The following is a 57,671-nucleotide window of genomic DNA, read 5'->3' on the forward strand; positions in this document are numbered from 1 at the left end:
CGCTGTCTCGTGGGCTCGGAGATGTGTATAAGAGACAGCCCCGGTTCTTTCGGGAGTCATCGGAAACCGCAGGTCCGGACAGGGGCGGGCATGCCCCCTTCGATCCGGCGGCGGCCGCATGCGGAGCGCTCGATGATCCCGCACGGACAATCGGATGATGGAGACGAGGGCCGTTGAAGGATCTCACTACCGGCGGAGAGGCGCGCGCCCTCTTCGCATTCTCGGTTCCGATGCTGCTGGGGAACGTGTTCCAGCAGTTCTACAACATGGTGGACAGCGTAGTGGTGGGGAACTTCGTCGGAAAGACCGCACTAGCCGCCGTGGGAGCCTCCTTCCCGATCCTCATGCTGATGGTCTCCGTCCAGATCGGCCTGACGATGGGGGCCACGGTCCTGATAGCGCAGCAGTTCGGAGCGGGCGAGCGCGATCGCATCAGGACGACCGTCAACACCACCTACATCGCGATCTTCTGGTCGAGCGCGGTCCTTTCGATCGTCGGAGTCCTCGCGACGCCGTTCATCCTCAGGGCCATGCACATCCCGGACGACGTCCTTCCGGAAGCCTCCGCATATCTGCGCATCCTGTTCGCCGGCATGCTCGGGCCGTTCGGCTACAACACGGTTTCTGCGGTGCTCAGGGGCCTCGGCGACTCCAGGACCCCCCTCTACGCTCTCATCTTCTCCACCGTCGTCAACATCGTGCTGGATCTCGTATTCGTGGCGGTGTTCCACTGGGGAGTGGCGGGAGTGGCCTGGGCGACGGTCATCGCGCAGACCGCCTCCTTCCTCGCTGCGCTCGCGTTCCTCGACAAGCGCAATCCATACGTGCGGTTCTCCTTCCATGGGCTCTCGTTCGACCGGCCGACATTCGACCTGAGCATGAAGATCGGGCTGCCCAGCGGCCTCCAGCAGGGTCTCGTCGCCTTCGGGCACATGATCCTGATGAGGCTGGTGAACGGCTTCGGGACCGATGCAGTGGCGGGCTTCTCGGCGGCCAGCCGCCTCGACTCCTTCGCCATGATGCCGGCGATGAGTCTCAGCCAGGCGGTAACCACCTTCACGGGTCAGAACATAGGGGCCGGACGGGTCGACAGGGTGAGGAACGGGCTCAGGGCGGGGCTCCGCGTCAGCCTCGCGATCTCGGGCGTCATCGGCCTCGCCGTGATCCTGTCCAGCGGCGACCTGATATCGCTCTTCAACCAGGATCCGGGAGTGGTATCGGTCGGCGAGAGGTATCTCCTGGTCATCGGCATGTCATATTCCCTCTTCGGGATACTGTTCCTGATGAACGGGGTCTTCCGGGGGGCGGGGGAGGCCATGATACCCATGTACTCCACCATCCTGGCCCTGTGGCTGGTACGCGTGCCCTGCGCGGTGTGGTTCTCGTCGCGCATGGGTGTGGACGGCATCTGGTGGTCGGTACCCGCCGGCTGGACGGTCGGATGCGTCTTCACCGGCCTGTACTACGCTTCGGGCAGATGGAAGAGGAAGTCGCTGGTAGGTATGTCCGGGAGCGGGAGCGGCCCGGGGATGGAGGGAGAGGACATGGACAGGATGATTTCCTACTGCGGCCTCGTGTGTTCGGAGTGCCCCGCCCTCGTCGCCCGGAGGACCGGTGACGACGATCTGAGGCGCAGGACCGCCGCCGAGTGGTCGGCGATGCACGGGGCGGACGTGAGGCCCGAACACGTCGACTGCGACGGCTGCACGGCAGCGGGCGGCATCCATACGCCGCACTGCTTCGAATGCGGGATCAGGGCGTGCGGGATCGGGCGCCAGGTGGCCAACTGCGGCAGATGCGACGAGTATCCCGGCTGTCGGAAGATATCGGACTTCCTCGCGATGGTCCCGGATGCCAGGAAAGTGCTCGATGCCGAAAGGAACGGATCGGTCTGATCCCGGAAGGGGGGCTGGGCATGGACGGAACCTCCGGAACAGGCGGCGGCAGGGGGCCGCTGCTGTGGACGATGAACAAGGGGCCCATGCTGTTCATGATGCTCCCGGGCCTCGGGATGCTCATCGCGAGCTTCCTCGTGAGCCCGGAGGCGCTCACCGACGACGGATATCCCCTCGACATCTTCCTCCGTGCGATGGGCGGCTTCTTCATCCTGGTCAATGTCATCGTATTCGTCGTCTTCCACTTCATCAACAAGCGGAGGATCGACTTCCTCCAGAACGGGCTGGACGGCACGGCCACGGTGCTCGCCATGAACGAGACCGGCACTACCATCAACGACATGCCCGTGATGAAGCTGTCCCTGAAGGTGAACGACGGGTACAACCCCGAGAGGGTGGTCGTCCACAAGGAGACGATCCCGCTGAGCAGGCTCGTGGAGCTGAAGGCGGGCTCGGTGATCTCCGTCAAGGTGGACCGCAACAGGCCCGACAGGATCATGCTGCTCTACTAGATCAGGAATCCGGCTCCGGCTCCCGCCGGCTTGCTTTCCCCGCCGGGCATGTCGAGATTCACGCTGTCACGGTCCGCTGACCGGCGTCCGGGAGGTCCGGCTTCGAGCCTGCGGACATGGCGGGGACATGTCACTTCGCATTGTCGCGGCTGTTCTTGCGCTCTCGGCATGTGGAGCGGGTTCCGGCGGGGCGGTCGGGCTTCCGTCCATGCCTGCGGAATTGCCACCCGGAGCGGAGGCGCTGGGCGGACTCCTCTGCGGCCGTGAATCCATCCGCCTCTTCGGGAGCCGGCCCGCGACCCTCGAAGAGGCCTCGGCACTGCTGTGGGCCGCGTGCGGCCTCGTTCCGGACGGCCGGCGCACCGTTCCATCGGCCGGAGCCCTCTATCCCCTCGAGGTGTACCTCGTGGCCGGTGCCGTCGACGGCATCGACCCCGCACTCTACAGGTACCTGCCCCTGGACGGCGCACTGGAACCGCTGGCGGAGGGGGATCTCAGGAGCGCTCTCTCGGAGGCCTGCCTCGGGCAGCCCTGGGTGGCCTCCGCCCCGGCATCCGTGGTCATCTGCGCCCGGACTTCGGTGACGGCCGCGCGATACGGCGGGAGGGCCGCGCGGTATGCGACCCTCGAGGCCGGGCATTCGTCGCAGAACGTCTATCTCATGTGCGAAGCCCTCGGCCTCGGGACAGTGGCCGTCGGAGCCTTCGACGACTCCCTCGCGGCCGGGGTCCTCATGCTGGACAGCGGAGTCGAGGTGCTCTACGTGATGCCGTTCGGAGAGCCCGGGGAAGGGTGACGGGGAACGGCCAGGCAGGATGCAGTCGGGATAACCTTCGGAGGTGAAGCCATGCGGACCGTTCTGATGCTGATGGCCGCCTCGTGCCTGCCGGCGGCTGCCGGATCGGTCTTCGTGACCGACTACGAGTACCAGGCCGACCTCTCGGTATTCGTGGTCGATTACGAGTATCAGGCCGACCTCTGCGTATATGTCTGCGACTACGGCTACCAGGCCGACGACAGCGACTCGGTCTGGTTCTTCGAGGACTACGAGTACCAGGCCGATGTCTCGATCTTCTACGCGGACTACGAATACCAGGCCGACCTGCTGATATGCTTCGTCGACTACGAGTACCAGTCGGGCTGGCAGGGCGGGCATCCCTGGCGGGAGAGGCTCCACTGAAGCCCGGGCGGACGGGACGGGTTCGCACTGGAGGCCTGCAGGGACTCTGCTCGATCGTGATGCTGGGATGCTCCTGTGTCCTCGACCCGGAGGGTTCGGGCCCCGGATATCCGATCGAATACGACTGCTCCTATATGACCGATTCGATCGGCATCCCGCGCGCGTGTTCGTTCTCGTCGGACGGCCTGTATCTGACCTGCGCCTGCGAAGGGGGGCTCCTGACGGCCGAACTGGGAGAGCCCGCCGCGTTCATCCCGACCGGGGCCCCTCTGACCGATGCGGCCTTCTTCCGGGGGACGCACACGGTCTGCGCCGCCTCCGGTGAATCTCTCCTGGTGGCCGGCCCCGGCTCGGAGCAGTCCTGGACGGACGCCGGATCGGTGGTCCTGTTCGTCGAAACCTCCGGTGACGGAGTGCTGGCTGTGCTCGCCGACGGGTCGATGCTGCAGGCCGGCCGCGATCTCTCCTTCAGGAGGACCGTTGAAGTCCCGGTCGGCGCACCTCTGTCGGCCATCGTCCTCGGCGGCGACCTCTTCCTGGGATTCGCAGACAGCCTGGCCAGGCTGGATGCCGTCACGGGAGCGGTCGAACTCACGGTCGGCACCATGGGCGCCGTCGTGGATCTCTTCGACGCCGGAGCGGGCAGGCCGGGAGCCTCCGTCCAGGGGACGAACATGCTCTGGGTGCTCGATCCCGGTGATCTCTCGGCAGAACTGCTCGTCACCTTCCCGGGATTTCCTGCGGAAGGCGCCGCCACTCCTGACGGTCTCTACTTCTATGCAGGGGGCGATCCCTCGCTGGGGCTCCACGTGGCCGCATCCTCGGGGGAGCTGGATTGGTCCTCGGCCGCATGGGGCGGGACGGCCGACCTGGCATTCTCTCCTGACAGCCAGCATGTGATGGCCGCTTCCACGACGAACAAGACGATCCTCGTGATGGGATACTGAAGGCGATCCGCCCGGGTCGTCCCAGGGAGGCTCCATGACGGCAGAAGCACAGGACAGTGAGACCGGAGAGGCCATTCCGAAGCCCGAGTGGAAGGTCATAGTCGATCTGCTCTGGGAGACCAATCCGCTGCTGGTGAACCGCCTGGGCCGCAAGATGATGAACTATCTCTTCAAGCGCGGCGTGACCCGCATAGGCGACGTGATGCAGCGGCTCCTAAGCCACGGCGACGGCTCAGGGCTCGGCGACTCCCTCGAGGAGAACCAGGCCCTGCCCCGCATCGACTACGAAGCGCTCGAGAACTTCATCGACGAGGTCTTCAAGATCGCCGAGGCCGAGCTGTCGGCCGAGGAGATCAACAGCATGCTGCTCAACTGGTTCAGGCTGGAGAACACACGTTTCCTGACATCGGCGGCTGAGAAGCGCGACATCCCCCTGGCCCAGATCTCCGAGGCGGTGGAGAGGTTCAGCAAGCTGCCGGAACAGCAGAAGAACCTGGCCCCTGAGGACAGGATCGGCATCAGGGTGGCCCTCATCCGCAGGTTCTTCACAGACGACCTGGACTACATCGACGACGTGAAGAAGCACGTCACGATCTCCGACTTCTCGAACATGCTCAGGCACACGATCGGACCGGCCTCGGGCAACGGCAAGCTGGGCGGCAAGTCGGCCGGCCTGTTCAGGGCGGACAGGATCCTTCAGGCCGCCAAGAACGAGAGCGTGGTGCTGCGGAACCTCAGGACCCCCAAGACCTGGTACGTCGTCTCCGACGGAATCCTCGAGTTCGTCCACCACAACGCGCTGGAGGAGCTGCTCTCGATCAAGTACAGCGATCCGTCCGAGATCCGCCAGGAGTTCATGTACCTCAGGCAGATCTTCAAGAACTCGTTCCTCCCGGCCGACATCATGAACGGCCTTTCGATGATGCTGGACGACTTCGGCGAAGCGCCCCTGATCGTGAGATCGTCGAGTCTGCTCGAAGACAGCGCCGGATCGGCCTTCGCCGGCAAGTACAAGAGCCTCTTCGTAGCGAACCAGGGCACGAAGAAGGAGAGGCTGGAGGCGGTGGCCGACGCACTGGTCGAAGTATACGCCAGCGTCTTCGCCCCGGACCCCATCGAGTACAGAAGGGAGAGGGGGCTCCTGGACTTCCACGAGGAGATGGGGATACTCATCCAGGAGGTCGTCGGGACCAGGGTGGGCGACTACTACTTCCCCGCATACTCGGGCGTGGCGTTCAGCAGGAACGAGTTCAGGTGGTCCCCGAGGATCCGGAGGGACGACGGAGTCATCAGGCTCGTGACCGGGCTGGGGACCAGGGCCGTGGACAGGATCGGCGAGGACTATCCCGTCCTCGTCAGCCCCGGCCAGCCGGGGCTGAAGGTGAACCTCACCCCCGAGGACATAGTGAGGTACGCACAGAAGAGCGTCGATCTCGTGAACCTGAGCACGAGGCGCTTCGAGACCATGGGCTTCGACAGGCTGGTGCGGGAGCACTACAGGGACTATCCCGCCCTCTCCTACATCATCTCCCTCTACGGCGACGGCAACCTCGTCCCGCCGGTCGGGACGATGCTCAACCTCGACGAGCAGTACCCCGTCGTGACGTTCCAGAGGCTGCTGTCGCAGAGCCCGTTCGTGCCGCAGATGAAGGCCATTCTCGAGATCCTCGAACGGGAGCTCGGGTTCCCGGTCGACATCGAGTTCGCCTATGAGGGCGACATCCAGACTCCCTGCCTCCTCCAGTGCCGTCCCCAGAGCCACAGCAAGGGCAGGCAGGACGTGGTGCTGCCCAGGGACCTCGACGGGGCGGACGTGCTCTTCACCGCCGAGAAGTTCATCACGAGCGGCATGGTCAGCGGGATCGAGTACATAGTGTACGTGGATCCGGACGGATATGACGACATCCCCAGCATGGAGGCCCTGTACGACTGCGGCAGGATCGTGGGGAGGCTCAATCAGAAGCTGCCTTCCAAGCGCTTCATCCTGATGGGTCCCGGGCGCTGGGGCAGCAGGGGGGACATCAAGCTGGGAGTGCACGTCGGGTACAGCGACATCAACAACACGTCGATGCTGATAGAGATAGCGAAGACCAAGAGGGGCTACGTGCCCGACCTCTCGTTCGGGACCCACTTCTTCCAGGATCTCGTGGAGGCGGACATCAAGTACCTGCCGCTCTACCCCGACGATCCGGGGATAGTGTTCAACCACGACTTCTTCAGGCTCTCTCACAACCAGCTCAGGAAGCTCGTGCCGGGATCGGAGCACCTGGAGGACGTGATCAGGGTCATCAGGGTCGGGCGCGAGAAGCAGGGCGCCACCGCATCGGTAGCCATGGACGGGGACTCCGACCGCGCCATCGGCTACATCGTCCGCGGCTGACCGCGGCGGAGCCGGTTCGATGAGGCGCCGGGCACGGTCGAGCGGGATGGGGGAGGAGGCGTCCCGCGAGGCTCCCGGGTCCGTCCCGCGCTGTCCCCTCTGCGGCGGGACGGAGTCCCGGACATCGTACCGGCAGGGCGACGGGGGGCAGTTCGAGTTCCGCAGATGCCTCTCCTGCAGGCTGGTCTGGTACGACCCCGCGGGAGGGCTCGATCAGGGCAAGTACTCCAGGAGCCTGCCCGACCCGCTGTCGGGGGAGGGGGCCGCCAACACCTCCCAGACAGCCTCCTGGGCCTTCATCCGGCAGGCCGTCCCGAAGAAGGGCTCCCTCCTGGACATCGGCTGCGGCAACGGCAGGCTCATCCATCTGGCGGCCGGGGACGGCTGGCGGGCCGAGGGCGTAGAGATCTCGCACGAAGCCGCCGGGCAGGTCTCGCGAAGGACGGGCCTGCCCGTTCATGCCGGGTTGTTCCCGGGCGCGATGCCGTCCCTGCCTGGGAAGTACGATCTCGTCGTGCTGAGGCATGTGCTGGAGCACATCCCGGATCCCGTCGCCGCGATGGAGGCCCTGGGCTCGCTGCTTGCCGAAGACGGGCGCGCCCTGCTGGAATTCCCCAACATCGACAGCCTGGACGCCGGGTGGAGGAGGCTCGTGGGGAGGCTCGGGCTCCATCGGAAGAGGTACCGCCCTGGGTACGTGCCGGGGCACTGCTGCGAGTACTGCCGCGGCTCGTTCGAGTTCCTCCTGCGCAGCTCGGGCATGGTCCTCGAGCGCTGGGAGACCTATTCGAGCCGGCCCTGTCTCGCTCCCCTGCTCCGGGCCTTGCCCGTGGGCGGCAAGGCCCGGGCGCTGGTCAGGCTCGAAGGACACCGGCCGCAGGGCCGTGTGTAACTCCAGTGGGGTTTTTCCTGTCTCTGCCCGTGCGGACCCGGGCCGGGCGATCCGGCTCCGTCGCGCGATTGGAGGGATCGATGGTTTTCAGGCTTCTTCCGCTGGTTCTCCTGGCAGCCTCTGCGGCGGCCGATTTCTCCGACGATTTCGAGTCCTACACGCCCGGTCAGGACCCCGAAGCCTCGGGCGACTGGCTAAGGTCCGAATATGGCGGGCACGCTTGGGTGGCCTCCCTGGGAGGCGGCCAGGTCCTCGAGGCGGCCTTCGAGGATTCGCTGGCCGTCGGCTATGTCTGCACGGCAGCCGGTGACTGGGATGACGGCTCGGTGGGGATGTCCTTCAGCCCGGACGGGGACGGCGCGTACTGCTGCGTGCTGGCCAGGATGGTGACCTCGGGGGAGACCTATGCCGGCGGCCTGGTCACCGTCATGCAGCCGGTCACAACCGCATTCCTGGCCTACGTGAACGCCTCGGGGGACTTCGAGGTCCTCTGGTCCGGGTTCGGGCCCTTCGTGTCGCAGGGGGAATGGGTCGACCTGGAGATGACCCTCGAAGGGTCTACGGATGTCGTGCTCACGCTATACTGCGATGGCAGCCTGGCAGGGACGGCGACCGACGCGGTCCACGCCCTCGGGCCGGGGCTGTCCGGCTTCGCGATGCTCCGCGATCCTGAAGAGGTCGTACCCGGCGTCTCGGCGGACGACTTCGAGGTCGTTCTCGACCCTTCGTCCCTCGAATCCCGCACCTTCGCCCAGATCAAGCGGCTCCTCTGACGGGGTCAGGCTACTCCTGCGTTGACGAACCACGAATATAGGCGATTTATCGTTGATCCGGCGGATATTCTCCAGTTCTGCCGACACCGATGTCGCAGAACTCAACCCAACCGCATTATTCCGGCTTTCCACCCGGGGTCTGGCTACTTTTGCGTTAACAAACCGCGATATCCGGGAACCATCACGGCTGTTTATGCGGGGGACTGATCGATAAACGATCATTTTCGGCTAGCTGGGTTTTATTCTGTCGAAAATGGTACTCGAAAGCATGCCCGACCGGGGTCTGACCCCGGCTTAGCGGTCCCCGGCTCCCTGAAACCGGACACCGGACACCGGCTGCCCCGAATGAAAGGGGCGGCCGCGGGGCCGCCCCTCCGGGATGTGGCGATCGAGTTCTAGAGAACGCCCTGCGCCAGCATGGCGTTCGCGACCTTCATGAATCCGGCGGCGTTGGCGCCGAGCACGTAGTTGCCCTTTTCGCCGTAGGTCTCGGATGCGGCGTAGGCCTGGGCGTGGATGCCCGCCATGATGCTCTGCAGTTTCCTGTCGACCTCCTCGCGCGACCAGCTCGAGAAGCAGGCGTTCTGAGCCATCTCGAGCCCGCTGGTGGAGACTCCGCCCGCGTTGGCGGCCTTGCCGGGGCCGTACAGGATCTTCTTCTGCAGGAACAGCTCGACGCCCTCCGGGACCGTCGGCATGTTCGCGCCTTCCGATACGACTGTGATCCCGTTGTTCACGAGGTTGGCCGCATCCCTGGCATTGATCTCGTTCTGGGTCGCGCACGGGAAGGCGCAGTCCGCCTTGTGAGCCCAGAGCGGGTTATGGTCGAGCGCCGGATCGACTTCCTTGTAGACCACTCCGGGGAACTCCTCGGCGTACTCGCTCATGCGGCCGCGCCTGACGTTCTTGAGGTCCATGACGTACTTCATCTTGTCGGCCGTGATCCCCGCCTCGTCGTAGACGTAGCCCGTGGAGTCGGAGAGGGTGACCACCTTCCCTCCGAGCTGATTGATCTTCTGGACTGCGTACTGGGCGACGTTGCCAGAGCCCGACACGAGGCAGGTCTTGCCCTCCATGGTCATGTTGCGGGTCTTGAGCATCTCCGCCGCGAAGTAGACGGTGCCGTATCCGGTGGCTTCCGGTCTCACCAGGCTGCCGCCGTAGGGCAGTCCCTTGCCGGTGAGCACGCCGTTCCAGGTGCCGGTGATCTTCTTCCAGGTCCCGAACAGGAAGCCGATCTCGCGCCCGCCGACGCCGATGTCGCCGGCCGGCACGTCCGTGTTGGGGCCGATGTAGCGGAACAGCTCGGTCATGAAGGCGCGGCAGAAGCGCTCGACCTCGGCATCGGTCTTGCCCTTCGGGTCGAAGTCCGAACCGCCCTTGCCCCCGCCCATGGGTATGCCGGTGAGCGAGTTCTTGAAGATCTGCTCGAAGGCGAGGAACTTGAGGATGCCCAGGTTGACCGAGGGATGGAACCGGAGGCCGCCCTTGTAGGGGCCTATGGCGCTGTTGGCCTGGATGCGGAAGCCGCGGTTGACTTCCACATCGCCGTTGTCACGCTCCCATGCGACGCGGAACATGATCACGCGCTCGGGTTCGACGAGTCTGTCGACCACCTTGGCCTTGCGGAACTCGGGATGCTTCTCGATGACGGGTCCCAGGGATTCCAGCACCTCCATCACGGCCTGATGGAACTCCGGCTGGTTGGGATCGCGCTTCAGAACGGACTGGTAAACCCTCTCCAGCTCTGGAAGCATCGCGTCTCCTCTCGATGGGTGTTACCGCTCGGGCACCATCGAAGGCCCAAGACTAGCCGTAACCGCACCCGGCGTCAAGGACCGTAAACGCCCATTCCAAAGGAGTTTCGGGCTTGACCGGAGGGCGGCCGGAGCTTATTCTGCGGGATCGTTTCCGCGGCATCGCAGACCTCGTCTCATGCAGCTCGGGAGGTCCCGTTTGAGCGAGCCGGGCAGGCAGGGAGCCTTCGACAGGATCACCCTCGACACGCCCGCCGCCCTCGGCTACGAGAGTCTCTCCCGCTTCGCCATCTCGAGGATCCTCTTCGTTTCGAGCCTCTACGACTATTTCATCCTCGAAGAGGACGGCCGGCTGGGCGATCTCCTGGCCCGTTCCAACGGCTCCGCCCCGAGGCTGATGCAGATCAGCGGCGGGGAGAACGCGCTCGCCGAACTGACATCCGGCCGATACGACCTCGTCGTCACCCTGATGCGCCTGGGCGACATGGACCCGTTCACGTTCGGCCGCCGCGTCCACGGGATCGCGCCCGGGATGCCCGTCATGGTCCTCGCATACAACACTCCGGAGCTGCCACGCCTGGTGGCCATGTCCGACCCCGGAGCCGTGGATGCGATCTTCGTCTGGCTGGGCGACGGCAACCTGCTCCAGGGAATGATCCGTATGGCCGAGGATTGCCGCAACGCCCCTGCAGACTGCGGTGAGCTGGGCGTCCCGGCGCTCATGGTGGTCGAGGATTCGGTCTTCTTCTACTCCCGCTACCTGCACGAGATCCACGTGATGATCTCCACCCTCCAGGAAGAGATCCTCTCGTCGAAGGCCCTCTCTCCGGCGCAGCTCGCCGTGCGCGGGAGGGCCAGGCCGAAGGTGCTCCTCGCCACCAGCCGCGAACAGGCGGAGGAGTACCTGGAGAAGTACGGCGAGGTGATGCTGGGCGTGATCACGGACCAGTCCTTCCCGTGCAGCGGGGAGGACGACCGGGAGGCCGGGCTGAGGCTGATCGAGCGGATACGGAGGGACCACCCCCACATGCCCGTCCTCCTCCAGACCTCCGAGGACACCGACGGAGCCAGCGCATGTGCGCTCGGTGCCTCGTTCGTCCACAAGTCCTCCCCGACGCTGATGAAGACCATCCGCAAGGAGCTGACGGACAGGTTCGGATTCGGCCCGCTCTCTCTGGAGGATCCCGAAACGGGCCGGATAGACAGGATAGAGACGCTCGACTCGTTCTTCCTGGCGCTCGACCGCTCACCCGCCCCTGCGGTGGCCGCGGCCTGCGAGAAGGGTGCCGTGCGCCGCTGGCTGATGGTCCACGCAGAGCTGGACCTGGCCCGGAGGCTGCATTCGGTCGCGCGGAGGGACGGCGAGGACGATGCCGGCCTGAGGGGCCGCATCTCGGATGAAGCCCGGAAATGGCGGAAGGAGAGCCACAGGGGCAGCATACCGCCCTACAGCAGGTCCTTCTACGAGGATTACGCCCAGTTCAGCAGGATCGGTTCCGGGTCCATCGGCGGAAAAGGTCGCGGGCTGGCCTTCATCGACCGGGTGCTCACAGGCAGCCTAAGCCCGGACGCCTTCCCCGGCGTCTCGGTGTCGATCCCCAGGACGCTGGTGCTGACCACGGAGGTGTTCGACGAGTTCATGGAGCAGAACGACCTGCTGGAGCCCGTCCTGTCCGAGACGAGGGACCTCTCGATCGCAGGCAGGTTCCAGAGGGCCGATCTGCCGCCGACGGTCCTCGGCGACCTCAGGGACTTCCTCGGCGAGGTGCGCGCGCCCCTGGCGGTCAGGTCCTCCAGCCTCCTCGAGGATGCATTGTACCAGCCCTTCGCCGGGATCTACGCCACGAAGATGCTGCCCAACGGCAACCCGTCCTTCGACGAGAGGTTCAGGGCCTTCACATCGGCCATCAAGCTGGTCTACTCCTCGACCTACCTGCGTCAGGCGAGGGCCTACATCCAGTCGACGAACCACAGGCCCGAGGAGGAGAAGATGGCCGTCCTCATACAGCCCGTCGTCGGCCGGATTCACGGAGAGAGATACTATCCGCACTTCTCGGGCGTCGGGCGGTCGTACGACTACTATCCCGCAGGCGGCGCGAAACCCGAGGACGGCGTGGTCAACGCGGCCGTCGGCCTGGGGAAGACGATAGTCGATGGCGGAGTATCGCTCAGGTTCTCACCGAAGCATCCCGGCATCCTGCCCCAGTTCACCGGGGTCCGCGACATGCTCTCCCTCTCTCAGAGGACTCTGTGGGCGCTCGACATGAGCAGCGGCGCAGGAGCGGGGATGGACGAGGAGGAGGACCAGTACCTCCTGAGGCTCGGCCTCGAGGATGCCGAGAGGGACGGCATACTGGACTGGCTCGCCTCGACCTACTCGCCCGAGGACGACAGGGTCTATGACGGGATAGCGAGGTCCGGTGCGAGGGTGGTGGACTTCGCCCACGTGCTCAAGAACCGAGTCTTCCCTCTCGCGGAGATATCGGACTCGGTCCTCGAGATAGGGCGCAGGGCCATGAACTGCCCGGTCGAGATAGAGTTCGCGGGCGTCCTGTCCGGGAGGACGGCTCTTCCCGCCGAGTTCTCGCTCCTTCAGATAAGGCCGATGGTCGCGGGCGACGAGCTCGTCACGGTCGATCTCGACGGAGTGGACACCGGAGGAGCGCTCTGCTCGAGCGGGCGCGTACTGGGGAACGGAACCCGGAGCGACATCGCCGACATCGTGTTCGTGAAGCCGGACAGCTTCCAGGCTGCGAACACGAAGATGATCGCGAGGGAGATCGACTCGTTCAACACCGTCCTCGCCCGGGAGGGCAGGCCGTACCTGCTCGCGGGTCCGGGCCGCTGGGGTTCCTCCGATCCGTGGCTGGGCGTCCCCGTGAACTGGAGCCAGATAAGCGGGGTGAAGGCGATAATCGAAGTCACGCTTCCCGGGATGAATGTAGATCCGTCGCAGGGGTCGCACTTCTTCCAGAACATGACTTCGCTGCGGATAGGATACTTCACGGTGTCGCACTCCGATTCGACGGAGCTGATGGACTGGCAGTGGCTGCTGTCCCTGCCCGCGGCAGGGGAGACCGCATCGGTGAGGCATGTCAGGCTCGAGAATCCCCTGACCGTCATGATAGACGGAAGGAGCGGGCGGGGGCTGGTGCTCAAGCCGCGCTGAGGAAAAGGTCGGAGAATCTCCGGAGGTGTCAGTGGAACCCGGCAGGATCGTATCAAAGAAGCCACTCGGTCCGGATGTGACGATGTACTGGGTGTTCGCGCCCGATATCGCGAGGCGTCGCAAACCCGGCCAGTTCGTGATAGTTAGGATCGCGGGCCAGGGCGAGCGGATCCCGCTCACGATAGCCGATGCCGATCCCGAAGCCGGGACCTTGAGCCTCGTCGTGCAGTCCGTGGGCAAATCCACCCGGCAGATGGCGATGCTCGAGGAGGGTTCGAGCCTGCAGGACATCGCAGGCCCCCTGGGCACGCCGACGCACATCGAGCGGTTCGGGACCGTGATCTGCTGCGGCGGCGGCATCGGCACGGCACCTCTCCATCCCATCACGCAGGCGCTTCACGAGGCCGGCAACAGGGTCCTGACCGTGCTGTGCGCCCGGACTGCAGGCCTGCTGGTGATGGTGGAGGAGATGGGGAAGGTCAGCGACGAGGTGCTGGTGATGACCGACGACGGCTCCAGGGGCACGAAGGGGCTGGCCACCGACGGGATCAGGATCGTCGCGGGGCGCGTGCCGGCCGTGGACCATGCGTTCGTCATCGGCCCCCCCGTGATGATGAAGTTCGCGAGCGCCGTCACCAGGGAGCTCGGCATACCGACCACCGTCAGCCTGAACCCGATAATGATCGACGGCACCGGGATGTGCGGATGCTGCCGGGTTACGGTCGGCGGCAGGACGCGGTTCGCCTGCGTCGACGGCCCGGAGTTCGACGGACACCAGGTGGACTTCGACGAGCTGATGAGGCGGCTGTCCGCGTACAGGGACCAGGAGCGCTCCGCCATGGAGCATTTCGAGGGCGGGTGCATGCTCACCGGATCGGGGGGACATGGAAGCGAAGGATAGGCTGGCGATACCGCCCCAGCCCATGCCCGAGCAGGCTCCGTCGGAGAGGATCGGGAACCTGCGCGAGGTCCCCCTCGGCTTCACCCCGGAGGCGGCCGTGGTCGAGGCGAGGCGCTGCCTGCAGTGCAGGAAGGCGTTCTGCACCGAGGGCTGCCCCGTGGGAGTGGACATCCCGGGTTTCCTCGAGGCCGTGGAGAGGGGCGATTTCGCGTCAGGCATCGGGATCATCAGGAGGAGGAACGCGCTCCCCGCGGTCTGCGGCAGGGTCTGTCCGCAGGAGCAGCAGTGCCAGCTCGCCTGCACGGTGGGCAAGTTCCACCACGATCCCGGGAAGTCAGTGAGCATAGGCAGGATAGAGCGCTTCCTCGCGGACTGGGAGAGGGAGACCGGGGCGGCACAGGCCTCCGTGAAGGCTCCCCCCACCGGCAGGAGGGTCGCCGTGATCGGGAGCGGCCCGGCCGGGCTCACCGTGGCGGGCGACCTCATCCTCCTCGGGCATTCCGTCACCGTGTTCGAGGCCCTTCACCAGGCCGGAGGCGTCCTCGTCTACGGCATCCCCGAGTTCAGGCTCCCCAAGGCCATCGTGAGGCGCGAGGTGGAGCTGCTCGGGAATCTCGGGGTCGAGTTCAGGCTCGACACGATCGCGGGCAGGACCCGCCCCGTGGACGAGCTGGTGCGCGAGTACGACGCCGTGTTCATCGGGTCGGGCGCAGGGCTCCCGAAGTTCCAGGGGATCCCCGGAGAGAACCTCCTGGGGGTCTATTCGGCCAACGAGTACCTGACCCGGGCCAACCTGATGAAGGCTTATGACTTCCCTGCAGCGGACACCCCCATCCAGAGGGGGAGGACCGTGGTGACCGTCGGGGGGGGCAACGTGGCGATGGACTGCGCCCGGACCGCCCTCAGGATGGGCGCCGAACGATCCCTCGTCGTGTACAGGAGATCGGAGGCGGAGATGCCCGCCCGCCGCGAGGAGGTCCATCACGCCCGGGAGGAGGGCGTCGAGTTCCACCTCCTCGAGAACCCGGTCGAGATAACCGGAGGGCGGGGGGGCTGGGTCGAGGGCGTCAGGATCGTGCGCATGACCCTGGGCGAGCCGGACTCGTCCGGGCGCCGCAGATCCATCCCGATCGAAGGATCGGAATTCGTGCAGGAGGCCGACGAGGTGCTGGTGGCCATCGGGAACAGCCCGAACCCGCTCGTCCCGTCGTCGTTCCCGGAGATCGAGACCACACGGTGGGGCGGGATAGTGGTGAACGAGGCGACCGGGCAGACTTCCGTCAGGGGGGTCTTCGCCGGTGGCGACATCGTCCTCGGTGCCGCCACCGTGATCCTCGCGATGGGGCAGGGCCGAATAGCCGCGCGGGCGATGCATGCATACCTCTCCACCGGAAGGTGGGAGGGGCTGGAAGAGATAACCGGAGCGGAGGGGGGCCAGAGTTGAAGGGCAGGGTGCTGATAATCGACGACGAAGCCGAGATAAGGCGCAACCTGACTGTGGGTCTGACCCAGGAGGGGTACGGCGCCACCGCCTGCCCCGACGGCATCTCCGCCATACACGAGCTGAACAGGGCGGGCACCGCCGGCGAGGGATACGACTTCCTCGTCACGGACATATTCATGCCCGACATCGACGGTATGAAGATCCTCAAGGTCATCAAGAACCAGTACCCGGACCTGCCGGTGCTCGTGATCACGGCCTTCGGCGACGACAGGCTGAAGTACACCGCCCTCTCGGAGGCCAACACGGCCTATCTGGACAAGCCATTCGAGATCGACGACCTGGTCCGGGCGCTGGAGTCGCTGTCGCCGGGGGCCGCCACCGGGGCGCCGGAGGCGTCGGCGGACAAGGGCGAACCGGTCGTCAGGGAGTCCGTGAGCGCCTATCTGACGGTGAGGATCACCGAGCCCGAGAGGAGCATGGAGATCTTCAACGACCTGAGGTCCCTGGAGGGAGTGCAGTCCTGCGACGCGGTGCGGGGTGACGTGGACATCATCCTCCTCGGGCAGGCCTCCTCCCCCGAGGGCATCAGGGCGATCTTCTCCCGGGTGGGCGCGGTGCGGGGCGTGGAAGTCGTCTCCGTCTCGCCCGTCGAGAGGCCCAGGCTGGACAGGGACGTCAGCGAGTTCATCGAATCCTACCGCAGGACCGTGAAGGTCCAGACCGGGACCGAGGCCAGGAGGCAGCCCGGGACCACGAGCTACATCATCGCGGACATAGACCCGGGCTCGATCCAGAAGATCTTCACCACGGTCTTCTTCATCGACGAGGTGATCTTCTGCGACGTGACGGACGACGGCAGGAGGCTCGTCGGGATGATCACGGGGCAGGGGGCCGTGGGCAGGACTCCGAGGATCGTCGAGAAGCTGAGCCAGATCGACGGCGTTCTCAGGGTGCGCGAGGCCAGAGTCATCCGACTCGTAGACGAGTAAAGGAGCCCGGGAGCACCTATGGCCCAGGAATCGTTCAACTACAGGCTCTGGAGATACGACGGCGCCCCGGGCGAGCTGATCCCGCTGCTCCAGTCAGCCCAGGAGCACTTCGGGTACATCCCGAGGGGGGCGATAAGGCACATCTCCTCCGTGACGGGGGTGCCCGAGGCAGGCATCTACGGGGTCATCACCTTCTACAGCCAGTTCAGGCTGCAGCCGATGGGCCGGTATGTGATCAGGATCTGCGACGGGACGGCATGTCACGTCTCTGCTTCACGGCAGCTCCTCGACGCGATCAGGGACGAGCTCTCCATAGAGATAGGCGAGACCGACGCCGAGAGCCTCTTCACCCTCACCACGGTGGCCTGCCTCGGGTGCTGCTCCCTCGCGCCGGTGATGATGATCAACGACGAGACGTTCGGAAGGCTCACCCCGGCCGCGGTGAGGAAGATCCTGAAGGATTTCCGCCGCCGCCGCGACGCCGAAGGGAACGGATCGGCCGCCACCGGATGCGGGGTGGAGAATTGAAGAGGATCATCGTCGGAATGGGAACCTGCGGGCTCTCCGCGGGGGCGCAGGCTGCGTACGACGCGCTGAAGCCGCTCGCCGAAGGCTCCGACTGCGGGCTGTCCATCTCGGGCTGCATCGGGATGTGCTTCAGGGAGCCGCTGGTCGAGGTGCGCGACGGCGACAGGTGCTTCGTCTACGGAGAGGTGACCCCGGAGAGGGCCGTCGAGATCTGGAGGCGCCACGTCCAGGGCGGCGAGGTCGTCTCCGAGTGGGTGATCCACTCCAGGGGACCGGGGGTCGACGACGCCGGTACGGAGAAGGACTTCCTCTCGCTCCAGAAGAGGATCGTCCTGCGCAACTGCGGGATCATCGATCCCGAGTCCATCGCGGAGTACGAGGCGACCGGCGGCTATGCCGCCCTTCGGAGAGCGCTCTTCGAGATGACGCCCGGATCGATCATCCAGGAGATCAAGGACTCGGGGCTCAGGGGCAGGGGGGGCGGAGGGTTCCCGACCGGGCTCAAGTGGTCCCTCGCCGCGGCGAACCCTGGTGACGTCAAATACCTGGTCTGCAACGCCGACGAGGGCGACCCCGGGGCGTTCATGGACAGGTCGGTGCTCGAGAGCGACCCCCATTCGGTGCTCGAGGGCATGATGATCGCCGCCAGGGCGATCGGGACGTCGATCGGCTACGTCTACTGCCGCGCAGAGTATCCGCTTGCGATCAGGCGGCTCGAGAAGGCTCTGGCGGACGCCCGCGGCCGCGGATACCTGGGACGGGACATACTCGGCTCCGGCATGGACTTCGACATCACGATAAAGCAGGGGGCCGGGGCCTTCGTGTGCGGCGAGGAGACCGCCCTCTTCGCGTCGATCGAGGGCGAGCGCGGGATGCCGAGGATAAGGCCCCCGTTCCCTGCGGAGAAGGGCCTCTGGCGCAGACCCACCAACAACAACAACGTGGAGACATACGCCAACGTGCCCTGGATCATCGCGAACGGGTCGGCCGCCTTCGCTGCGATAGGCACCGAGAAGAGCAGGGGGACGAAGGTCTTCGCGCTCGCAGGCAGGGTGGCGAAGGGCGGCCTGGCCGAGGTCCCCATGGGGATGAGCATAAACGACCTCGTCTTCAGGATCGGCGGCGGCATCAAACAGGGCAGGGCGTTCAAGGCCGTCCAGATGGGCGGACCCTCCGGCGGGTGCATCCCCGCCTCGCTCGGCGACACGCCGGTGGACTTCGAGAACATCCCCAGGACGGGTGCGATCATGGGCTCGGGCGGGATGGTCGTGCTCGACGACACCACATGCATGGTGGAGATCGCAAGGTTCTTCCTCGAGTTCACCCAGAACGAGTCCTGCGGAAAGTGCACGTTCTGCAGGATAGGCACTCTCAGGATGCTGGAGGTGCTCGAGCGCATCACCAGGGGCGAGGGCACGCCGGAAGACCTCGGCCGGCTGGACGAGCTGGCGAGGAGGATCAAGGAGGCGAGCCTCTGCGCGCTGGGGCAGACCGCGCCCAACCCTGTCCTCAGCACGATGAGGTACTTCAGGGAGGAGTACGAGGCGCACATCGACCGCCACGCCTGCCCGGCGGGCAACTGCCTGGCGCTCGTGGAGTTCTCGATCGATCCCGCCCTCTGCACCGGCTGCACTCTCTGCGCGAGGAACTGCCCTGTCGGCGCGATCTCGGGCGAGAGGAAGCAGCCGCACAGGATCGACAAAGACAAGTGCGTGAAGTGCGGCAGGTGCATATCCAGCTGCAACTTCGGCGCCGTGAAGAAAGCGTAGGCCCTGATGGACACCGTCAAGCTGATCGTCAACGGGACGGAGGTCGAGGCCCGGCCGGGGCAGACGATTCTGGAAGTGGTACGCGAGCACGGACTGGACGACATCCCCACCCTGTGCCACTCCCCGGAGCTGGAACCGTACGGTTCATGCTTCGTGTGCGTGGTCGAGGTGAAGGGGAGGCCGGTTCTGGTCCCGTCCTGCGCCACGCGCGTGACCGACGGGATGGAGGTCGAGACCCGCAACGAGCGTGTCAGGGCCTCGCGGAAGACGGCTCTGGAGCTCCTCCTGTCCAACCACTACGCCGACTGCGTCTCGCCGTGCAAGCTCGGATGCCCCGCGGGGGTTGACGTCCAGGGCTATCTGGCCCTCGCCTCGATGGGCGAGACCAGGAAGGCCATCGACCTGATCCGCGAGAGCAACCCCCTGCCCGCCGTGTGCGGCAGGGTCTGCGTGCGCAAGTGCGAGGCGGTCTGCCGCAGGGCGGACGTGGACAGCCCGGTGGGAATCAACGCGGTGAAGCGCTACCTGACCGATGCTCCCGGAGTCTATGACGGCCCGGTCGAACGCGAACCGCTCAACGGGAAGAGCGTCGGGATAGTCGGCGGGGGCCCTGCCGGGCTCTCGGCGGCCTGGTTCCTCGGCAGGCACGGATACCGGGTGACGGTATACGAGATGATGGAGAAGGCCGGCGGGATGGTGCGGTACGGCATCCCCGAGTACCGGCTCCCCGACGAGGTCCTAGACCGGGAGATCGACTTCGTGACCCGTGCGGGAGTCGAGATCAGAACCGGCGTGAAGGTCGGCAGGGACATCCCCTTCGATGAACTGAGGAGGCTCCACGACGCCGTATTCGTCGCGGCAGGAGCCTGGGCGAGCAATCCCATGAAGGTCGACGGAGAGTTCACGACCGCGGGGGTCGTAGGGGGCATCGAGTTCCTGCGCGAGAAGTACCACGACAGGTCGGCCATCTCCGGCACCGTCGTCGTCGTGGGCGGCGGGAACACCGCCATGGACGTGGCGAGGACCGCATGGCGCCTGGGAGCCGACAAGGTGATCCTCCTCTACCGCAGGACCAGGGCGGAGATGCCGGCCGATCCCATGGAGATCGAGGATGCTCTGCACGAAGGCGTGGAGATCATGGAACTCGCCGCCCCCGCGGGCATCGGAGCCGTGGACGGAAGGCTCTCCTCGCTGCGCTGCATCAGGATGAAGCTCGGCGAGCCCGACTCCTCCGGGCGCAGGAGGCCGGTGCCGATGGAGGGCTCCGAGTTCGACCTGCCATGCGATCTGGCCGTGGCAGCCATCGGCCAGTCGCCCCTGCTGGAGGGGCTCGCCGGCTCCGACGGGCTCCCGGGCACGACCCGGTGGGGCACCGTCAGTGTGGACACCTCCACCATGAAGACGGACATCGACGGCGTATTCGCCGGTGGCGACGCAGCCGACGACGGCCCGACCGTGGTGATAGACGCGATAGCGGACGGGCGCACCGCCGCCCTGTCGATCCATGCATACCTCGGGGGAGGGGATCCCCCTCACCCGTTCATCGTCCGCAAGGACATGTGGTCCAAGCCCGGGAAGGCCGAGCTGGGCGACATCGCCGAGAGCCCCCGCCACGAGGTCCACATGCGGCCCGTCCCGGAGAGGGAGGGCAGCTTCTGCGAGGTGGCGACCGGTTTCGAATGGGAGGATGTCGTCCACGAAGGGGCGAAGTGCCTGTCCTGCGGGTGCCTGAGGTACGACGACTGCGATCTGAGGCTGCGAGCCGAAGAGTACGGGGCGGATGTGGCGCACTACTCCGGGCACGTTCGCAGGCACAGGCCGGACGACAGGCACCCCCACATCCTCTACGACCCCAACAAGTGCGTCCTCTGCGGCCGGTGCATCAGGACATGCGCCAGGGTACTGCCCGTCGCGGCCCTGGGGCTGGTCGGGCGCGGCTTCCGGACGGAGATGCGGCCCGCGATGAACGACCCCCTGGTGGAGACCAACTGCGTGAGCTGCGGGAACTGCGTCGATGCGTGCCCCACGGGTGCACTCACGGTCAAGCTCCCGTATCCCGGAAGGGCATGCCTCGAGGTCGTCGAGCGGGCCACCCGCTGCCCGGTCTGCTCGCTCCAGTGCGCGGTGAGGGTGATGTCGCACGGGCCCGCCCGCTACTACATCACCTCCTCCGGCGTGCCGGGCGACTACCTCTGCAGGTCCGGGCGCTTCGCGAACGAGCTCTTCATCTCGAGCAGGCGCATATCGGCCCCCTCCGTCAGGCGCGGAGCCGAAGCGGTCAGGACCGATGCCTGCACCGCCGTCCGTGAGGCCGTCGCCGGTCTCCGGAAGGCGGCAGCGGAGTACGGCCCCGGAGCCGTGGCGGTCTTCGTATCGGCGGAATCCACGGTGGAGGAGATGCACCTGGCCGCCCTGATAGCCAGGGAGGGCCTCGGGACGGGGAACATCGGCTCGATCGCAGCCTCCTGCTCTTCATACGACCCGGCGGCCCTGGACGGGATGCTCGGGTTCACCGCCTCCACGGCCGGCCGGGAGTCCCTGGCGCAGGCCGACCTGGTGATCTGCAGCAACACGAGCCTCGAGGGTGACCATCCCGTGCTGGCCGTGGACGTCCTCGAAGCGGTCCGGAAGAGGGGGGCCGGCCTGGTCGTGGTCAACTCGGCTCTCGACGACGCCGACCGCATCCTCTCGCGCGCGGTGCTCGACCCCGTAAGGGGAACGGCCTCCGTCCTCTGGGCCGGCATCGTGCGCAGCCTCGCCGAAACGGGCGCAGTAACGGAGGAGGCGGTCGCATCCGTCCCGGGCGGCGCGGAGTTCTTCTCGAGCCTGGGGCGCACCTTCGAGGAGGTCTGTGCCATGGCCGGGGTCGATCCCGGCTCCGCGAGGGCCGTCGTGGATGCAGTGGCCGGTTCATCCCGCATGGTGATCGTCCACACGCCCGACAGGGCGCGCGACAGGGCCAGGGGCGACCTCGAGATCCTGGCGGGGCTCGCGGTGCTGGCCAACGCGTCGGGCAGGCGTGCGGACATCCTGCTGCCGAGGATACTGCCGAACGGCGCCGCCCTCGAGGTGGCCGGAGCGTCTCCGGCGTTCCTGCCGGGGCGAAGACCGTCCGGAGCGGGGCATGCGGACCTCGCCCGGGCGCTCGGGGACGGCTCGACAAGGGCGGCCCTCGTGATCGGCGAGGACCCGCTCGGCATCGACCGCACGGCCGCCTGGTTCGGGAACGTCGAATTCCTAGTGGCCTTGGACTGGGCCTCGACGGAGACGACCCGCGCCGCGGACGTAGTGCTGCCCGGATCGACCGGGCTGGAAGGATCGGGCACCAGGCTCGACTTCACCGGCGCGGCAAGGACGTTCGGCAGGGCGGTCGAGCCGCCCGCAGGGATCGGTACGGCTGGAGCGCTGGCCATGATCGCCGGGGAATGCGGCATCGCAGCCGACGCGGAGGCGATCGGTGCATCCGTCAGGGAGGCGCTCGAGGCCGGATCCGCCGGCATGGCCGGGTTCTACTGGAACGATGGGGTGCATCCCGTCTGGGATGGAAAGGGCAGGCTCGGGCCGGTCGAGACGGGGTTCGAGCCCGGCAGGCTCTGCCCGCCGCTGACGGTGACAGCCCAGTACAGGGCCGGGATCGCCGGGGTCGGCGACGCCCGCTACCGCGTCGCGGGCGGTGTCAGAGGAAAAAACGTCAAGTAAGCAGAATGGCGGCATATGTCGCCGGAATACTCCGGAGAACTGAGTGACAGTACGAGCATAACATCAAGTGCAACAATAACATATGCTGCATGTACATTCTTGACGCGCAATCATATGGCGGGCTTATTGGAAAGAGGTGATTACTTTACATTCTTTCCTCTGACACCGGACTGAAATGGGGGGGCGAGATGATCGTGATTCTGTGCTGTGCAATGCTGGCGGCATCGGGAGGCGAAACCGCCCCGACCTCAGCCGTCGTTCCACAGGACTCGGTCGCAGCGATCGCCGGCCTTCCGGCCCTCGTCGAGGAGAACCCGGGTCCCGTGCCCGGGTTCGCATCGGCCCTCGACGGGATGCACTACCGCGGCTGCCAGACCGGAGGGATCGCGTCGCTTCTCGACGGATACCCGACCTGGTCGGCTCTTGCTGGAGAATCCTTCCTTTCCGCCCCGGCGGCGGCCGTCGAGAGGGAGGCCATCCTTGCAGGCGGCCGGGCCGGAGGGGTCTTCTCGGGCCTGTCGGGCGCGACCGCCATCATCACCAGTTCGCCCGATTCCCCCGGGATGTCCGGTGAGGTCGATTTCGGGATGGGTTCCATGGTGACCGGCGACATGACGCCTCTCTGGCACCCTTTCGTCCCGTCTCACGAGACGCGCCCCCTGCTCGAGGACTGCCTCACCGCCTCCGCCGCGGTCGAGGGGGCCGCCGAGGGCGTGCTGCCGGGCCTGACCACCGTGCTCGTCTCCGGCGAGTTCGTCACGTCGGAACCCGCCGACGCCGACGAAGGGTCCTGGCGCGATAACTGGGACAACAACGGCTACGACAGATGGAACGGCCTCGCGAAACTCGGCTGGATCAGGTCGGAATCGTTCGAGGCCGGCATCACCTTCGCCCTCCACGAGAGGGAACGGGGCTGGTCGGACTGGTCCTGGAGCAGGTTCGAGGATCTCTATATCGATACGGACACGACATCGTCGACCTTCGGAGACACTCTCGCGGGTGGAGTCGGGATCGACTGCTCACTCCCGACCCGCTACGACGAGGGATCGCTCGTAGGGCTGGATGCGAGCTTCGGCCTCGGCCAGGCCGGAACCCTCGGCGCCTCCCTCGCGGTGACCGGATCGCGGGTCTACACGAGGATCGACGACCCCGCGGGAGGATACCTGGGCGAAGGCTTCGACGAGGAGGAATGGGGGTACTACACCCCTCCGGCGCTCCTCCTCGACTCCGACGGCTTCGTCCGAAGCGGAGTGCACGACCTCCTCTGGTTCGACTCCGAGGACGACGCCCTCTCCGCCGGGCTCGACTGGAGCCTGACCTCCGGGCGGCATTCCCTGACAGCGGGTTCCGGCCTGATGCTCCACGACATCTCGGAGACCTGCGTCACGCTGCTGGACTCCCAGACCACGGTGGCCTGGCAGGAGTGGGCGGCCTCCCCCACGGAGGGGTTCCTCGCAGTCCGTGACGCGATCGACCTGAACCGCGATCTCGCGGTCACCCCGGGGCTGCGGCTGGGGTACTTCGACCCCGCATTCGACTTCACGGAGGAGCCCGGCATCGTCATGCCCGGTGCGAACACGGGCGGCCCGCTGCCCGGCGGGAGCCTCTCGACCGAAGCCTCCGCGAAGACCTGGCTGGACATGTCCCTCGCGATCGTCCAGGACCTCGACACCCATCATTCCGTCACAGTCGAATACTCCCGCGTTTCCAGGATGCCGCGCTTCGTTTTCCTCTACCCCGGGACCGACTCGATCCTCGTGAGCGAAGGCCAGTACGTGGGCAATCCCGACCTCGACCCCGAGGTATGCACCGATATCTCGCTGGGGCTCTCCAGGACCTGCCCCGGCCGCGGCGAGATGGGAGTGTCGGTCTACTACCGCACCATGGACGATCTGGTGAGGACCGAGCTGCGGGAGGACCCCGCCCAGGGCTCGTACCGCCAGTTCGACAACGGGGCGACAGCCACCGTGCAGGGCCTCGAGGTCTCCCATCGTGCAGGCCTGTCCGACTGGCTGGCCTGGTCCGCCACATACACGCTGAGCAAGGCAGAGGGCACTTGGTCGGTGCTGCAGCAGCCCGCCGGCTACGAGTGGGTGACGCCCTGGATCTCCGAGACCGACGAGTTCCCCCTGGAATGGGACCGCAGACACTCCCTCGACCTGTCCCTCGCGGGCGAGTTCCCCGGCCGCTTCGGCGCCCTGGGCGGCCTCGGAGCGGAGCTGGCATGGAGCTACGCGAGCGGATTCCCGCTGGATACCTCGTATTACGGCGAGGCTCCGGCCACGAGGAACTCGGAGCGATACCCCGACATGACCAGGCTCGACGCCTCCGTCTGGAAGGAGCACAGGCTGGGCGGGCTCGACCTGACCCTGAGGCTCGACGTCGTGAACCTGTCCCAGGAGAGGAACATCGCCCGGGTGGTGGACACGGAGTGGTACTTCGCGGAGCTCGGGGGTGACGGGGATTACGACATGGATCCGACCGGCCCCATGGGCAACAGCCACGCGTTCGCCTCACCGAGGCACTTCATGCTGGGGCTCTCGATCGGCTGGTAGGAACGGCCGCCGGAACCGGGATCGGGCGCGCCCGCGCGGGACCGCTCAGGCCCGCGGGCGCGTCTCGCCCAGGAAGGGCCTCGCGTACCTGTCCCAGAAGTCGGCGAAGAACCTGTACACGGTCATGTCGCCCTTCATCCTGAACCTGCGCGTCAGCACCGACAGCACGTTCCCGGCAAGCTTCCCGGGATGCAGCGCTAGCTTGATCAGCGCGAACTGGACGTACACCCAGATCCTCGCCGCCGTGATGAGCCTGTAGTTGTCCCGCCAGGTCGGAGAGAAGTTGATGTCCTCGTATTCGATGCCGTCCGGCTTCAGATCCGCCACGCCGGTCTCCGGCAGGGGGGTCAGCATGAAGGTCACGACCTCGTCGAGCCCTGACGCCGCGAGCTTCCTGATGTAGGAGTAGGTCAGCCTCCTGTCGGCCCGCTCCTCGCCCGGGAAGCCGAGCACGAAGTTGCAGTTCACCTTGATGCCCAGCTCGCCGCACCATCTCACGACGTCGTGGACGTGGTCCAGGTCGACGCTCTTGTTCATCAGGCCAAGCACCCTCTGCGAGCCCGACTCGGGGGAGAGGGCGAAGTAGCAGCACCCCGACCTCCTCAGGAGGAGGAGCTCCTCGTAGCCGACCGTCTCGGCCTTGATGCCCGAGGGGAAGCAGTAGGTGTACCTCCTGCCCCTTCGCAGGAGCTCGAGGGCGAATTCCCTGGTCCGGCTCCGCGAGAGCGAGAAGTTCTCGTCCTGTATGTGGAAGTCGGATACGCCGTACCTGTCGTGGTAATGGTCCATCTCGTCGACGATGCGGCGCGGGCTCTTGGCCATCCACTTCCCGCCCCACATCTTCGGAGTCTGGCAGAAGGCGCAGGCATGCGGGCACCCCCGGCTCGTGAACATGTTGATGTACCTGCCGGACACCACCGGGCCGTGGGCGTAGTGGAGCTTCCAGTAGGTCTCGAGCGGGATGGAATCGTAGTCGCCGAACGGCAGGTCCTCGATGGGGCAGACCCTCGGCGTGCGGGGCGACTCGATCCCCGCGCCGTATATGCCGTCGAGGGCGAACTTCGTACCCTTCTCGATGCAGTCTATCAGGAGCGGCAGCCGATGCTCCCCCTCGCCCTGGAGGACGAAGTCGGCTCCGGCCTCGAGGAACGGCTCGACGCAGAACGTGGTGTGGTATCCCCCGACCACGATCGTGGCTCCCGGGAAGCGCTTCCGGGATTCCTCGACGAGCGCGATGCTGTTGCCGTGTTCCAGGGTGCAGTGCACCGATATGCCGATCATCCCGGTGCCTTCGCGGATCAGCGCGACAGCTTCGGCGGGCGTGAGGCCCCTCGCCTCGAACCTGTCCTTGTAGGGCATGAATCTCGCCGGTGCGAGCCCGTACGAGTCCACCACCGAGACGTCGTGTCCACGGTTCTTCAGCACGGCGGCGAGGTACGCGAGGTTCGACGGCATGCCTGGGGTGGAGCCGAAGGGGCTGTTCTTCAGGTTCACCACGGGCGGCCTGAGCAGTGCGACTCTCATCTCCGCCTGTTCCTCCCCATGCTCTCGCGCACGGTGCCCGCCAGGAGGGGGAGCCACTTCCGGGGCGAGAAGACGATCGCCGTGGAGAGCGAGCATTCCCAGGTGCACGTGCATCGCTCCCGCCTGATGGAACGGATGGCTTCCACGGCAGTCCGCGATTCCAGTATCGGTGCGAAGCGGAAGCCGGATTCGCGCACGTTTCCCAGGACGATCCCGCGCGGTTCGCAGAGCCTCAGCCGCCCGACCTCGTCAAGGACGACGATCCTGCGGCCGGCGGGGCATGCAGGGCCCGGACGGCCTCCGAGGATGTCGCGGACCGAGGCTGTGTACCCGTTGTTCAGGGCCCTGAAGAATGCGCTCAGGGGGCGCTTTTCGCGCCTCCTGCCCTCGTCGCGGAATTTCGCGTGCTCCCTCACGAAAGCCTGCGGATCTATCCCCGGAGCACATGTGGACGGCCATTCGGGCCTCAGGAGATGGACCTCGTGGTTGTCGGGCCGGATCTCCGCCGCCACCCATCCCCGCAGTTCGTCCATGCAGCCGCTGTTCGAAGGCATGTAGACGGAGACGACGTCCATGGAGAAGTTGTGCGTGTCCTCCCGGAGGGCCCGGAACCTCGTTGCGGTTTCGCGTACCTTGTCGAGGCATCCCGGGACACCGCGCTGCCCGTCATGTCTGCCGTCCGGGAAGTCGATGCTGAGAGCCCCCCTGAAGTGCACTCCGGGGAAGCCGGCCGTGAGCTTCCTGAAGAGGGCCTCCGAGCGGTCGGGCGAGAGGCCGTTGGACGGTACGTTCACGTATCTGACCCCGGCATTGCTTATGTAGAGGCCGATGATCTCGAAGAGATCCTCCCTCAGGACCGGTTCGCCCCCGGACAGGAGGAGATAGGGTATCCTGCCGCAGCCCTTCGATATCCTTCCGTGCTCGTCGAGCGTGAGCTCGGACGAGGGGTCGGCCCTCCGGACCTCGTCGGCGTAGAAGCAGAAGCCGCACCTGGCGTTGCATCTCGCCGTGGCGACCAGTATCAGGAACATCGGCTGCTTTGCGTTCATGAGCGCCGGCAGCGCGCCGAGGATGTTCATACAACTCCAGTGACCGGCCGGTGGGCGGCAGTGGACGACTGGTTCCGAAGGGGCGCGGGCCGTATTCCGGTCCCCCCCATGAAGAATATAATACGTCACCGACGCCCTTTCTGGAAGGGATCCAGATGTCAGTCCGCATCAGTGCAGTGATACCGGCCTGGAAAGCCTCGTCGACCCTGGCGGACTGCCTGGGGTCCCTCGCCAGGCAGAACGCGCCCCTCTGCGAGATCATCGTGGTCGATGACGACTCGCCCGACGACACCGCCTCCCTGGCCGAGGGGCTGGGCGCGAGGGTCGTCAGGCTGCCGCGCAACATGGGCCCCGCAAGGGCCAGGAACGAGGGGGTGGCGGCAGCCTCGGGGAATGTGATCCTGTTCGTGGATTCCGACGTGGCCGTTCCCGAGGGTCTCGTGGAAGCGATCCACGCACGTTTCGAGGATCCGGCCGTCTCGGCGGTGCAGACCCTGTACACCCCCTCCTGCCCCGCCTCCGGTCTGGTCTCCCGCTACCAGAACTTCTACTACCACCATGCCCTGGCGCGCGTAAGGGAGGAGAGCACCGCCATCTTCGCGACCTGGTGCGCGGCGGTGAGGAAGGACCTGTTCGAGAGACTCGGCGGCTTCAACACCGACATCCCCGAGCCCACGGTCGAGGACGAGGAGTTCGGGTACGCGATCGCCGATGCCGGAGGCAGGATCATGCTCGACAAGTCCCTGCAGGTCGTTCACATGGCCGCATACGACCTCCGCGGATTCGCAAGGCGCCGCATGAGGATGGCCAGGGCCCAGGCCAAGAGCGGCCTGCGCCAGGTCCGCGACAGGCTCTTCGCCAGGTACATCAACGTGCACGAGACCGGAACCCACCACAGCAGGCTCGTCGTGGCGTCCATCCTCATGATGCCCCTCTCCCTGGCGTTCGCGGTCGCCGCGATCCCGTGCGGGCCCTCCATGCTCGCTCCGTCGTCGCTTCTCTTCACATCCGCGATGCTCTGCCACCTGGACTTCTTCGGGAAGGCCTCGAGGCAGTTCGGCCCGGGGATACTTCCGGGCTTCGCGCTCATGTGCGCGGCCGACATGCTGATCCTGGCGTGGGGCATCATGCGGGGGACGGCGAGCTTCGTGCTCGGGAGGCGCTACTAGCTGAAGCCCGGCGTGCCGCCGGGCGGGATCAGATCCTCCCCGCGATGAACTTGAGCATCGTGTGCAGCACCGTGAATCCGTACGGGATGGGCTTCAGGCTGGAGTAGCCCTCGCCGTGGAGCGTGGGGATGGGCACCTCGCGTATCGACAGCTTCTTGCGTATCGCTCCTGCGAGCATCTCGGAATCGAAGTTGAAGGTGTCGGAGTAGCCGCGGTAGGGGATCGTCTCCAGCGCCTTCCTGCTGTAGGCCTTGTATCCGCTGTGGTAGCTCGACAGGTCGGCCCTGAAGACGATGTTCTCGAGCCTGTTGAGCACGATCGTCCCCCAGTACCTTGTCTGGGACATCCCGCCCTCGCGCATGTCGCCGTACATCGTCCTGCTCCCGCCGACCACGTCGACGCCCTCGTGCAGCGGCGCGAGCATGGCCATCAGGAAGCCGGGCGGGTACTGGCCGTCGGAGTGCAGCATTACCGCCCCGCCGGCTCCGTGCTCCCGGGCCCAGTCGAAGGCCGTCTTCTGCGCGGCTCCGTACCCCCTGTTCACGGGGTGGTCGACGACGGTGACCTTGGTGAACTCCGCGGACAGATCCCGGGCCCTGTCGCCCGTGCCGTCGCTGGAGCCGTCGTTCACTACGAGCAGGGCGTCGATTGCATCCCAGGCCTCGGAAGGGATGTTCCTGAGGACGCCTTCGATGAACCGACCCGTGTTGTATGCGGGCATGAAGCAGATGTGATCCATCACCCGGGCCTTCCTGTCTCTCGGTAGGGATGCGGGAAGCTACTCCAGTCCTCCCCGCGGCGCAAGGATCCGATGTTCACGGATCGTCGGCCGAGGAGTTCGACGGAGCCCAGCCGGGCCTGAGATCCCTCTCGGCCGTCAGCCCGGCTGCCCTGGCCCGTGTCCATGGCTCGATGCGGGCCTCGCCACCCTCCATCCAGAACAGGTAGGCGTTCCTGCCCGAAAAGACCGACTCCATGGCCGCCAGATCGTCCCCGGGCGACTGGTGGGCGCAGAAGACGAAGTCGCCGTCGAGGAAGGGGTCCGTGGCCAGGAGACCGCTCACTATGTTCGGATAGCCGTGCTCCGATGCCTCCATGAAGATGACCGCGGGCGGCCTGGCCGCACTCTCCGCCGCTTCGGCCGGGATCGTGTCGATGGCCTGCCAGGGGCCGCTCCGGAGCGCGATCCCGTCCGGCAGGTACACCGGCAGGGTCGCGAACGCGAACAGCCCGGCCACGGCATACACGGCGCGGCAGCCCCATCGGCCGGCGGCCTTCGACAGGCCGGCGGCGCAGAGCAGCGCGAAGCAGGGGAGAGCGGTGTAGTAGTGCCTAGGCCCGTAGTCTATCGAGGCGGAGTAGTGCAGCATCATGAACGGGGCGAACACGGCGATCGAACCTGCGGCCAGCGCCCACTTCCGCCTCTCCCGGCCGTCCATGAACGCGAACAGCGGAGGCAGGAGGGACAGGAACGGCCAGCCCAGGAGGATGGTGCTCCCCGCTCCCGCCTGCTTCGCGAGGTTCATCAGGCCTCTCAGCGGGGTATGCGCCCGGTCTCCGTATTCCGGGAACCAGGCCCTTTCCGGGCCGAATCCTATGAGACTGCCCCCCCTCGCGAGGTCGTAGGCGGGGGTCAGACAGTCACCGGTGTAGAAGCGGTTGGCCGCCAGAAGGAACAGGACGGGTGGAAGGGCGCCGGCCGCGATCCTCGCGAGGGCCGGGAAGGCGCGGGATCGGAGTGTGGATATCAGCCCGACTGTGATCGTGACGGCCCATGGCAGGACGGTGTACGGCTTGGTGCAGAGCGAAAGCCCGAGAAGGAATCCCGCCGCGGCCTGGAGCCGGCCCGCCCCTGCCGTGCCGCGTACGCTCCTCACGATCAGGTACAGCGCCCAGACCACGAGCGCGAGCTCGGTATTGTGGGCCATGTGGGTGGGGGCCATGAAGAGGAGGAAGGGGGACAGGGCCATGAACAGGAGGGCGGTCCTGGCCACCGTTCTCCCGGCCAGGCTCCTGAAGAGGAGGAATGCGCCGGCCAGGGCGAGTACGCCCTCGAGGGGGCCCAGCAGCGGGCTGATGCCCGCCCTGGTGAACGGGGCCATCACGAGGGCGTGCAGAGGGGTGTACATCGTGAACCACATCCCGTCGTGGAACACGAAGTGCCTGAACGGGAAGAGGTCCCTCGGGCACTCGACGCCCGGGACGGGGGCCGCGGCCTCTCCCCTGGCGTAGATCATGCTCTGGAAGTAGTAGGCAGCCTCGTCCCCGCCCGAGGGTATCCCGTCGAACGGCCCCAGGGCCATCCAGACGGTGAACACGAGCACCGGAACCGAAACCGCCGCAAGGAACGCGGCGTCGCCCGGGCCGTCGATGATCCTCCTGGCCAGGTCCATCGGCCTGCGCTCGCCGCGCAGCGAGGCGGCGAACAGCAGCGCCGCGGGAACCAGGGTGACGAACTGGACAGCCTTGTCGGCAGGACCCGAAAGCCTGGAGCCCGAGCCGGCATAGACCGCGAAGGCCGCCAGGAGCACCGCGCAGGCGATGAGTGGAACCGGCCTCAAGTCAGTACCTCCTGCCGGCGAGCGCGGCCGCGGCCGCCGAGAGCGAGGCCGGGGCTATCAGCGCGAGATCGGGCCAGAGCAGGAAGCCCGCCCTGAACCCCCTCGAACCGCCTGCCCTCGCAATGCCTGCCAGGAAGGGGATCTGCACCGTGATCAGGGCCGCCAGGCTGCCCAGGGCGGCATACAGCCCCCATCCGACCCCGAAGGCATAAAGGGCCGCCAGGGCTGCCGCGAGCCACGGCAGCACCGCGCCGGCGAGCACCGGAAGCATCTCGCCGAAGCCCGCGACGCTGATCGAGGGGGCTCCCCTGTCCCGCCCGCGGCGCATGATGTAGAGGGCCTTCGCCCTCATCATCCTCCACTCGTAGGCGAGGAGCGAGGGCACGTCGTACTCCCTGAGATGATAGACCTCGATCTCCGGGGCGATCGCGATCCTCCCGCCGAGGGCCCAGAGCCTCTCCGAGAAGTCCGCGTCCTCTATCGTCGCGCCCCTGATGTTCTCGTCGAAGCCGCCCAGCTCGGCGAACCGCGCACGGGTGACGGCGAAGAAGAAGGTGCCGCACCCCTTGATATGGGGCCCCCTGATCCTCCGGGTGAAGGTGTAGTGGTAGTAGAAGTTCTTGTAGAACGTCGCGGCGCCCCTGCCCGGAGCATCCGGGCCGTACACGGCCTGGACCGCGTCGGCTCCGTCCATCCTGTCCTCGAGCATCCCCCTCCAGCCGGCCGGGGGCACCGCATCCGCGTCGAGGAAGAGGATCCAGGCAGTCTCCGCCAGTCTCCCGCCTGTGTTCCTGGCGCATGCAGCGCCGGGGCCTCCCGCGGAGGGGACCGTCTCGATCCCCATGGAGCCGAGCAGTTCCCGTGACCCGTCGGATGACCTGTCGTCCACGGCGATGATCCGGTCACCCGGGAGCAGGCCCTCCAGGGCGGCGCCTGCTGCCCTCCCGAGGGTCGATGCTCCGTCGTGGACAGGGATTACGACAGTGACCGAAGGCACGCTACTTCTTCCGACGGCTCTTCTCGAACTGCTCCGATGCCATCATGAGGAGGCTCCTGGCTCCGTGCCACACGGCGCGGAGCTGGAAGGGCGACGAGATGTTCCTGAACCTGTAGAGGAGGAAGGAAGGTCTGAAGAAGTACCCGATGTAGGCCAGGCGCCGGAGTTCCATTATCTGGTCGCCGGTCATGGTGAAGGGGACGAAGCAGGGCCTGTCGAGAAGCATGCCCTGGTCGTTCAGGCGGCTGCTCATCGAGCCGTACTTCCCCTGTTCGACTCCCCGGTAGAGGGCGGTCCCCGGGAACGGGGTGATGGGGAAGAACTCGACGGTGAAGCTGCCGAGTCTCTTCGCGAACTCGATGGTCTTCAGTCCCTCCTCGAAAGTCTCGCCGGGGATCCCGAAGATGTATGTCGTATGGGTCTTGATCCCCACGCTGTGGGCCATGCGCACGGCCAGCTCGATCCGCTCGAGCTTCTCCCTCTTCACGAGCGTGTCCAGGTTCTTCTGCACTCCGCTCTCCACGCCGAAGTTGATGCACCAGCAGCCCGAGTCCTTCATGGCCCGCAGGATCTTCCTGTCTACGGCATCGGCGCGGCATGAGCACCACCAGCGGACGTTCAGGTCGCGCTTCGTGAGTTCCTCGCAGAAGGCGTACGTGTGGGCGTGGCTGTAGGTGAAGTGCTCGTCCCAGAACTTGATCTCCCTGGCGCCGTATCTCTTCACGTAGTACTCGATCTCGTCCACGACCCGCTTCGGGTCCCTGAGGCGTATCCGCCTGCCGTACATCTTGTAGCAGTAGAGGCAGGTGCCGCTGCATCCGCGGCTCGCCAGGGTCTGCATGACGGGTACGGTGGATACCTGCTCGAAGCTCGGGTAGTACCTGTCCATCTCGCAGAGGTCGACTGCGGGGAAGGGAAGCGAGTCGAGATCCTCCACCAGCGGCCTGTTCGCAGTGCGCACGATCCCGCCGGACGGATTCCTGAAGGCCAGGCCGGCGACTCCGTCCAGCGGCCTTCCGCAGGCGACCGCATCGATCATCTCGCCCGCGGTGGCCTCGCCCTCGCCGATCACCACAGCGTCGAGACCGGGGCACTCTGACAGCATCCTCTCCGGCATGGACGTGGCTCCATGGCCGCCGATAAAGGTGAAGATCGAGGGGTTGTCGCTCCTCACGGCCTCGATGAACGGGGAGGCCTTGTGCCACAGCAGGCTGATGACGTAGACGCCGAGTGCCTGTGCACCGAACTCCGCCACGCGCTTCCGCATGTCCTCGCTGGAATGGAAGAAGCCCTCGAGGTAGATGACCTCGTGACCGCGTTCCCGGAGCACGGCAGCGATGTACTGCATGCCCGGGGTCGGCCAGCATCCCGCTATCCCCCTGGTATCGTTCGCTCTGATGTCATCGGGTCCCCACGGCGGGACTACGAGCGCGACACGCATCGGCCGACCTCTTTCGCAAATGGTTGCTGAATATGGCAGCCCCCGCCCGGCCCTGCCAACGCGGTCCCGCCCGGGAGAACCGGGATGTGTCCGGGTCCGTGCTTGTACGAGACCCTGAACGGGGTTATACTGAATGTGGTGGGGTTTTCCCGGCCCCGGGCGGCACTGACCGGAGGTGGGACGTGATCGCCGAAGGATTCTGGGAATTCGCGAAGACCACGGTAATAGCCGTCGCGGCTCTGTTCGCACTGTTCGTGGTGATGCTGGCGCTGCCTCGATCGCCCTTCCGGAGGGTCTTCCTCAGGGCTGCCGCATGGCTGCTGGGCGCCGCCACCCTGGTGGCGCTGGTCTACGTCATCAGCCCCGCCGACCTCCTGCCGGACGTCATCCCCATGCTCGGGCAGATCGACGATCTGGGAGCGCTGGTGGGTGCCGTGACGACGGGTATCGCGGCAGCCGCCGCTGCGGTCGGTTCGAGGAAGGTCCCGCCCTCGCCCGATGGTTCGAGAGAGATAGTGATCGAACCTTCGGACGGGGAGACGGACGCGGCCGACCGGCCGGGGGGCATCGACGCGGGGAGATAGCGGAGGGAGTCCCCATGAGATTCGGTATCGGATCCAGGTGGGACCTGGCGGCAATCCTCGTCCTCTCCACCGCGGGACCCGCAGCCGCCGGGCCGCAGGGCGGGCAGCAGGCCCGTGACATCCCGTCCGACGGAGAGCGCTTCGTCTTCACCTGGGACTTCTACTACGAATGGCAGGGTCCCGACGGTTCGCAGATCGTATGGAACGCCGACCAGAACTCCTGCAGCATATTGCTCACCGCGATGCACAATTCCCTGACGGATACCTGGGGGATCGGAGGGGACGGCGTCATCCCCGTGATCGTCACCACCGTCACTCCCGACGGGGCCATGACCGGTGCGGGTTCGACCTCGGTGGACGTGGGAGGGTCGATTCGAAACGGGCTCGTCACCCTGACGGTCCTCGAGACGACGGGCGGCTACTACACGATTACTGTCTACGAGTATTCCATGACCCTCTTCACCACCGAGAACACCAGCAGCCACGAGGTCATCTTCACCTGGGAGGCCGCATCCACCACTGGCGACATGGTGAGTATCGACACTGAAAACGGATGCATAACGGCGATCCTGGAACCCTACGACGCCTGGGACCCCGGGTCGCAGCCCTGATCCCCCGGCTGGGGCAGCGGAGGAAGGAGAGGAGATGGGGAGATCCTACAGGTACAGGTTCGGCGGTTCGGCCGCCACGCTCGTGCTGAACATGAAGAGGATGGCCGATGCGAACCACGTCGACTTCTCGGGCGACGACAAGGCCGGCCAGGTCGAGGGCATGGGCGCCAAGGGCTCGTATGAGATCTCCGGCGACGAAGTCACCGTCACCATCCACAGGATCCCCTTCATCGTCTCCTGGGGCACTGTGGAGGAGCAGCTCGACAGCACGGCGAGAACCTGGGGCGCCACCCGGATGACATGATGCCCTGCGGAGCGGTCGATTCCGCCGGAACCTTGCACAAGGGCCCCCGGTGGAATAAACTCGCAGACGGGAGGCAGGGCAGGATTCCGGCACGGCAGAACCTTGACCCTGGCGGAGCATTATCGGAATAATTACTGTCCGCCAACCATTCATCAGAAGGAGGAATCGATGAAGTATCGTCTTATGGCAGTTGTGCTTGTCCTCGCGGGAGCGGCCTCGGCACTCCCTTCCTGGTGGGGCACCAGAGGCCTCAACAGGGTGGTCGATGCGCGCACCGTAGGAGCCGGCAGGTACAATGTGGGGCTCTTCGCGAACCTCGGGCTGTCGGGTGACGAGCGCACCGCCGTCATCGGCAACGAGGAGATGGAGATCACGAACACCGAGTACGACGGAACCGGCTACATCGTTGCCGGCTTCGGCCTCGGGCGCGCCGCGGAACTCGGTCTCCGCGTCAACTACATCGTAAACCAGATGAAGAGGGACGGCGACAGCGCCGAGATCTCGGGCGACTGGGAGGGCGACGACGGCTTCAGCGAGGCTACCGCCTCCCTGAAGTGGAACATCAACCCGAACGCCAACTCGGTATGGTTCGGCATCATGCCCTGGGCGTCCTTCGCTCTCTACGACGGCGGCAACAGCAGCTACGTGGTGAACGGCGACGGCTGGGACGGCATCTGGCTGAACGACGAGGGCATCTTCGAGCTCCGCAGGCCCATGATCAGCGCAGGCAGCTTCAGCTACGGCGCCAACCTGCTCACCACGTTCAACCTCGATCCCGCCGCCCTGCACGTCAACCTGGGCTACCACAAGTTCAACCAGTCCTTCGAGTACACCGACCTCCGGTACAACGCCGCCCACGAGGTCACCGCCACCCAGGACGTCGACATCGAAGTCGAGGATGCGGTCCTCTACACCGGCGCCGGCATCGAGTACCCGGTCGGCACCACGACCCTCTTCGCCGAGGTCGAGTGGCGCCACTTCATGGACAGGAACTTCGACAACGGCGACGGCGAGGATTATGACGACATAATCCAGGTCGCCCCCGGCGTCCGCTTCAACAACGACGGCCTCGCCATCGACGTCACCGGCTCCTTCGCCCTGACCGACTTCAGCCCCGAGTGGAGCGACCTCGGCCACGGCATCTTCCAGTCCGGCGGCACGCCCACCGAGCAGGAAAGGGCCGACCGCTCGCCCTTCCCGCAGGGCTACGCCCCCAAGATGGGCCTCGGGATAGGCCTCTCCTACACCGGCACGTTCCGCAACCCTCCCGCCGAGATCGGCGGCAGGGTATACGACTCCGAGACGGGCGAGGCCCTCTATGGCTCCGTCACCGCCTCCAGGGACGACGTAGAGCCGGTCAACACCACCCAGGAGGGCTCCTACGCGATGGAAGCCTCCAGGGGCGAGATCACCCTCACGGGTTCCGCCGAGGGCTACCTCCCCTCTAGCGAGACGGTCGATCTGGCTTCGGGCGGCACCTACACGGTCGACTTCCCGCTGACCCGGATCGAGACCTCGGGTGTCGTCACCGGCACCGTCACCGACATCGCCACCGGCCAGCCCCTGGACGCCATCGTGTCCAGCGGCTCTGTCCAGGCCCAGACCGCTTCCGACGGCTCCTACTCCATCGAGCTGCCCTCGGGCAACAGGAACCTCACCGCGACGGCCTCCGCCTACGGGCCCGAGTCGGCGATGGTCGACGTGCCCGCCGGCGGTTCTGCGGAGCACGACTTCCAGCTCGGTCTCGTGGTGGACTTCGACAAGGTCTACTTCGACCTGGACAGCTCCGTCCTGAGGCGTGACGCCAAGGAGGCCCTCGACGAGATCGCGGCCTTCCTGCTGGCCAACCCCGGCGTGAGCGTCACGATCACCGGCAACACCTGCGACCTCGGCGAGGAGGACTACAACCAGGCCCTCGCGGAGCGCAGGGCCGAAGCCGTCCGCTCCTATCTCGTCTCCAAGGGCGTCAGCGAGTCAAGGCTCCAGACCGTGAGCTACGGCGAGTCCAGGCCCGATGCCCCGAACACCGACGAGGAGCACAGGGCTCTCAACCGCAGAGCCGAGTTCGTCATCCTCGGCCGTTAGCGGTACTTGTCCGCAGGGGGGGCGGGAGCGATCCCGCCCCCCTTTCCGTTACCGTTGCCCCCGGCATCCCCCTGTGCGAGATTCGATCCAGCCGGTCTCACCGGTCCCCGATCCGGCCGGAGGGTGTGATGATCAGGACTTCCGACCTCTACTCGTTCATCGAGAGCAACTTCGAGTTCCTCATGGCGGTCGACTCGAGCGAAACCGTGCTGCATTCGAGCCGCCTCCTCCTCCGCGCCTGCGGACCCGGCGAGCTGTCCCACGAAGGGCTGAGGCTCGAACAGATCCTCTCCCCGGCTTCGCTCAGGAGCATGCGTTCGGGGATGGCCCTGGCCAGGGAGGGGCAGAGGAGGCTTGCGGTCTTCTCGCCCGTCGAGTTCCCCTCGTGCGAGATCCCTCTCAAGACCGGCTATGTCGGAAGCTCCGAGGGTGAAGGCGTCTGGGTCTTCTTCGGGTCACAGCTCGACGGGATCAACAGGCAGACGGACTTCGACCGCGAGGAGAGGATCAAGGAGCTCGCCTGCCTGTACGCCGTCGCCGAGTGGATAGAGATATCGAGCGACGTCCCGGAGTTCTTCACCAAACTGCCGGACTACCTCGGCAAGGGGATGCTCTATCCCGGGCAGGTGATGGTCTTTTCCACCTATCAGGGCCGCGAGTACGGGCAGATGCCACCAGGCGAGGGCTACATCTCCACCAAGCTGCTGTCGAACCAGCAGATAGCGGGCGAGATAAGGGTGGGGTACGCCAATCCGGCGCTGGAACTCCTCCCCGAGGAACAGAGGATGCTGAGCGAGATCGGCAGGATGCTCAACCTCGCCCTGGAGCGCAAGGAATTGCGCGACAGGATGATCCTCAGGCAGGAGGAGGAGGCCGCGTTCACCCGCCGGTTCGCCGAGATGCAGTCCGAGATCGAGGCGCGCACCGGTGAGCTCGAGCAGCAGAAGACCAGGCTGGACATGGTGAACATGTACCTGGAGAACGTCGACAGGGAGTGGAACGAGTCCTCCGCCCAGCTCGCCTCCATGTTCCAGGCCATCCCGGACGACGTCGCCGTCGTGGATCTGGACAGGAACATCGTGATGACGAACCGGGAGGGCACCTCCAGCGGGAAGTGCCATGCCCAGTTCTTCGGCAGCGACACGCCGTGCACCGACTGCCGCCTGTCGAGGATCAGGAGGGACAGGACCCCGATCGTACACACCATCAGGTCGGGCAACCGCTTCCTCGAAGTCCACGCCATCCCCGTCTTCGACCGGAACCGCGAGGTCGAGGGCATCATCGAGTTCTACAGGGACGTCACCCTCGAGAAGACCTACGAGCAGCAGATCCAGCAGGCCGACAAGCTGGCCTCGCTGGGGCAGCTCGTCAGCGGCATCGGCCACGAGATCAACAATCCGAACCAGTTCATCCGCGGGAACATCAGGATCATCCGTCAGGCGCTCGAGGACATCCTCCCGATAGTGGACGACTACGCCTCGGCCCATCCGGACCTGAAGGTGGCGAAGCTCAGGTACGACTTCTTCAGGAGCAACATCCTCACGCTGGTGGACGACATGGCGCACGGTTCCGAGAGGATAAGGGGCATAGTCGAGGGCCTCAGGAACTTCGCCCGCAAGGACGAGGGACTCCTCGTCGACAGGGTCGACGTCAACACCCTGATCCAGGCCGCATCACGGCTGGTGGCCAACGAGGTCCACAAGCACGCCGACATCGTGATGGACCTGGACCCCGGCATCCCCACCTTCGAAGGGAACGCCCAGAAGATCGAGCAGGTCATAGTGAACCTGCTGGTCAACGCAGCCCAGGCGATGCCCGACGACAGGCGGGGAACGGTCTCGGTGAGGACGGGAGTATCCGACGGCGGTGTGGTCATCGAGGTGAAGGACGACGGCAGGGGAATGAACGAGAAGACGCTCAGGCAGATCTTCGATCCCTTCTTCACCACCAAGAGGGCGAAGGGCGGGACGGGACTGGGGCTGCCGATAGCGTTCAGGATAGTGGAGGAGCACGGGGGGACCATCTCCGTGAGCTCCACGCCCGGCGTGGGGACTGTCTTCACCGTCTCCATCCCGGCCGGTAAGGCGGCGCCCGGAGCGGCGGTCCGCGCCGAGACCCGCACCCCGGAGGCATGATGGGCGATCCCGCGAGGATACTGATAGTCGACGACGATGCGGCGGTGACCAACTTCCTCACCGTGTTCCTCATGCAGACGGAGAGATACGAGCCTGTCGTGACCAACGACTCGAGGAGGGTCCCGGCCCTGCTGGAATCGGAGATGCCCGATCTGGTCCTGCTCGACATGGACATGCCCGGGCTGAGCGGGATAGACATCCTGAGGCACATCCACGACCGGGGGGTCGGAGTGCCGGTGATAGTCCTCACCGGTGTCAGCGACATCGACCTCGCCGTGAAGGCCATGAAACTCGGAGCGTTCGACTATCTCACCAAACCCGCCGACGACGAGATGCTCCTCGACACCCTGGACAGGGCTCTGGAGCACGGCGCCCTGAGCAGGTCCCTGGACGGGCTGCCGGAGGATACCAGCCGCGAGGAGCTGGCGAATCCGGAGGCCTTCGAGCCGCTGATCTCGAACCAGCCCTCGCTCCGGAAGATCTTCCTCAGGGCGGAGATGATCGCCGCGGGCGACTCGCCCGTCCTGATCCACGGCGAGCACGGGACGGGCAAGGAGGCGCTGGCCAGGGCGATCCACAGGGCCAGCAGGCGGAGGGAGGGCCCCTTCACCGCCTTCGATGCGGCCGCGGTACCTTCGGAAGCGCTGCCCGGAGAGCTCTTCGGGATGGTGAGGGACTTCAGCGGCAGCCAGGACGACAGGCCCGGCTTCCTCGAGGCAGCCTCCGGGGGAACCCTCTTCCTCGACAGCATCGAGCTCCTGTCCCCGCAGGTGCAGACACGCCTGCGCAGGGTCATGCAGAACGGCGAGTTCTACAGGGAGAGATCGGCGGAGATCAGGACGATCGACCTGAGGCTTGTCGTCTCGACCGCGGTCGATCTCGACTCGGACGAGTACAGGGAGTCATTCTCGCGGGATCTGCTGTACCACCTCATGGTGAACTCGCTCGAGATACCGCCCCTGAAGGAGCACCCCTCGGACATCCCGCCCCTCGCCGGGCACTTCGCGAGGCAGGCGGCCGGGAGAGCCGGGAGGGCTCCGGTGAACCTGTCGGCCACTCTGCTGGCGGCGCTCTCCCAGTACGACTTCCCCGGCAACGTCGAGGAGCTCGAGTCCATCGTCGGGCACTGCATACTGAACACGCGGCCCGGCATCGAACCGGGGCCGGAGAGCCTCCCGCCGTTCACCCTGGTGAGGATGATGGGCGCGGGTGCGCGCACATCGTTCGTCCCCTCGAGGCTCGACGAAGTCATTTCACAGTACGTGGCCCGGACGCTCGCGCATTTCGGCGGTGACGCGGAGCAGGCGTCGGCGGCGCTCGGACTGACGGTCGAGGAACTCGGCAGACTGCTCGCGAACGACAGGGGGGAGCCGGTCACTCCCCCCTGAATGCGATCTCCGTGACACACACGGACAATCCGCCCGCAGTGCGAACGTGGAGCCCGAGGGACGCCGGAGCTTCACTCCCCGCGGAATGCGATCTCCGTGACACAGAGGATGAACCTGTCGTACTCCACCGTGTAGCCTTCATCCGTCTCGAGTTCCAGCCTGCTGATGCCCTCGAGGATCGATTCCGGCACGCGGTAGACCACCAGGGCCCTCCCCGACTCCGGAGAAGGCAAGCCGTCCACGGTGAGCGTCCTCCGCCACGTACCCCAGAGGGCGTCGACCTCTTCGACGTCGACGATGTCGCGGGACCATCCGTAGAGGAAAGGCAGCAGATCCCCGCTCACCAGGGCCGAGTTCCTCATCAGCTCGACGGGGTTCTCGAGAACCGAGGCATTCACCGGCATGACAGTCAGCCCGGCGCAGGACGGGATCAGCAGGGCCACCGGCATGTCCTCGAAGCCCTCAGCTATGTCGACGCCGACCTCCGCCGGCTGCAGGGGCAGCAGGCCGGGGTCGACGGTGCACTCGTAGTACAGGAGCTTGTCCACGTATCCCTCGCCGGTCACGAGGGTCATGCTCTGCGGAACGCGCCATCCCGTGGCGTCCCATCCGTCTATCGTGGAGGGATGGACCCTGCCCGCCAGCACGTCACCGGGTGCGGAGTCCCTCTCCGCCCAGTCTGCGGTGATCCGCCAGGTGGCGGGACCCGAGGAGGGAACCGGCCAGGTGGTGGTGATCTCGCCGGATACGGCCTCCACGGTGAAGCGGCCCGTGAAGGGAGGGCCGTAGAAGTACACGACCGGCGCCCTGTCCACGAGGACGTCTCCGGGCATGTAGAGGGTGGACGGGTCGGCCTCCCCCGCCGGGTGGGCGGCCATGACCGCTCCCTGGCCTCCCGTGGAAATCACGCCCCATTCGTGGACTTCGACCACCGGCATCTCGCGGCCTTCTGCCGCGGGCTGCGCGGTCAGCAGTGCTGCCGCCATGGAAAAGAGGATGTGGATCACAGGCCACCTCCATGTTCGTCATACGTTCTACAGCGTGCCGCGGTCACTATTCCGTGCCGGGCAGATCGAATACTGCTACCACCGGCGCATGGTCGGAAGGCTTCTCCCAACCCCTGGGCTCCCTGTCGATCCCGCATGAGACGGCGGCTCCGGCGAGATCCTGCGAGGCCAGCACATGGTCCAGCCTCATGCCGATGTTCCTGCGGAAGGATCCCTCCCTGTAGTCCCACCAGCTGAAGGCCCTGCCCGCCGGGTTGAACACCCTGAAGAGGTCGGTGAGGCCGGCGTCGAGTATGCCCCCGAACCGGGCTCTCTCCTCCGGATGGAAGCAGATGTGCCCGTCCATGGCGACGGGATCGTCGACATCCTCGTCTCCGGGAGCCACGTTGAAGTCGCCGGCCATCAGGAAGGGGCCTCTCCGGGCCTCCTCCGAGGCTTCGAGCGCGAGCTCGCCGAGGAAGGCGAGCTTGTCGGCGAATCTGGCCAGCGACGGGTCCCCGCCGTTGGGGACATAGACCGACATCACCGTGATCCCGGCGGTCCTGGCGAGCAGTACGCGCTTCTGGTCGTCGAGGAACCGCGACGCGAGCCCAGTTCGTATCACTTCGATCCCGTGCCGTGATGCGACCGCCACGCCGTTGAGGGTCTTCTGCCCCGAGAAGGCCGTGACGTAGCCCCGCTCCCTGAACGGGTCGACGGGGAAGATGGAGTCGACCACCTTGGTCTCCTGCATGAGGAGGACGTCGGGGTGCCTGGAGTCGATCCAGGAGAGCACCTGTTCAATCCTGGCCCTTATGGAGTTGACGTTCCAGGTCGCCACCTTCAGTCCCATCCCGTCTCCTTCCGCTCCGCCGACTATAACCATCGCGGATTCCCCCGCCTGGTCCACCGGGCTGCCCTGCCTCCCCCCCCCGCCTGTATGTTCCGCCCATGCTCGAGATATCCAAGAGAAACGAAGTCCTGGCGGCGGCCGTGATTCTGGCCCTGGCCGCCCTCGTGCGCACCGGCGTCGCGGCGAGGAACCCCATGCCCGCCGGGGATGGCGTGGCCTCCGAGCTCGAGATGGCCAGGAACCTGCTCGACGGAAGAGGATGGTCCACTCAGAGGAAATGGACCCTCTACGATCCCTCGACGGCCTCGCTGAGGCCGGAGGGGAACAGGCAGCCGGCCATGTCGACACTGCTGGCGCTGGCCTTCCTGACGGCGGGGGTATCCTTCCGCACCGCCCAGGCCGTCTCCATGCTCCTGGGAATCGGGGCACTGCTGGCGGCATGGTGGTGGGCCAGGAGGACGTTCGGCCGCGCCGCGGCACTCGCTTCGCTGGCGTGGCTCTCGCTCGATCCGGCCATGGTCTGGTTCTCCACCCAGCCGGACAGCCTCCTCCTCTTCACGGCGCTGTTCTTCGTGATACTGGCCGGCTTCTCGGGCTCCGAGCCAACGATCAGGATCTCCGTCCTGGCGGGCCTCCTGTCCGGTGTTTCCTACCTCGCGAGGACGCAGGGGCTCGTGCTGGGCATGTCTCTCGGCCTGTGGGTGCTGCTGCGGGGAGGCAGGGGCAGGCTGGACAGGGCGTCGGTCTTCGCCTGCGCCTTCCTGGCCGTGGCACTGCCGTGGTTCCTCCGCAACGCCGATGCTTTCGGATCGCCCCTCTACTCCCAGAACGGCCAGTTCCTCCTCAACGAGAATCACTGGGCGGCCTGGGAGGTGCGCGACACGGCGCCGGGCCCTTCGGACATGCTCAGACACGGCGGCGTCCCTGCCGTGGCCCGGGCCCTGGGCGCAGGGGTGTTCAGGGTGATCGAGCCCCTGACGATCGGCACCCTGCACAGGGGCGAGGTGTTCGGCTGGCCTCCGCTAGTCCTCTTCACCGCATGCGCCCTGCTCGCGCTTCGCAGGCGCGGGACCAGGAGGCTGATGGTGCTCCCGGCCTTCGCCTCCGTCCCCATGGCAGCGAGCCTCGTGCTGCACGAGCATGCCGCCAGGTACCTGCTGTTCCTGACTACGGTCGTGATCTGCCTGGGGATCGCCGGTGCAGTGGAGATGACCGGCACCCTCGGACCCGGCCGCCGGTGGCGGACCGCCCTGGCGGCCCTGGCCGCGCTGCTGCTGGTCCGCCCTGCGGCGGCCCTCCTGGGGAGCGACACGCGTGCCCGCGCCGCCGAGGCGGCGGAGATGTCCCGGTGGATAACGGAGAACACGGAGCCGGACGACTGGGTCGTCACGTTCCCCGGCGTAGAGCTGATGATCTGGGATTACAGGAGACCGACCCTCACGATGCCCAACGACTACGAGATGCTGCTCTGGCCGTGCCTCGAGGAGCACGGCGTGCGCTACGTGGTGGTCGATCCCGACCTGCCCGCGATGCGCCCGCGCCTCTCTTCGAGATGGAGGATGGCCCCGGACGGATCGGGCTGGGAGGTCGTCGATCCGCCCCCGTTCCTGACGGAGGTCCACCGGAGCCGGTCGGGGCGGACTCTGGTCTATGAGTGGACCGGGAGCGTGCCCGAGGGTTTCATGTACGAGGAGAACCTGCCGAGGGACAACTGCAGGGCGCTGCCGCCGGGATAGGGAGGCTCAGCCCAGCACGCGCCTGGCCTGCCTGTAGAGCTGTTCCCTCTGGGCCGCGATGATCTGCATCACGTCGGCCCTCGTCATGCCGGCGGCCTCTCCGAAGCCGGCCAGCATCTCCACCTCTCCGTCCGTCATCCTGCCGTCGGCCAGCACCATCCTGGCCATGGCCCCCGCGAGCTCCACCGACTCATCCCGGGTCGAGGGCGCAGGTATGGTCTGCTCGCCCGCACGGACAGACGCGATGATCTCTGCCACGGCTGACTGCGCTATGCCGCGGTCGCGGGCGAAGTCGCCCAGGAGCTTCTCCTCGGCGGGGTCGATCACCCCGTCCGCGAACATGACGCCGGCCATCGCACCCATCAGCAGGTCCGGCGGGACCAGGGAGGCCCTGGAGAAGGCTTCCACGGCAGAAGGCCTCATGGCGGAGGCCTCGAACCTCCCGGTCGACGCGAGGACCCAGTCCTGCGAGCCGTCGTTGAGCACCCTGCCGCAGTATTCGCAGTTGCCCGACTCGCCGCCCTCGTAGGGGGCCCCGCATGCCTGGCAGTGCGAGGACAGGAAGGACTTCCCGCCCTGGGTGGCCACTCCGTGGTTCCTGACGAGGTGGTAGACGACCGGCCTCACCGTCCTGTCGCCGGCGTTCCTGATCCTGCCGTCGGAGTTCCTCCTCGCGTTGCGCGCGGACCAGCGTATCAGGACCTCGATGTGATCCTGCCCGCCTTCGGAGCCGGCGGGTTCGATCCGCTGGACCTCGACCGCCCCCACGGCTGCGTCCTTGAAGAAGAGCCACCAGCCGTCCTCCGTCGAGAGGCGCATGCTCTCGGAGAAGGACTGGCGGAAGGACTGCAGGGACACCTTGGAGAGCGGCCCCGGGTCGCCCTCGAAATGAGCCTTCATGGTCCTCCAGAATATCACCGAAGCCCTGTCCTCGATGTGCTGGAGGTTGAAGGCGGGGTCCTTCGCGAGCATCAGGGAGTATCCCGGGATGACCGAGGGGTCGGAGGCCGTGCCCCACTCGGCTGACTGCGTGATCTCGGCCAGGACCCAGTCGTATTCGCCGCTGGTGACGACCGAATCGCAGTTTTCGCATGTACCGGCGTCGCTCAGCGAGAGGGGCGCCCCGCAGTTGGGGCAGAAGCCCTCGAGCAGCCCGCCCGAGGCCAGCGTGACCGCACCGGGCTTCCTCAGGAAGCTCCAGTACTCGGTGAACTGGTCTGAGCCGTTCTCGCGAAGGACCTTCCCGCTCGATGCGTCGAGGTCCCTGTCCCTCCCGCGCGCCGCTATCTCTACGTGGATGCAGTCGAAGACAGCGTCCGAATCGATCGCGACCATCCGCGAACTCACGATCGCGGCATTCTCGAGGACGTTGCGCACGCCCTCCTCGCGCAGCATGGCGGCCTGCATCGAGAACCGCTCCCTGACGCCGTCCGAGAGGAACCTGACCACGCCCGTGAAGTCCTGGGCCGACCAGGCCGCCTGCACTTCGAGGAAGCCCTTCCCGGCCTTCCTCAGGAAGGCGTCGGGATCGAAGGCGGGATCGCGCCTGCGAAGGGCTTCGAGCCGCTGCGAGAGATCCTCCTGGCGGCGCACCGCGGCTACCCTGCCGGCCCTCTCGATGGTGCGGTACTGGTTGCCGGTGCGCGCGGCCCGGCCCATCCTCGAGACGGCTATGACCCCGACCACCAGCAGGGGCACGCCGATCAGGGGCTGTCTGAAGGCGAGCTGGACGAGCCAGAACACGAGGTATCCCAGGCCGTCGCCGCCTCCGCCCCCCCCTCCTCCTCCTCCATCGCCTCCGAAGCTCTGGCCGCCCCCCGCCCTTGCGTAGGCGGGTGACGGCAGCGCCACGAGAAGGGTCAGCATTGCTGCGAGCAGGACGATCCGGGCGGTGTGCGACTTCATGTGTGTTCCCTCCGGAGCGTGAAGCTAGCGGAGGCACGGCGTGCTGTCCATATCCACTAGTCCGCCTTCCCCTCCCTGCTATAATCACGCCTATGCCTGACATGGAGTTGCCTGCACAGCCAGCGTTCCCGGAGGGTATGGCCGGTTCGGCCTGGGAGCCGTTCCGCCATGCCGATCCCGGCCGGCGGGTGACCGTAGTCGTGAACGACGCCACGAGGCCGGCCGTTGCGCACGCGCTCCTGGAGCCCGTGGCGGACCTGCTCGAGGGGCGGGTGAGGATCATCGTCGCCACCGGCACCCACGAGGATGTTCCGGGGACGATGAAGGACCTGCTCCTCGGAGGGGTCTTCCCAGGAGCCGGCTGGACGTGCAACAGCCGCGGCGGAGGGGAGAGGGTGCGCCTGGGGAGGACATCCTCCGGAACCGAGGCGAGAGTGCATCCCTGGCTCGTGGAGGCGGATACGGTGATCCTCGCCGGCTCGGTCGAGCCGCACTACTTCGCGGGCTTCACCGGGGGCCGGAAGGCCGTGCTGCCCGGTTGCGCGGCATTCGAGTCCATCGAGGCGAACCATTCTCTTGCCTGCCTCGAGGGATCGGCCCCCGCCGTCCTGGAGGGCAACCCGGTGCACGCCGACATGGCCGAGGCCGCGGAGATGCTGGAGAGACTCGTGCCCGTTGTCATGGCCGGCGCCGTGGTCCGCGGGAACCGGGGCCTGCACATCGCGGTCGGAAGCCTGGCGGAGGCCTTCGCCTCGTGCGTCGGATCGGCCCGCGATCATCTCTGCGTCGGGATGGCGCACCCGGTCGAAAGGATCGTGCTGAAACCCGGGGGAGGTCTCGAGACTAACCTCTACCAGTCGATGAAGGCGGTCTACAACTTCGAGGCGGCCGTCGCCGAGGGCGGGGCCGTCCTGCTCGACAGCGACTGCCGCGGGGGGCTCGGCGCCGCGCACATGGACGAGGTCCTGAGGGCATCCATGGAGCCGGGCGCCCTCGAGGGTGCCGGGAGGCGGTATTTCCTGGGCTGGCATTCCGTGTCCAGGCTGGCGAGGATCCGGAAGAGGGCCTCGATCGCACTCAGGTCGGGCCTGGAGCCGGAACTCGTTCGCAGCCTGGGTTTCGAACCCGTAAGGGATGCCGTGGAATGGGCCGGAGGATGTGCAGTTGTCATTCCCGACGCCGGGAGCACTGCGCCGGTCCTCCCCGGCCCGGGTGCGCCCGGATCGGATGGAGCATGACGGAATGAGGATTTCCAGCTACCGCCTCGTCATCCTGGTGCTGGCCGGAGTGCTGGCCTACCTGTTCCTCATCTACAGCCACGGCCTGGTGAGCCGGCTCGAGGAGACCAACCGCCTCGCCAACGAGACGATCGCCAGGTTCTGGGCTGGCACGCAGATCCCTCTCTCGCTGATCATGGAGGAGAGGCGGATCTCTGTCTGCTCGAACTGCGGAGAAGCGGTCGGCAGCGCGGTGGAGACGGACGGGTACAGGAGCTTCTGCAAGACCTGCGGCGAGGAGACCTGGCACAACGTCGTCGACAGGTGGACCGAGGAAGAGAGGGAGAGGATCCTCTCCCACACGAGGCTGCTGTTCAGGGATCTCGTGGGCAGGCTCGGGTACGCCACCATCCTCGCCGATCTGAACAGCGTGCCCCAGATAGTGAACGGCGAGCCGCTCCCCGACTCCATTTCGGAAGAAGACCTCGTGGCCTGGAACGAGGTGATGCACAAGCTGAGCGAGTTCAACCCGCCGATACCCGTCGTCACGATGGAGTCGGACACTATCGGGTGGCTCTTCTACGGAGTCGACAACCTCAACAGGGAGCTCATCGTAGTGCCCTTCGTCGAGCTGGGGATGCTGCTCCTCCTCGGGGGACTGCTCCTGCTGGTGATCCGTATCGAGCTGCGCAGGGAGAAGGAGATGTCCTGGGTGGGCTTCGCCAAGGAGACGGCGCATCAGCTCAGCACGCCCATCTCCTCCCTGATGGGCTGGGTGGAGATCCTGAGGCAGAGGAACGGGATCGAGGGGCCGGAGGATCCCGAGATCCTGGAGGCGGCGGTCTCGATGGAGGCCGACATCGCCAGGCTGAACCAGATCGTGCAGCGATACGGGGAGATGGGCAAGAAGCCCCGGCTGGCACCCGCCGACATCAACTCCGAGATCGTCTCGGCCATGGACTATTTCAGGAACCGTCCGGGCCTCGTGTTCTCGGGAGTTTCGTTCGAGACATCGCTGGAGGCGACCCGCAGCGTGATGCTCAACCGTGTCCTGTTCGGATGGGTGCTGGAGAACCTGGTCAAGAACTCCCTGAGCGCCCTCTCCGATACTCCGTCGGGCGTGGTGTCGATCAGCACCGCCGACAGGCCCGAGAAGGGCGGCATGGTCGAGGTGCAGGTGACCGACAACGGCCGCGGGATATCCCACGGGGACCATGGCAGGATCTTCCAGCCGGGCTTCACCACGCGGCGGGGCGGATGGGGGCTGGGGCTCACCCTCTCCCGCAGGATCATCGAGGAGTACCATTCCGGGAGCCTCAGGCTGGTAGCGAGCAGTCCCGGCAAGGGGAGCACGTTCTCGATCATGCTCCCGGCGGTGGAGGAGGCGGGCGATGCAGGGGCGGACGACGATACTGTGGGTTGACGACGAGATAGACCACCTCCAGAGCCACGTCAGATTCCTCGAGAAGCTCGGGTACAGGGTCCTGACCGCCATGAACGCCCTGTCGGCGATCGACATGCTCCGGACCGAGAGGATCGACCTCGTCCTCATGGATCAGATGATGGTGGGGATGGACGGCCTCGAGGCCGTCGCGAGGATCAGGGCCGACTACCACGGCCTCCCCATCGTCATGGTGACCCAGAGCGAGGAGGAGGAGCTGATGGACAAGGCCCTGGGCGGGGAGGCGGACGACTATCTCACCAAGCCCGTGAACCCCAGCCAGATACAGCTCGTCATCAAGCGGCTCCTCAAGTCCACCGAACTCAGGACCCGGCAGGCGGCCGAGATCGTGTGGGGCGAGACTTCGAGGATACTCGAGATGCGGGGTTCGGACATGGCCTGGGATGACTGGGCCGCAGTCTACCGGGTATGGGCCGTGAGGGACGTCAGCCTCGGAGGGCAGCTCAGCGAGGAGCTGAAGAGCATCCAGAGAGTCAGGTTCGAGGATCTCGCCATGGATTTCTCGCGATTCGTCGAGCGCAACTTCCCGGACTGGATCCAGGGCAGGAACACGCCCCTCATGCCCCACAACCTGCTCGAGCGGGTGGTCGTGCCCTGCATGAAGAACTCCCGGGAGACCGTCCTCATCGTCATGGACTGCATGCGCTACGACCAGTGGCTGACCATGACCCCGTCCCTGGAGCAGTTCTTCCACATGGACACGAGCTTCATGTGCACATGCCTGCCCTCGGCCACCCCGTACAGCAGGAACTCGCTCTTCGCGGGGCTCCTGCCGAGGGACATATGGCGCTTCTACAGGTCCGACTGGATAGAGGAGTACGGCGTGCCCGGCCTGAACAGGTCCGAGCACACCTTCCTCCGCGACGCCCTGAGGCGCCTGGGGGGCTTCGAGAGGCCGGAAGGCGTCGGCTATATGAAGATATCGAACCAGAGGGAGGGGGAGTCGCTCAAGCGCTCGCTCTCCCAGCATCTCGAGGGCGGATTCCTGGCCATCATCATCAACTACCTCGACCACCTGACCCACGGCAGGTCCGAGCTGGACGTACTGAGGGACCTGGCGCCGGATGTGGCCAGCTTCCGCAAGCTCGCGTCGACATGGTACGAATCCTCGTACCTGAAGGACCTCCTGAGAACGCTGGCCGCCCGCGGGGCCACCGTGATCGTCACGAGCGACCACGGGTCGGTGCTGTGCAGGAGACAGACACCGATCAGGGGCGCCAGGGGGATGTCGAGCAGCATCAGATACCGGCTGGGCCACGCCCTCAACGCCGACCCCAAGGCATCCGTGACGGTGCGCGAGCCCGCACGGTGGGGGCTGCCCGACGACAGCCCCAGCAAGACATACGTCTTCGCCAGGGCCGACTATCTCCTGGTGCATCCCGGGATGGCGCGCGAAGAGGTGTACAAGTTCGAGGACACTTTCCAGCATGGCGGAATCTCCATCGAGGAGATGGTCGTGCCCTGTACCGTCCTCACGCCCAAGAAGGGCTTCTAGCCGGTGCTCCTCGACCTCGCGGGCCTCGAGGACCTGGCGCGGGGAACCGCAGGGATGATACGTCCCGGCGATGCCGTGCTCCTGGTGGGCGATCTGGGGGCGGGGAAGTCGGTCTTCGCGAGGGCGCTGCTCAGGGAGCTGGGCGTGGAGGGCGACATCCCATCGCCCAGCTTCATCGTGGACGCGGAGTACTCCTCCCGCGGCCTCTCGATCCACCACGTGGATCTCTACAGGCTCGGCGGAAGCGCCGGGGAGCTGGAGGCATTCGGCATACTGGACCTCCTGGCTTCGGATTCCGTCGCCGTCGTGGAATGGGCCGACAGGCTGCCCGAAGGGGCCGCCTGCTCGGGTTTCAGGGTGGTCCTGGGTTTCACCGGTGATCCGCTCGTGAGGGAGGTCGGGTTTGAGCGGTTCGGTCTGGCTGGGAATAGACACGACCCAGAGGCCGGGTTCCGTGGCACTCCTGGAGGATGACGGGAGACCCGTCCAGATCGATCTCCGGGATGATCTGTCCACGTCGGAATCCCTGCTTCCTGCGATTCGTGATCTCCTGGAGAAGGCCGGCATCGAAGGGAGCGGGCTCTCGGGCATAGGCGCCTGCCTCGGACCGGGATCCTACACCGGCCTGCGCATATGCGCCGCGACGGCCTCCGGGCTTTCATCCGGCTGGGGGGTGCCCGCGAAGGGCGTGCCCGTGCTGCGCGCCATCGCGTACTCCTCCGGGTCGGACGCCCCGGTCCTGGCCGTCGTGAGGGCGAGGGAGGGCGAAGTGTTCGCCGCCGCCTTCGAATCCGGCGATCCCTTCTCGCGGGAGCTGCTGCCTCCTGGGGTCTATACCTGCGAGGCCGCCGCGGCCTGGCTCGATGCCCGCCCGGGCTCGGCCTGCGAGGGCCCCGGAGCCACGATGATCCGTCCCGGGATCGGTCCCTCTCACTGCCTCGCACCCGGCGCGTCGGTCACGGCCCGGCTCGCCGCGGCGTACTGCGCCGCCTCGGGCCCGGACAGGTCCCTGAGGCCTCTCTATCTGAGGAGCTTCAGACAGAAGGCGGCGACCGGTGTATCCTGAGACTAGGCGCGGACGCCCCGGCGATGCCGCAGCGATAGCGAGGATAGAACGCGCGTCCTTCCCGGACCCCTGGCCGCCCGACGTGTTCGAGGAGTGCCTCGAGCCCTGGTCGGGCATCTCGACCTGGATCGCGGCAGACGCCGGCAGGATCATCGGATACGTCTGCGCCGCGATCCCCTCTCCGGGAGTCCTCCACGTCGCGAACCTCTGCGTCACCCGGTCCGCGAGGCGGATGGGCGTCGGCAGGCTCCTGCTCGAGACCGCCGAGGACTGGGGGGCGGCCTCGGGCTGCAGGGCCTGCTTCCTCGAAGTCAGGTGCACCAACAGGGCGGCCGTCGGCCTCTACATCAGGAAGGGCTACACGCCATGCGGGCATCTGCCCGGGTATTACGGCCCCCGGAGGCACGGGCTGCGCCTCGTGAGGGGCCTCGAGGCCGGGAATCCCGGGAAGGCGGCGCTGGCCGGAGCCCTGGCCGGCCGGCTGGGAGCCGCCCCGCCGGTGGGGATCGTGCTGGGTTCCGGCCTCTCGTGGGTGGCCGACCTCTTCGGGGAAGGGGAGTCGATCTCCTGGGAGGACCTGCCCGGCATGTCGGGCGACGCTCTGCCCGGGCACCCGGGCCGGATCGTGACCAGCTCCTGCGGCAGGTTCGTGTTCCTCCTCGGCAGGAGGCATCACTATCAGGGCTTTTCCGGAAACGGGATCACGATGCTGCCTGAATCGCTGGCGGACCTGGGGGTCTCGACCTGGATCCTCACGAGCTCGGCCGGAGCGGTATCGCGGAGCCTTGCCGTGGGTGACGCCGTGGTTTTCCGCGACCATGTGAACCTCTCGGGATGCGTGCCTGATGTGCGTTCGCGCATACCATCCCCGCTTTACTCGATGCCGCTGAGGAGGATCGCAGCCGAAGCGGCGGGGCGCACCGGGGCGCGCGTTTCCGAAGGGCTCTTCGCCTGCGTCTCGGGCCCAGCATACGAGACAGTCGCCGAACTCGACCTGCTGCGGCGGATGGGGGTCGACGCCGTATCCATGTCCACGGCGCCCGAGGCGCTGGCGCTTGCCGCCCGCGGATGCGATGTTCTCGGCCTCGCTTTCGTGACGAACACCTGCGGGCCGGGCGAGGAGGTCACCCACCAGGCCGTCCTGGACGCGCAGGGGATCATACGATCGAGCCTCGGGCCATTCCTCGGGGCTCTTCTCGGGGGGGCCGCCGCACATGCGCTACGCTGAAGCTCTCGAATACCTTTTCAGCCGCCGCAGGCTGGGGATGAAGTACGGGCTTCCCCGCATGAAGGCCCTGATGCGCGATCTGGGATCGCCTCAGGACGCATTCCGCACCATCCACGTCGTCGGGACCAACGGGAAGGGCAGCACCACCGCCCTCCTGGCGGAGACGGCCAGGCTGCTCGGATTCCGCACCGGGCGCAACACATCTCCCCACCTCCTGGATTTCCGCGAGAGGATCGCGGTGGATGCGGCATGGATCCCGCCCGATTCCGTGACCGAGTTCATCCGCGACAAGCGGGGTCTCATCGAGAGGCACGAAGCCACCTTCTTCGAGATAACCACGGCGATGGCGGCCTGGCACTTCGCACGGACAGGCGTGGAGTGGGCCATCGTGGAGGCCGGACTCGGAGGGCGGCTCGACGCCACGAGGACTTTCGGCGGGCGATGCACCGTCTTCACCGGCGTGGACATAGAGCATCGGAGGATACTCGGTCCGACGAAGTCCGCCATCGCAGGCGAGAAGCTCGCCATCGCCCCCAGGGGCACCGTGCTGGTCTGCCACAGGCAGCACGGGCCGGTCGAGCGGATGGTGCGTGACGCCGTGACCGCCCGCGGCCTGGACAGGATAGTGCCGTCACCGACCGCTCTGGCGCCTCTTCCCGGTGAGCATCAGCTCTGGAACGCGGCTCTGGCCCTCGCGGCGGCGGAGTCGGCGTTCGGCAGGCCCTCCGGTGAGGTGGCGGAAGCCTTCGCCCGGGCTTGCCGGAGCCTGAGATGGCCCGGAAGGCTCGACCTTCGCAGAGGGAAGCCGGACGTGCTCTTCGACGTCTCGCACAATCCCCAGTCCGTGGCCAGGCTCTGCGAGTACCTGTCCGCACTGGGCCGCCGGTCCGCCGGGGTGGTGGGCTTCCTGGCCGACAAGCCGTGGAGGCGGATGGCATCGATGCTGAGCGGGTACGTCGACCCTGTCGTCGCGACAACCCCTCTTTCGGACAGGCTGCTCCCGGCCGGCCGGCTCGATACGGAGTTCAGTCGGCTGGGCTTCGACTCGAGGCCGGTGGATCCGGTGGAGGCCGCGGTGGCCGCGGGACGGGGGCTCGCTCCCGATCTCCTCGTCGTGGCCGGATCCTTTTATGTTGTGGGAGACGCGATGCTTTCAGCCTGGCGGAACGGCTGGACCGAGGGGCCGTCGGGCGAGGAGAGCCAGATCCTCGACACCCCTCCGGACGCTGTCGCCGCGGGACTGCACTAGGAAGGAACTGACATGGCCGCTATCGAGACTGCAGAGACGAAGAAGCCCAGGACAGGCGCCGCTCCGGCCGACATCGAGCGGAATCCGTTCAGGATGCGCAACTACATCCTCTTCGCGGCGGGGCTCGCGATCATCGTGGGCGGGTGGTTCCTCCTCCGGGCCGGCAACATAACGCTTGCGCCCATCATGCTGGTGCTGGGATACTGCGCCGTTCTCCCGCTCGCGATCGTCCTGAAGTAGGATGAAGCCCCCGGCTCCGCTCTGCGCGGCTGCGGCCGCCCTCGCGCTGCTGGCTGTCCTGCAGTCGGCAGGCTGCGGCGGCGGCACGGCCGCCGGACCGGCCGGTTCCGATCCGGTCGAGTCCGACACCGTCTTCATACAGCTCGAGGGTGGCGAGTTCGTCACGTCCGAGGGCGACATAGTGCTGATCCAGCCCTTCGAGCTCATGGAGACCGAGGTGTCGAACCGGCTCTACGTCTGGCTCGCGGACGAAGCGGGCCTCGATCTGCCGCCCGATCCCGGGTTCCCCGCGATGGAGTACTACCTGACCGCCATGCCCGACTATCCCGTAGTCAACGTCTCCGCTCTCGAGGCGGAGCAGGCGTGCGCCGTGCTCGGAGGCAGGCTCCCGACTCTGGCGGAGATGGAGTACGCCGCGTCCATCGGCCTTTCCGGGCCGTCGGCGGGGCTCTTCCCCTGGGGGACGCTGGATCCGGAGGATGCGGAGTTCCCCGCCAACTACCTCGCATCCGACGACTGGGACCTGAGGAACCAGGACGGCTACCTCTTCACTGCGCCGGTGGGTTCGTTCCCGCGGAACCCTGCGGGCCTGGCGGATCTCGCCGGCAACGTGGCGGAGCTCACCAGGCCGTCCGACAGCATCTGCACGGTGTTCGGCGGCTCGTGGCTCTCTCCGTCGGACGACTTGAGAATCGGCACCTGGTCGACCATCTACGAGGGCGACAGAGCCCGCCACATCGGCTTCCGCATCGCCCGCTGACACCGGCCGGTTCCCGGCCGATTCCTGGTTTCAGATGCTTCAGATGCAGTCGTAACCGCATGGTGTGAAACCAGATGACATCAGAACTGATTTCGCGGTACGCATGATAATGGTACACATCTGCGATATAGTGTTGATTTCTATCGTCAAGGCCGTTCATTCCCAGCGCGAAATCGACGGGTAGCGTAACAGCTGTTTCCGTAGATAACGGCGAGTGCGCATGCCATCATCATCGAGGCTGGAGAGAGTGTCGACAGCCCTTCGGGAATCGTCTGAGAGGTGCGCTCCGGGCCCTCTCGCGGTTCGCCAAGCCTCATTGACCGGATCGATGGCGAACCGCTGCCGGGCCAGCTTGTTTCCGCGAACGTCTGCGGAAGTGCACTCCGGCCTTCTCGCTGCCCGCCAGACGTGTTTCATCGGGATAATGGCGGGCATCTGCCGGGCCAGCTTGTTTCCGCGAACGTCTGAGGAAGTGCACTCCGGCCTTCTCGCTGCCCGCCAGACGTGTTTCATCGGAATAATGGCGGGCATCTGTCAGGCCAGCTTGTTTCCGCGAACGCGGAAACAAGCGTGGTGGGCGAAGAGGGATTCGAACCCCCGACTTCCTGCGTGTAAGGCAGGCGCTCTAACCAGCTGAGCTATTCGCCCACCGCGGCCCGAAGGTATAATCGTCATCTGTGGCGTGAGGCAACAGCAAGCCCCGGAGGCTCGGGATGTCCGGTCAGGGTTCGATGTGCGGGATGGATCAGCTGCTGGACGGTGTGTGTCCCGGGAACGTCATCTCGTCCGACAGGCGGGCACGGCTGTATGCCCGGCTGCTGGAGGAGAGCAGGAGAGCGGGGAACATGCCCCGCGTCGTCGTCGAAACCGACGAGGACGACCTTTCGATACTCGCCGTCACCGCCACGGACTGGCCCGGCCTTGCCGCGATATGTCTGAGTGCGATGCAGTTCCACGGCTGGAACCTCGATTTCGCTGAAGCCTTCGCGGTCAGTGACGGCGAAATGCGCAGGGGCTTCCTGATCACCGGGATACGTGACACCAACCCCGAACGGCGGCGCGAATTCGGGGCGGATTCCCTCAAGATGCAGAGCCTCCTCGAGAATCTGGCCGAGGGCCGATCGGACACGATGTCGCTCATGGCCAGAGCCTCCGAGAGGCTCGAGATCTATGAGCGGATCAAGACGCAGGTGAAGGTGCACTACAAGGACAGACCCGTGCCGGAGGCGCTGATGGGTCCGGTCGGAGAGCTGATCCTCTTCGTCTCCTCGCGCTCCGACGAGTATCTGAGGGAGCGCCGGCCGGAGGACCTCGCCCACATGGTCGTCACTAACCACGACCTGATCGAGGGGGTGAGGGCCAGGCGCGGCAGGGCCCTGTTCAAGATCCGCAACATAAGGACGACGAGGGAGCATCTCACAGGGATCAACATCGCGGGATACGAGAGGGACATCTCCTTCCAGGACAGCCTCACCGCGTTGAGCTTCGCCTGGCCCGGAGCGACGATAAGGCATCAGAGGCGGTACACGACCGGAGACGGCATCATCTCCATCCGGGTCGAGATGTCCGGCCCCTCGGGCCTCGCAGCCAGCCGCGAGGAGATCCGGAGGATGACCGACACGCTCAGGCGCCTCCTCGTGAAGAACGAGCTGGAGAGGCTCAAGAAGATCAGGCGCTATGGCGGGCGGGAGCACTACGCGAGGGCTCTGATCCCGCTGCTGCTGAAGGAATGCGATACCACCGGGATGAGCCAGGCCTACATCGCGCTCGATTCCTCCTCCACCTTCTTCGCCGAACTGAAGATCCTCCTCGTCACCGCAGCGGATGGGATGGAGGATCACGACAGGAAGGTGCTCGCCCTGGTGGGCGCCATCGACAGGCTTGCCGGGATGGCCGTGGTGTCGTTCAAGTCTCCGTCGAACTACGGGCAGAAGTGGGTTGATCTGCTCGACGTCACCGTCCAGAAGGATGCCTATCACGATCTCGAGGATGCCTACGAGGCTATCAAGCGCTGCATGGAGGAGACGATAGGGCAGTTCCGCGACTTCGACATGGGCATGCGGCTGAACGATGTGAAGCAGCTCAGGGAGATCCGCGACATCCTCCCCGACATCCCCGACAGCGCGGTGACCGACTTCTACTACTGCCTGGAGGACTTCCTCAGGGCGAGTTCACCGGTGGAGGAGCTGGGCCTCCACATCAGACTCGCATTCGAGACGCTCAGCGATGCCCTGAG

Annotated in this window: 44 protein-coding genes and 1 tRNA gene (1 of these 45 running past the window's edge); 34 read left to right on the forward strand and 11 right to left on the reverse strand. The window is 66.3% G+C overall.

Annotation, left to right across the window (positions count from 1 at the left end; translation table 11 throughout):
• Nucleotides 1-173 precede the first annotated feature (173 nt).
• The 8 genes from QUS11_00115 to QUS11_00150 all read left to right on the forward strand — a co-directional run bounded on the left by QUS11_00115 (nt 174) and on the right by QUS11_00150 (nt 8,579).
• A complete protein-coding gene (locus QUS11_00115; protein MDM7991698.1) occupies nt 174-1,895 on the forward strand; it encodes an MATE family efflux transporter in 1,722 nt (573 codons plus the stop codon).
• Between the two features lie 20 nt (nt 1,896-1,915).
• A complete protein-coding gene (locus QUS11_00120; protein ID MDM7991699.1) occupies nt 1,916-2,407 on the forward strand; it encodes a hypothetical protein in 492 nt (163 codons plus the stop codon).
• Between the two features lie 127 nt (nt 2,408-2,534).
• Nucleotides 2,535-3,203: a SagB/ThcOx family dehydrogenase gene (locus QUS11_00125; GenBank protein MDM7991700.1), complete on the forward strand. Its 669-nt coding sequence runs from the start codon at nt 2,535-2,537 to the stop codon at nt 3,201-3,203.
• Between the two features lie 51 nt (nt 3,204-3,254).
• On the forward strand, nt 3,255-3,587 hold the full coding sequence (locus QUS11_00130) for a DUF6150 family protein (GenBank protein ID MDM7991701.1): 333 nt from the start codon (nt 3,255-3,257) through the stop codon (nt 3,585-3,587).
• Between the two features lie 134 nt (nt 3,588-3,721).
• The gene (locus tag QUS11_00135; GenBank protein ID MDM7991702.1) at nt 3,722-4,534 is read left to right on the forward strand and encodes a hypothetical protein; all 813 of its coding nucleotides are present in this window, start codon (nt 3,722-3,724) and stop codon (nt 4,532-4,534) included.
• Between the two features lie 34 nt (nt 4,535-4,568).
• Nucleotides 4,569-6,914: a PEP/pyruvate-binding domain-containing protein gene (locus QUS11_00140; GenBank protein ID MDM7991703.1), complete on the forward strand. Its 2,346-nt coding sequence runs from the start codon at nt 4,569-4,571 to the stop codon at nt 6,912-6,914.
• Between the two features lie 19 nt (nt 6,915-6,933).
• Nucleotides 6,934-7,806, forward strand: coding sequence for a class I SAM-dependent methyltransferase (locus QUS11_00145; GenBank protein ID MDM7991704.1), 873 nt, complete (start codon nt 6,934-6,936; stop codon nt 7,804-7,806).
• A gap of 80 nt (nt 7,807-7,886) precedes the next feature.
• Entirely contained in the window at nt 7,887-8,579 is a 693-nt protein-coding gene (locus QUS11_00150) for a hypothetical protein (GenBank protein ID MDM7991705.1), read from the forward strand.
• Between the two features lie 395 nt (nt 8,580-8,974).
• Here the strand turns inward: QUS11_00150 and gdhA are convergent, their stop codons facing one another.
• Nucleotides 8,975-10,336, reverse strand: a complete 1,362-nt coding sequence (gene gdhA / locus QUS11_00155; protein ID MDM7991706.1) for an NADP-specific glutamate dehydrogenase — start codon at nt 10,334-10,336, stop codon at nt 8,975-8,977.
• Nucleotides 10,337-10,535: 199 nt separating this feature from the next.
• Here gdhA and QUS11_00160 point away from each other — a divergent pair, with 199 nt between their 5' ends.
• From QUS11_00160 to QUS11_00195, 8 genes are all read left to right on the forward strand, one after another.
• On the forward strand, nt 10,536-13,505 hold the full coding sequence (locus tag QUS11_00160; protein MDM7991707.1) for a PEP/pyruvate-binding domain-containing protein: 2,970 nt from the start codon (nt 10,536-10,538) through the stop codon (nt 13,503-13,505).
• Between the two features lie 31 nt (nt 13,506-13,536).
• Nucleotides 13,537-14,406, forward strand: coding sequence for a sulfide/dihydroorotate dehydrogenase-like FAD/NAD-binding protein (locus tag QUS11_00165; protein MDM7991708.1), 870 nt, complete (start codon nt 13,537-13,539; stop codon nt 14,404-14,406).
• Nucleotides 14,390-15,850, forward strand: coding sequence for an NADPH-dependent glutamate synthase (gene gltA, locus QUS11_00170; GenBank protein ID MDM7991709.1), 1,461 nt, complete (start codon nt 14,390-14,392; stop codon nt 15,848-15,850). The genes QUS11_00165 and gltA overlap by 17 nt, the downstream gene beginning before the upstream one ends.
• Nucleotides 15,847-16,839 (forward strand): response regulator, encoded by a 993-nt coding sequence (locus QUS11_00175; GenBank protein MDM7991710.1) that lies wholly within the window; start codon nt 15,847-15,849, stop codon nt 16,837-16,839. The genes gltA and QUS11_00175 overlap by 4 nt, the downstream gene beginning before the upstream one ends.
• 18 nt (nt 16,840-16,857) lie before the next feature.
• On the forward strand, nt 16,858-17,367 hold the full coding sequence (gene nuoE / locus QUS11_00180; protein MDM7991711.1) for an NADH-quinone oxidoreductase subunit NuoE: 510 nt from the start codon (nt 16,858-16,860) through the stop codon (nt 17,365-17,367).
• Nucleotides 17,364-19,136 (forward strand): NADH-quinone oxidoreductase subunit NuoF, encoded by a 1,773-nt coding sequence (locus QUS11_00185; GenBank protein MDM7991712.1) that lies wholly within the window; start codon nt 17,364-17,366, stop codon nt 19,134-19,136. Before nuoE ends, QUS11_00185 begins: the two co-directional genes overlap by 4 nt.
• Before the next feature lie 6 nt (nt 19,137-19,142).
• On the forward strand, nt 19,143-22,835 hold the full coding sequence (locus QUS11_00190) for an FAD-dependent oxidoreductase (protein MDM7991713.1): 3,693 nt from the start codon (nt 19,143-19,145) through the stop codon (nt 22,833-22,835).
• Nucleotides 22,836-23,023: 188 nt separating this feature from the next.
• A complete protein-coding gene (locus tag QUS11_00195; protein ID MDM7991714.1) occupies nt 23,024-25,390 on the forward strand; it encodes an outer membrane beta-barrel protein in 2,367 nt (788 codons plus the stop codon).
• Between the two features lie 45 nt (nt 25,391-25,435).
• Here the strand turns inward: QUS11_00195 and QUS11_00200 are convergent, their stop codons facing one another.
• Together QUS11_00200 and QUS11_00205 are read right to left on the reverse strand one after the other, a co-directional pair.
• Nucleotides 25,436-26,914 (reverse strand): radical SAM protein, encoded by a 1,479-nt coding sequence (locus tag QUS11_00200; protein ID MDM7991715.1) that lies wholly within the window; start codon nt 26,912-26,914, stop codon nt 25,436-25,438.
• A complete protein-coding gene (locus QUS11_00205) occupies nt 26,911-27,993 on the reverse strand; it encodes a radical SAM protein (protein MDM7991716.1) in 1,083 nt (360 codons plus the stop codon). Before QUS11_00205 ends, QUS11_00200 begins: the two co-directional genes overlap by 4 nt.
• A 125-nt stretch (nt 27,994-28,118) precedes the next feature.
• Here QUS11_00205 and QUS11_00210 point away from each other — a divergent pair, with 125 nt between their 5' ends.
• A complete protein-coding gene (locus QUS11_00210; protein MDM7991717.1) occupies nt 28,119-29,132 on the forward strand; it encodes a glycosyltransferase family 2 protein in 1,014 nt (337 codons plus the stop codon).
• A 28-nt stretch (nt 29,133-29,160) separates the two neighbouring features.
• On the opposite strand, the gene QUS11_00215 is transcribed toward QUS11_00210, so the two are convergent.
• The 4 genes from QUS11_00215 to QUS11_00230 all read right to left on the reverse strand — a co-directional run bounded on the left by QUS11_00215 (nt 29,161) and on the right by QUS11_00230 (nt 34,131).
• A complete protein-coding gene (locus QUS11_00215; protein MDM7991718.1) occupies nt 29,161-29,871 on the reverse strand; it encodes a glycosyltransferase family 2 protein in 711 nt (236 codons plus the stop codon).
• A 76-nt stretch (nt 29,872-29,947) separates the two neighbouring features.
• Nucleotides 29,948-31,693 (reverse strand): hypothetical protein, encoded by a 1,746-nt coding sequence (locus QUS11_00220; protein MDM7991719.1) that lies wholly within the window; start codon nt 31,691-31,693, stop codon nt 29,948-29,950.
• A 1-nt stretch (nt 31,694) separates the two neighbouring features.
• Entirely contained in the window at nt 31,695-32,690 is a 996-nt protein-coding gene (locus QUS11_00225; protein MDM7991720.1) for a glycosyltransferase, read from the reverse strand.
• A 1-nt stretch (nt 32,691) separates the two neighbouring features.
• Nucleotides 32,692-34,131: a radical SAM protein gene (locus QUS11_00230; GenBank protein MDM7991721.1), complete on the reverse strand. Its 1,440-nt coding sequence runs from the start codon at nt 34,129-34,131 to the stop codon at nt 32,692-32,694.
• A 182-nt stretch (nt 34,132-34,313) separates the two neighbouring features.
• On the opposite strand from QUS11_00230, the gene QUS11_00235 reads away from it, so the two are divergent.
• The 6 genes from QUS11_00235 (at nt 34,314) to QUS11_00260 (ending at nt 41,238) form a co-directional block, all read left to right on the forward strand.
• On the forward strand, nt 34,314-34,715 hold the full coding sequence (locus QUS11_00235; GenBank protein MDM7991722.1) for a YkvA family protein: 402 nt from the start codon (nt 34,314-34,316) through the stop codon (nt 34,713-34,715).
• A 14-nt stretch (nt 34,716-34,729) separates the two neighbouring features.
• Nucleotides 34,730-35,326: a hypothetical protein gene (locus QUS11_00240; GenBank protein MDM7991723.1), complete on the forward strand. Its 597-nt coding sequence runs from the start codon at nt 34,730-34,732 to the stop codon at nt 35,324-35,326.
• A gap of 34 nt (nt 35,327-35,360) precedes the next feature.
• Nucleotides 35,361-35,630 (forward strand): hypothetical protein, encoded by a 270-nt coding sequence (locus tag QUS11_00245; GenBank protein MDM7991724.1) that lies wholly within the window; start codon nt 35,361-35,363, stop codon nt 35,628-35,630.
• 168 nt (nt 35,631-35,798) lie between these two features.
• Nucleotides 35,799-37,715 (forward strand): OmpA family protein, encoded by a 1,917-nt coding sequence (locus tag QUS11_00250; GenBank protein ID MDM7991725.1) that lies wholly within the window; start codon nt 35,799-35,801, stop codon nt 37,713-37,715.
• A 128-nt stretch (nt 37,716-37,843) separates the two neighbouring features.
• Nucleotides 37,844-39,850: an ATP-binding protein gene (locus tag QUS11_00255; GenBank protein MDM7991726.1), complete on the forward strand. Its 2,007-nt coding sequence runs from the start codon at nt 37,844-37,846 to the stop codon at nt 39,848-39,850.
• Nucleotides 39,850-41,238 carry a sigma-54 dependent transcriptional regulator gene (locus QUS11_00260; GenBank protein ID MDM7991727.1) on the forward strand — a complete coding sequence of 463 codons (1,389 nt, stop codon included), beginning with the start codon at nt 39,850-39,852 and terminating at the stop codon, nt 41,236-41,238. The genes QUS11_00255 and QUS11_00260 overlap by 1 nt, the downstream gene beginning before the upstream one ends.
• 71 nt (nt 41,239-41,309) lie before the next feature.
• On the opposite strand, the gene QUS11_00265 is transcribed toward QUS11_00260, so the two are convergent.
• The gene (locus tag QUS11_00265; protein MDM7991728.1) at nt 41,310-42,245 is read right to left on the reverse strand and encodes a hypothetical protein; all 936 of its coding nucleotides are present in this window, start codon (nt 42,243-42,245) and stop codon (nt 41,310-41,312) included.
• Nucleotides 42,246-42,291: 46 nt separating this feature from the next.
• The gene (xth, locus tag QUS11_00270; protein ID MDM7991729.1) at nt 42,292-43,077 is read right to left on the reverse strand and encodes an exodeoxyribonuclease III; all 786 of its coding nucleotides are present in this window, start codon (nt 43,075-43,077) and stop codon (nt 42,292-42,294) included.
• Between the two features lie 98 nt (nt 43,078-43,175).
• Here xth and QUS11_00275 point away from each other — a divergent pair, with 98 nt between their 5' ends.
• Nucleotides 43,176-44,813 (forward strand): glycosyltransferase family 39 protein, encoded by a 1,638-nt coding sequence (locus tag QUS11_00275; GenBank protein MDM7991730.1) that lies wholly within the window; start codon nt 43,176-43,178, stop codon nt 44,811-44,813.
• 6 nt (nt 44,814-44,819) lie between these two features.
• Here the strand turns inward: QUS11_00275 and QUS11_00280 are convergent, their stop codons facing one another.
• Complete coding sequence (locus QUS11_00280) at nt 44,820-46,718, reverse strand: TIM44-like domain-containing protein (GenBank protein MDM7991731.1); 1,899 nt, start codon at nt 46,716-46,718, stop codon at nt 44,820-44,822.
• 137 nt (nt 46,719-46,855) lie between these two features.
• Here QUS11_00280 and QUS11_00285 point away from each other — a divergent pair, with 137 nt between their 5' ends.
• The 9 genes from QUS11_00285 to QUS11_00325 are packed head-to-tail and all read left to right on the forward strand — an operon-like array spanning nt 46,856 to nt 55,435.
• Nucleotides 46,856-47,956 (forward strand): lactate racemase domain-containing protein, encoded by a 1,101-nt coding sequence (locus tag QUS11_00285; protein MDM7991732.1) that lies wholly within the window; start codon nt 46,856-46,858, stop codon nt 47,954-47,956.
• A 4-nt stretch (nt 47,957-47,960) separates the two neighbouring features.
• Complete coding sequence (locus QUS11_00290) at nt 47,961-49,358, forward strand: HAMP domain-containing sensor histidine kinase (protein MDM7991733.1); 1,398 nt, start codon at nt 47,961-47,963, stop codon at nt 49,356-49,358.
• Nucleotides 49,327-50,892 carry a bifunctional response regulator/alkaline phosphatase family protein gene (locus QUS11_00295; protein MDM7991734.1) on the forward strand — a complete coding sequence of 522 codons (1,566 nt, stop codon included), beginning with the start codon at nt 49,327-49,329 and terminating at the stop codon, nt 50,890-50,892. Before QUS11_00290 ends, QUS11_00295 begins: the two co-directional genes overlap by 32 nt.
• A 3-nt stretch (nt 50,893-50,895) precedes the next feature.
• Nucleotides 50,896-51,366, forward strand: a complete 471-nt coding sequence (gene tsaE / locus QUS11_00300) for a tRNA (adenosine(37)-N6)-threonylcarbamoyltransferase complex ATPase subunit type 1 TsaE (protein MDM7991735.1) — start codon at nt 50,896-50,898, stop codon at nt 51,364-51,366.
• Complete coding sequence (gene tsaB / locus QUS11_00305; GenBank protein ID MDM7991736.1) at nt 51,296-51,958, forward strand: tRNA (adenosine(37)-N6)-threonylcarbamoyltransferase complex dimerization subunit type 1 TsaB; 663 nt, start codon at nt 51,296-51,298, stop codon at nt 51,956-51,958. Before tsaE ends, tsaB begins: the two co-directional genes overlap by 71 nt.
• Nucleotides 51,948-53,186, forward strand: a complete 1,239-nt coding sequence (locus QUS11_00310; protein ID MDM7991737.1) for a GNAT family N-acetyltransferase — start codon at nt 51,948-51,950, stop codon at nt 53,184-53,186. The genes tsaB and QUS11_00310 overlap by 11 nt, the downstream gene beginning before the upstream one ends.
• Entirely contained in the window at nt 53,173-54,435 is a 1,263-nt protein-coding gene (locus QUS11_00315) for a hypothetical protein (protein ID MDM7991738.1), read from the forward strand. Before QUS11_00310 ends, QUS11_00315 begins: the two co-directional genes overlap by 14 nt.
• A 12-nt stretch (nt 54,436-54,447) precedes the next feature.
• Complete coding sequence (locus QUS11_00320; protein MDM7991739.1) at nt 54,448-54,675, forward strand: hypothetical protein; 228 nt, start codon at nt 54,448-54,450, stop codon at nt 54,673-54,675.
• A 1-nt stretch (nt 54,676) separates the two neighbouring features.
• Nucleotides 54,677-55,435: an SUMF1/EgtB/PvdO family nonheme iron enzyme gene (locus tag QUS11_00325; GenBank protein MDM7991740.1), complete on the forward strand. Its 759-nt coding sequence runs from the start codon at nt 54,677-54,679 to the stop codon at nt 55,433-55,435.
• Between the two features lie 571 nt (nt 55,436-56,006).
• Here QUS11_00325 and QUS11_00330 read toward each other — a convergent pair.
• Nucleotides 56,007-56,083 (reverse strand) — tRNA-Val (locus QUS11_00330).
• Between the two features lie 65 nt (nt 56,084-56,148).
• Between QUS11_00330 and QUS11_00335 the strand changes: the two genes are divergently transcribed.
• On the forward strand, nt 56,149-57,671 hold the 5' portion of the coding sequence (locus QUS11_00335; GenBank protein ID MDM7991741.1) for a hypothetical protein. The gene runs 286 nt beyond the window's last position; the window shows 1,523 of its 1,809 coding nt (coding positions 1-1,523); the start codon lies at nt 56,149-56,151; its stop codon lies beyond the right edge, outside the window.

The organism is Candidatus Fermentibacter sp., from assembly GCA_030373045.1.
Taxonomy (GTDB): domain Bacteria; phylum Fermentibacterota; class Fermentibacteria; order Fermentibacterales; family Fermentibacteraceae; genus Fermentibacter.

Bases quoted from the DNA above. Each gene is read 5' to 3' on its own strand.
- QUS11_00120 (MDM7991699.1), top strand. From the start codon at position 1,916: ATGGACGGAACCTCCGGAACAGGCGGCGGCAGGGGGCCGCTGCTGTGG.
- QUS11_00125 (MDM7991700.1), top strand. From the start codon at position 2,535: ATGTCACTTCGCATTGTCGCGGCTGTTCTTGCGCTCTCGGCATGTGGA.
- QUS11_00130 (MDM7991701.1), top strand. From the start codon at position 3,255: ATGCGGACCGTTCTGATGCTGATGGCCGCCTCGTGCCTGCCGGCGGCT.
- QUS11_00135 (MDM7991702.1), top strand. From the start codon at position 3,722: ATGACCGATTCGATCGGCATCCCGCGCGCGTGTTCGTTCTCGTCGGAC.
- QUS11_00140 (MDM7991703.1), top strand. From the start codon at position 4,569: ATGACGGCAGAAGCACAGGACAGTGAGACCGGAGAGGCCATTCCGAAG.
- QUS11_00145 (MDM7991704.1), top strand. From the start codon at position 6,934: ATGAGGCGCCGGGCACGGTCGAGCGGGATGGGGGAGGAGGCGTCCCGC.
- QUS11_00150 (MDM7991705.1), top strand. From the start codon at position 7,887: ATGGTTTTCAGGCTTCTTCCGCTGGTTCTCCTGGCAGCCTCTGCGGCG.
- gdhA (MDM7991706.1), bottom strand. From the start codon at position 10,336: ATGCTTCCAGAGCTGGAGAGGGTTTACCAGTCCGTTCTGAAGCGCGAT.
- gltA (MDM7991709.1), top strand. From the start codon at position 14,390: ATGGAAGCGAAGGATAGGCTGGCGATACCGCCCCAGCCCATGCCCGAG.
- nuoE (MDM7991711.1), top strand. From the start codon at position 16,858: ATGGCCCAGGAATCGTTCAACTACAGGCTCTGGAGATACGACGGCGCC.
- QUS11_00190 (MDM7991713.1), top strand. From the start codon at position 19,143: ATGGACACCGTCAAGCTGATCGTCAACGGGACGGAGGTCGAGGCCCGG.
- QUS11_00195 (MDM7991714.1), top strand. From the start codon at position 23,024: ATGATCGTGATTCTGTGCTGTGCAATGCTGGCGGCATCGGGAGGCGAA.
- QUS11_00200 (MDM7991715.1), bottom strand. From the start codon at position 26,914: ATGAGAGTCGCACTGCTCAGGCCGCCCGTGGTGAACCTGAAGAACAGC.
- QUS11_00205 (MDM7991716.1), bottom strand. From the start codon at position 27,993: ATGAACATCCTCGGCGCGCTGCCGGCGCTCATGAACGCAAAGCAGCCG.
- QUS11_00210 (MDM7991717.1), top strand. From the start codon at position 28,119: ATGTCAGTCCGCATCAGTGCAGTGATACCGGCCTGGAAAGCCTCGTCG.
- QUS11_00215 (MDM7991718.1), bottom strand. From the start codon at position 29,871: ATGGATCACATCTGCTTCATGCCCGCATACAACACGGGTCGGTTCATC.
- QUS11_00230 (MDM7991721.1), bottom strand. From the start codon at position 34,131: ATGCGTGTCGCGCTCGTAGTCCCGCCGTGGGGACCCGATGACATCAGA.
- QUS11_00240 (MDM7991723.1), top strand. From the start codon at position 34,730: ATGAGATTCGGTATCGGATCCAGGTGGGACCTGGCGGCAATCCTCGTC.
- QUS11_00245 (MDM7991724.1), top strand. From the start codon at position 35,361: ATGGGGAGATCCTACAGGTACAGGTTCGGCGGTTCGGCCGCCACGCTC.
- QUS11_00250 (MDM7991725.1), top strand. From the start codon at position 35,799: ATGAAGTATCGTCTTATGGCAGTTGTGCTTGTCCTCGCGGGAGCGGCC.
- QUS11_00255 (MDM7991726.1), top strand. From the start codon at position 37,844: ATGATCAGGACTTCCGACCTCTACTCGTTCATCGAGAGCAACTTCGAG.
- QUS11_00260 (MDM7991727.1), top strand. From the start codon at position 39,850: ATGGGCGATCCCGCGAGGATACTGATAGTCGACGACGATGCGGCGGTG.
- xth (MDM7991729.1), bottom strand. From the start codon at position 43,077: ATGGGACTGAAGGTGGCGACCTGGAACGTCAACTCCATAAGGGCCAGG.
- QUS11_00275 (MDM7991730.1), top strand. From the start codon at position 43,176: ATGCTCGAGATATCCAAGAGAAACGAAGTCCTGGCGGCGGCCGTGATT.
- QUS11_00280 (MDM7991731.1), bottom strand. From the start codon at position 46,718: ATGAAGTCGCACACCGCCCGGATCGTCCTGCTCGCAGCAATGCTGACC.
- QUS11_00285 (MDM7991732.1), top strand. From the start codon at position 46,856: ATGGCCGGTTCGGCCTGGGAGCCGTTCCGCCATGCCGATCCCGGCCGG.
- QUS11_00290 (MDM7991733.1), top strand. From the start codon at position 47,961: ATGAGGATTTCCAGCTACCGCCTCGTCATCCTGGTGCTGGCCGGAGTG.
- QUS11_00295 (MDM7991734.1), top strand. From the start codon at position 49,327: ATGCAGGGGCGGACGACGATACTGTGGGTTGACGACGAGATAGACCAC.
- QUS11_00315 (MDM7991738.1), top strand. From the start codon at position 53,173: ATGCGCTACGCTGAAGCTCTCGAATACCTTTTCAGCCGCCGCAGGCTG.
- QUS11_00320 (MDM7991739.1), top strand. From the start codon at position 54,448: ATGGCCGCTATCGAGACTGCAGAGACGAAGAAGCCCAGGACAGGCGCC.
- QUS11_00325 (MDM7991740.1), top strand. From the start codon at position 54,677: ATGAAGCCCCCGGCTCCGCTCTGCGCGGCTGCGGCCGCCCTCGCGCTG.